The organism is Sphingopyxis sp. QXT-31, assembly GCF_001984035.1.
Taxonomy (GTDB): Bacteria; Pseudomonadota; Alphaproteobacteria; order Sphingomonadales; family Sphingomonadaceae; genus Sphingopyxis.
Map to the genome: position 1 here is coordinate 4009591 of NZ_CP019449.1, position 55400 is coordinate 4064990.

A 55400-nucleotide genomic window follows, 5' to 3' on the forward strand; every position below is an offset into this window, starting at 1 on the left:
GAAGCTTAACCCCCGTCAATATCTTGACAGGGGGCGCAGAAAAGCTGGCATTTTCGGTGCATCGTCCCTAGATGGCGGCGATCATGGCCACGCTGATTTCCTCCCCTGCCGGGCTCGCCCGGGCCGACTTCCAGCTCGACTCGCCGCTCAAGAATCGGCGAATCGTCGTCGCGATGTCGGGCGGAGTCGATTCGAGCGTGGTCGCCGCGCTCGCCGCGCGCTCGGGCGCCGAGGTGATCGGGGTCACGCTCCAGCTCTACGACCATGGCGCCAAGGCGAAGCGCGTCGGGGCGTGCTGCGCGGGGCAGGATATTCGCGACGCGCGTGCGGTTGCCGACCGGCTGGGCTTCGCGCATCATGTCCACGACCATGAGAGCCGCTTTCGCGACACGGTGATCGACCAGTTCGCCGACGAATATCTCGCCGGGCGGACGCCGATCCCGTGCGTGCGCTGCAACATAGGGGTGAAGTTCACCGACCTGTTCCAGCTGGCGAAGGAACTGGGGGCCGACTGCCTCGCGACCGGCCATTATGTGCGGCGGGTGATGGGCCCCGCGGGCGCCGAGCTCCACCGCGCGGTCGATCCGGCGCGCGACCAGAGCTATTTCCTCTTTGCGACGACGCAGGAGCAGCTCGACTTTTTGCGCTTCCCATTGGGCGGGATTGAGAAGAGCGTAGTGCGCGAGATCGCGCGCGACCTCGGCCTCGGCGTCGCGGGCAAGCCCGACAGCCAGGACATCTGCTTCGTGCCCGACGGCGATTATGCGACGCTGGTGAAGAAGCTGCGCCCCGAGGCCGACGACCGGGGCGCGATCGTCCATGTCGATGGCAGCGTGCTCGGCGAACACAAGGGGCTGATCCATTATACCGTCGGGCAGCGGCGCGGGATCGAGATCGGCGGGCAGGCCGAGCCGCTCTATGTGGTGCGGATCGATGCGGCGAAGAAGGAAGTCGTGGTCGGGCCGCGGCGCGCGCTCGCGGTGTCGGGCGCGCGACTGGGCGAGGCCAATTGGCTGGCCGATGTCGAGGGGCGCGAGGTGCTGGCAAAAGTGCGCAGCATGGCGAAGCCGGTCGCGGCGCGTGTCGAGGGCGAGCGGCTGGTTTTTGCCGCCCCCGAATATGGCGTCGCGCCGGGGCAGGCGGCGGTGCTGTACGACGCGGCGGATGCGTCGCGCGTGCTGGGCGGCGGGTGGATCGAAGAGACCTTTGCGGCGGAAGAGGTATAACGCGCCCTTTATTTCCGTTCGTGTCGAGCGAAGTCGAGACACGCCGAGTTCGTGCGCGCCTTCACGTGTCTCGACTTCGCTCGACACGAACGGGATTACCGGCTGGCTTTGCAGCTAACACCTCGAACCCCGCCGTCCGAGATTGCCTTTTCCCCACCAATGCCGCAGCTTGGCGGCAACACGGGGAGAAGAATGATGGTCAATTGGGTCTTGCGCGGTGCGGTCCTGCTGTGGGCGCTGTTCTTCTTCATGATCGGCGCGCGCGGATTGCTCGACCCGGCGAGCTATAGCGAGACCTTCGGCTTCACGATCAGCGGGGTCGCGATCAACACGCTGCGCGCCGACCTGTCGTCCTTCTTCCTGGTGTCGGCGGGAGCGGCAGCGCTCGGTGCGCTGGTGCCGGCGTGGGTGCGCGCGCTGCTGGTGCCCGCGGCGCTTTTCGGCACCGCGCTGACCGGGCGGCTGATCGGGGTGGCGATGGGCGACCCGACCAATTTCGGCATCGTGCAGGGCATGATCGTCGAGGCGTTGTCGGTGCTGCTGCTCGTCGGCAGCTGGTGGGTGCTGTCGCGGCCGGCGGCGTTCGCGGCGCCGGGCGAGCCTGGCTAATCGGTCGTTAACCGTTTTGCATTGCTTTTGCGCGATAATCTCATCTCCTGCCGGTGGGGCGGGGGAGGACCGACCATGACATCCGATATTGACCAGCGCAGCGGCATGGGGCGCCGCAGCGAAGATCGCCGCAAGGCGCAGGATCCGAATTATGCCGGACCCGAGCGCCGTTCGGGCCGCGACCGCCGCTCGGGGACCGATCGCCGCATCGTCCTCTAAGCGGCGATCCGGGCTGGCGTCCGGGTGCGGCGACGATTAGGCTGGGCCGCAGAAAGGCCCCGCCATGAACCAAAGCCCGCTGCCGCGCCTGAGCGTCGATATCGTGTCCGACGTGATGTGCCCCTGGTGCATCATCGGCTGGCTGAAGTTCGAAACGGTGATGGCGCAGTTCGCGGGGCGGCTCGATTTCCGGGTGCAGTGGCATCCGTTCGAGCTTAATCCCGACATGCCGCGCGAGGGCGAGGATGCCGCGAGCCATGTGATGCGCAAATATGGCATCACCGCCGAACAGAGCCGCGCGAACAGCGGCAAGATGGCGGGAGTCGCCGCCGAGCTCGGCTTTGCCTTCAACCGCGGGCCCGATTTCCGCATGCGCAACAGCTTCGACGCGCACCGGCTGCTGAGCTGGGCGGGGGCGTTCGAGGAGCCCGAGCAAGTGGAATCGACGGGAGTGCAGACCGCGCTCAAGCTGGCGCTATTCCGTGCGCACTTCACCGACAATCGCGATGTGAGCGACCACGATGTGCTGGCCGACGTCGCGGCGTCGGTCGGGCTCGATGCGGCGCGCGCGCGGGCGATCCTCGCGAGCGAGGAGTTTGCCGAGATGGTGCGCGTCGAGGAGGCCTATTGGGCCGATCAGAATATCACCGGCGTGCCGGCCTTCATCCTCGGCGGGCGGATGCTCGTCCCCGGCGCGCAGGACCCCGAGGTGTTCATCCGCGTGATCGAGCGCAAGGTCCTCGCCGACGCGGCTTGAGGAACGCTCGCGCCGCGGGGCGCGTTGATTGGGCATCCACGAAAGGAACGGCCATGATCGAAGATCCCCGCGACGACGAAGCCCCCGAAGCCTTCAACCGCGAACAGGACGATGAAGAAGCGCAGGCGCAGAGCGTCGCCGAAGCGGCGCGGCGCGAGCGCCCGCTCGGCGACAGCGTCAAGGCCAAGGGGCCGGGTGACGGCGAAGATGTTCAGGACCTGGTCGATCATATGCGCCAGATGGAGCGCTCGGGGCGGATCGACATGGACGCCTATCGCGGCGAGCGCAGCGACGACGACGAGGATGGCGAACTGGGCGCAGGCGGGATCGAGGACGACGAGCCGCGCGGCGCCCCCTGACCGCGGCTTCGGTCCCATCCGGCGCCGCCGCGGTTCAATCTGGCGCCGATCGCTGCCATAAAGGATCAGGCGCGTTGGCAGTTTGCTAAACCGCTGATGGCAGGATCGGGCCATGTCCGGTCCCGATTTTCTTTCGACCCATCGCCGACAGCGGCAATCCCGCAACCCCGTGCGATCGCGCAACGTCGGCGCGATCCGACTGGTCGCGGCGGTGATGGCGCTGGGTTTCGTCGCGACGCTCGCCGCGCTACAGGCGCCGCCGGGCTCGTTCGATGATGCGACCGCGCTGGCAATGGCGGCGCGGCCCGGCGGTGCCGACACCGCTGCACCGACCGACCGGCTGGCGGCGAGCTTCGCCCTCTGTCACAGCGGCGGCGGGACCAATTGCGTCGTCGACGGCGACACCTTCTGGTTCGGGGGCGTTAAATATCGCATCGCCGACATCGACACGCCCGAGACGCACCCCGCGCGCTGCGCCGAGGAAGCGCGGCTCGGCGATGCCGCGACCGAACGGCTGCGGGCATGGATGAACGAGGGCGCCTTTAGCTTCGAAAGCGCGGGGCGCGACGCCGACCGTTACGGCCGCAAGCTGCGCATCGTGACGCGCGGTGGAGCGAGCGTGGCCGACACGCTGATCGGCGAGGGGCTGGCGCGGCCGTGGGAGGGCAAAAGGCGGCCGTGGTGCTGACGCGCATTTAGTCGGGGTTCCGCGCCGCTTCTTTGGCGGCTTCGACCGCTTTCCGTGCGGCGGCTTCCGCAGGGTCGGCGTCTTCATCTTCATCTGCATCCGCATCGGGCATAAACTCTCGACGCAGCGGCTCGTTCGGACCGGCGAGCTGACGATCGAGGTCGTCGGCGAGGAGTTGGGCGACCGGGTCGAGCGGCTGCTTGCGCAGCTCGTCGCGGCGCGCGGCCAGCGCGGCGAAGCGTTCGCTTTCGGGTAGCGCCTGGACTTCAAGGTAGAATTTCACCGCGGCGAGCCAGGGCGCGTCGTCGGCCAGCACATCCTCGGCCCAGCGCGAGAAGGCGCCGCCCGCCGGAACCCAACGCTGTTCTTGGCGGTCGAGAAAGAAGAGCAGGCGCGATCCCTGCGGCACCATATAGCGGATGCAGCCGCCGATGTAGGCCAGCGGGTGCGCGCCGAACAGTTCATAGGGGTTGCTGAGAAGCGCGAAGCGGCGCGTCGCGAGCGCGATATCGAGCGAGGTCGGCGCCGATGCGAGATCGCCTTTCAGCGCAGCGACCGGCTGGATGTCGATCCGCATGCTGTCGAGGCCGCCGTCGGCCGAGGGATCCATCGGCGTGCCGCCGGTGACGGTGGCGAGCAGGATCAGGTCGGCGTCGGCGGTCAGTTCCATATTGGTCGGCACGCGGTAGCCGGGCACAGGCGAGCAGGCGGCGGCGGGCTGGGCGGCAACGCAGGCGAGGGCGGCGAGCGGGAGGAGGAGGAAGCGCATCGCGCGATGCTTAGCGCGATCGGGCGGCGCTTGAAAGCGGGTCGCTGCCGAGCTTCGCGACGCCTATTCGAAGGACTTCGCCGACTATGTCGAGAAGACGCTATTCGGCAGCAAGACGGCCAAATAGCGTGGTCATTTTTCCGTCGCGGGACTGGCTCAAGGATAAGGCGAACGCGGCTTTGGTGCGGCTGGACGCGATGATGCAACCGGCGTAGCAAAGGCGCGTTCACCCTCCAGCCGTAGCAAGGAGACTCCCCATGGCACAGCATGACCATAGCGCGATCAAGGAAAACATGACAGTCGTCGGCGCCGACGGCGTCCATGTCGGCACCGTCGACCATCTCGACGGCGAGCGGATCAAGCTGACCCGCGCCGACAGCCCGCAGACCGAAGACGGGCAGGGCGGCAAGCATCATTATCTGCCCGCCGGGCTCGTGGCGTCGGTCGAGGGCGACACGGTGCGGCTGTCGGCGAACGCCGCTAACGCGGTCGACCTGTTCGAGGAAGCCGAATAGGACAAGAGCGGGCCGGCGGCGCCATCGGGCGCCGCGGCATCGAAGCCGGCCCATTCCGTGACCGCGGGGTGGGCCGTTTTCTTTTGGGGCGGGGCCGCACAAGCGTTTTTGTGATTTTTCAACGTCTTTGCCCTAGGGCGGTTCGGTCATGGGGGCGGAAGCGGATCGAAATGCGGGGCGCAGGGGCTGGTTGGTGGCGGCCGGCCTGCTGGCATTCGCGCTCGGCTATGCGCTCGCCAACCAATATCAGCTGACCCACGATGTCGTTTACCGGCTCGCGGCACGCGACCCGGCGAGCGCCGCGAGCGCCTTTGCCGTGCTCGCGGCGCAGGCGGCGGGGCTGCTCGCGGCGCTGGTCTGGTTGCCGCGGCGCTGGGCGAGGCTGCTGCTCGGCCTCGCGGGGGCGTCGATCCTGGTCAATCTGGGTTATAGCGGGCTGGTCCGCGAACTGCTGACCGCGGGGACGCTGGCGTGGATCGCCGCCGAGGCGCGGCAGGCGGGCAATGCCGCTGGCGAATTCGGCGGGCCGCTGCTGCTGGCGGGGGCGCAGACGATCGCTGCGGTGGCCTGTTTCGCGGCGGCGCGCGCGCTGCTGCTGCGATCGGGGCTGGTGCCGTCGGGACGGCGCTTCCTTTGGGTGGGCGCGGTGCTGCTGCTGCTACCCGGGCTGCTGATCCGTCCGCTCGAGCGCTGGCCCGAGGGGGCCGAGCGCAATCTGTACGGGCTGGCGTGGGAACTGGCGACCGCCGCGCCGCCGCCGCGGCGCGGTGAGGTGACCCTGGTGCCCGACAGCGCGGGGGCGCCGCGGCATATCCTGTGGCTGATCGACGAGAGCGTCGCGGCGGGGCCGTTCGCGCGACTGGTCGCGCCGGTCTTGGCGAAGGTGCCGCACAGCGATTTCGGGACCGCGGCGGCGCTGGGGCACTGCAGCGCGCCGGCGCAGGTCGCGTTGCGCTCGGGGGTCGATGTGCGAAGGGCCCGGAAGGACATGGATCTGCGGCGGACGCCGTCGATCTGGGGCTATGCGAAGCGCGCCGGATACCGCACGATGCTGATCGACGGGCAGACCGCGGGCGCTCCGCAGAATCTGCTGCTCGCACCCGAAGCCGCGCTGATCGACGAACTGCGGGCGATGGCGGGGGGCATCGACACCGACCTGCGCATCGCCAATGCGCTGAACGAGCAGATGAAGACGCCGGGCAAGAGCTTCACGATGGTCGTGCTGCGCGGCGTCCATTTCCAGTATCGCGATCATTATCCCGCCGGCGCGATCGCGGCGGACAGCCCGGTGGCGCTGCAATATGACACCGCGCTGACCTGGTCGAAGCGCGACTTTTTCGACGCGTTGCTGGCCGGAGTCGACCGGCAGCAGGTCGCGATCGTCTATACCTCCGACCATGGCCAGAACCTGACGCCCGGGGCGCTGCCGCATTGCAGCCGCGCGCCGGTCGCCGACGAGTTTCGCGTGCCGTTGCTCGCCTTCCTGCCCGATGCGCTCGCCGCGCGCTATTCCGGCGCGCCGCGCGCCGGGCATTCGACGAGCCAGATCTTTCCCGCGACATTGAGTTGGATGGGCTACGACCGCGCCGCGGTAGAGGCGCGATACGACCGCGACCTCGACGCCCCGACCGCGCGCTATGTGTGGTTCGGGCGCGGTGTGATCCCGACGGGCGATGGCGGCGAGGTGAGCGTGACGGCGGGGTCCGACTTTCCCGGCAACGCGGAATGACGAGGGGCCGGGCGCACCCGGCCCCTCCAGGCGGCGAGATCCCTTACGTCCCGAGGGATCCCCGTGGCTGGCCCCGGCCGAGAGAATGGACCGGCACCGCCCCCGGCTTGCACACGGGGGGCGGTGCGGGCGATCAGCCGCCGGTGACGGGCGCGGCGGGTTCGGTCGGCTCGGCAGCCGGCGCCGGGGCAGGCAGCGACGCGGGCGTCGCGGCTGCGGCGGGATCGGCGGCGGGTGCTTCGACTGCGACCGCCATCACCGCGGGCTGCGCGGCGGGCGCGGCGGCAGGAATCGCGAAGGCCAGTTCTTCCTTGGTGCGCACGCTGAGCTCGCGGCCCGCGGGAATGCGCCCGGTCTTGCCGGTGATGAACGCGGCGAACACCCCCGCGGCGATCACGCCGGCGACGGTCGCGACAGTATTGCCTTCGCCTTCCTGGCGGAAGCTGCCGATCAGCGGCACGCGCTTGCCGCCGACCTCGACATAGCGCAGCTCGACTTCCATCTTGCCCGACTTGCCGAAAGCGCCCTTGCCGGTTTTCCAAGTGATCTCGCCGGTGGCGCGCGCGCCCTTCGGGATCACGATATAGCCGTCGTGGACGACATTGTGGACCACGGTCATGTAGAAGGTCTCGCCCTCCTCATTCTTCTTGGTCGACAGTTCCTCGTTCATGCTGAGCAGGACTTCGGTATTCCCCGGCAGCGTGCGGGTGACCGCGGGCGGCGCCACGGTGGGCAAGGTCGCGACGACGACGGGCGCCTCGACGGTGGCAGCGGGCGTCTCCTGCGCAAGGGCAGGCGAAAGGCCGGGCAGGACAAGCGCGAGCGCAACGGCACCCGCAAGCGGTTTCGATTTCATGTAGGCAAACCCCCAAGATATGCGGGCCCCCTGCCCGCATGGGGACGTGCCAATCAGGAATCGCGCCCGACGTCAATCGCATTAACCGGTCGAAGCCGCGAAGCGAAGCGGCGTTGGCACGCGGCGTCCTTGGGCGGGCTGGCGCGGCGGCACGGGGCTGCCTATTTAGGCGGCGATGGACGACGGGACGAGATATGCGACGGGCGCGCGGCCGGTCATCGTGATCGCGCGGTTGAAGGCGAAGCCGCTGGTCGCGGGGCAATTGCTGTGCGCGCTGGCGCTGGCCGGGCTGATCGCCCAGCAGGCGCGGGGCGATTCGGCGGGCGAGGTGGTGCGGAGCGTCGTCTTCGGCGACGCGGCGATGACCGCGCTGATGGGGCTCGCGCTGCTGGGGCTTATCTGGTTCCGGCGGCTGTGGCGCTGGCGCCACGCCTATGTGCGGCACGATGGCAGCATGCTCTACCGCGGCGGCAGCGCGCGCTGGCCGCTGGCGCTGGTGCGCGATGTCGTGCTGGCACGGAGCGGCGTGGGGCTCGAAACGCTGCGGCTTGTGGTCGACGACGATAGCGAAGTGACGCGCGAGCTGGTGAAACTCCCGCTGCTCGAAGGCTCGGTCGAGGCGGTGAAGGGCGGGGTCCTGTTTGCGACGGGGCGCGCCCAAAGCCTCGCGGGATCGTCGGCGGTGCACTGACGCCGCGTCCTTCGGCGCGGGACGGCTCGACTCCGCTGCGATGCCCGATTAGCCTGCGGGCTGCTGGTGGGGAGAAGGATATGAAAAGCGGAGCGATTCTGATGGCGGGGATGCTGGCGCTGATGGCGACGCCCGGTGCGGCGCAATCGCTGGCCCAGGCGCCGGTCCCGAAAGGGATTCCCAACACCTGGATCGATATCATGGGCGCGCCGCAGGAGATGCAGGACCGGCTGATCGGCCAGCGGCGGGACATTCGCTTCACGCTGGCGGTCGGCGCGACGGGTCGCCCGACCGGCTGCACCCACAACGGCAGCGATGCGCTGGGCCGGGACGTCGGCGCGCTGACCTGCGAACAGGCGATGCGCCGCGCGCGCTTCACCCCTGCGGCGGACGCGGCGGGCAATCCGGTCGCGGGCCAATGGTCGGGCCGCGCCGTGTGGTGCTATGGCGACAGCTGCCTTCATCGATGACCGTCGGCCCCCGGCGCTGCCGGGCGCGCTGCAGGGGCGGTGAACGATCGGGGTTGCGGTTACGATTCCGCTCGTTGCCACCGTCCTTGCCAAAGTTCAGCGAAGTTCAGCCCAATGGCGGGGCCGGTTCGGTCGAAGTTCCGGGCCAAAGTTCAGGAAAGTTCAGCCTCGTCGCAGTCCCAGGGGGCCGGCGGCGGCGCGGGCACCGGCGCGGGCTCGTTGCGGGTTTCGCAATACCAGGGCGGCAGCTCGCCGTCGCAGAGGTCGGCGACCTCCAGCGACACCGCGAGATCGTCGGGCGCCATCAGCGCCTCGGGCGCGGCGGGCGGTTCGGGGTGGAGGTGGACCAGCGCCTCGGCGACCGGGACGGCGGTGGGGGCGGGATCGCTGCGGCGCGCGGCGGCGTCGCGAAAACAGTCGGGGCCATAGGCGCGCAGCAGGAACATGAGGAGGCGGTCGCTCTGGCGCAGGCGGCGGCCGACGCGGCGGCCGTCGCGGTCGAACACCGGCTCGTCGGAGCCGACCAGCGCGCGTTCGAAGGCGGCGTCGAGCAATTTCTTCGACGCCGCGTCGATCGCCGCGGACCAGGCGCGGTCGAACGCCGCGGCGCCGGGCGAACGGCGCAGGCGATAGGCGGAGGATTCGGACATGCCGACCTGTTGCGCCGCGGTGGCGACCGACCCGCAGTCGGCCAGCGCCTCGATAAAGGCGCGCTGCTTGTCGGGCGACCATCCGTCCTTGCGCCGCTTCTTCAGCACCGGCACCCAGTGATAGGCGGCGGGGTCGTGACCATGCGCGTCGAGCGCGGTGTCGGCGGCGAGATCGGGCGAGGAGATGGGGGCTATGTGGCTCATCTGCCAGTTTGGACCATAGCGAAATAAATTAGGAAAGAAGTTTTTTGCACGCGATGTACGAAATAGGATTTGGTGGGGTGTTGGGGTGGAGTGGCGACTCGGGTTAGTCAGGGGTTGTTGCGCCTGTCACCGCAGCTATTATTTTGAAAGCATTATGGTTAGTGTAGATCCCAAAATCGCACCCAATATACCTCCCATTAAACCGGCGACCAAAACTGAAAAATTCTGGAAAAAGCTTTGACGCCTAGTTTCGATGTTACGGACAATGTCCATTGCTGCCATATGGGATGCGTCTTTAGAGAACCTGACTAAATCTCTGAAATGAAATTCTAGTTCGTCATTGATGTCCTTGTTTTGGCTTTCATTAAAGTTCTCATCAATTAGAGATATCATTTCTGATCTTGCCATTATGTCCCTAAGAGATGACATATTTATATGGTCAACAAATGATTCTGATGAGACGATGTTTTTTGTTTTTGAGAACTTCGAACCAGAACTTATTTCTTCTATTTTTTCTTGTGTATCATTCACTATTGCCGCCTGAAGATTTAGGCATTTTGACCTAAGATTGTGGAGGTGATAAAAGAGAGAGAAGGTTGATCCATATTTTTCTGAAAAGTACAATATCGCTTCATCAAGAGATTTCGTTTCGGAGATATAAGCTTTGTAACCAAATCCTTCCGAAACGTCTTGTAGCTCATTCTTTGGTTCTTCCGTTTCAAAAAATATGAACTCTGCATGAAATGGGCTCGGGCCAACACAACATAGCAATATGTCTGAATCTTCCAGTTTTTCTCTTAGGTACTGCCTTACCATCGCAACTGACGTAGACGCATCAAATTCGTTCTTTCTTTCTTGAGAAAATACATAGCAAACCGGGTGATAATAATGATTAGACAATATGAATGAAATATTCTCATCGCCGCACCAAAATCCAAGTTCTTTCTGCTTTTCTCTGGAAACGAAAAGATTGAAAGATATCTCCGCATCATATATATGAGGAACATGTATATCCTCATCGTGCTGGTATTCTATGTAGCACCCGAACTGTCCGTCCGTGCGTGAGAACTTAAGTTTTGAGATATTTTCTATTTTCAGAAGTTCTTTTTTTATACTCTCAAAGTAATCTTTCTTGTCTATAATTTCCCCGTTTTTGGGAGCGAAGAATATGCTGCCAACACCGAGCGAAAATCCTATCTTTTCAATTGGTTTCGGCAGCAGGTCGTTCACAATTTCCCCCTATTGCAGTGCGATTTTCGTACTTTAATTTAGGATTTTCTTAAACCGAAAACCCACCGGAATTCCGCCTATTCGACCCCGCCGCCAGCACCTTCTTGCCCGTCGGGGTCAGGGTCCATTTCGCGCCTTGCTGCGCCACGAGGCCGAGGGCTGCGAGTTCGTCGCGCACGGGATCGCTGGGGAGTTGGGGGCGGCGGTTCGAGATGCCTTCGAGGGTCGCGCGCTGGGGCTGGCTGAGCACCAGCAGTTTGAGCTTGGGTTTTTTGTCGGTCATTGAGTTCGTCATCGTCCTGTTGTCGGGTCGCGGCGCGACCATATAGGGTATGCGGGTTTCACCATTTGCCCCCGGCGGCCTCAATGGCTTTGAGTAGGGCTTTCTTGCTGGCGGTGCGGTTCTGGCCGGCGTTGCGCGGGATTGCGAAGTCCGGGCCGAGCGCAGCGCGGCGGCGCAGCGCTTCGCGCCCGAAATCATCGAGCGACACCGCCTGCTGGCTATCCTTCACGGAGCGTTTCGACGTCATAGTCGCCGCAGCTTTCCTCTTCGATCCGCCTGTTCATATAGGTCATGTCGGCATCGGGATATAGGCGGAATAGCGCCTGCGCCTGAGCCAACATGTCGTTCGCGGTACCCGATGCATATTGGCCCATGCGGTCGGCGATGATGTCTTCGACCGCGAGGAGGGCGATGCGACCGGCGTCGCCGACCTCGATCAACCGCACGCGGTCGGGGTCGGCAAGCCCGCCGAGCAGCGTGGAAGTGACGACCTCGAACCCCAGCCCGAGGTCCGGATGAACCCAGCCGCGCGTGGCGACGCCCGCGCCCGATGGCCGGACGAAACCTTCGGCGCGAAGCTCGGCCTCGAACTCGTCCTGGCTGGGGGTTGCGATATCGAAATCGCCGGTGCTGATCGCGCTGACCGAGTAGAGTTCGACCGCCGCGCCGCCGACCAGCACAGGGCGCGACAGGCCGCGCGCCACCATCGCCTCGCTGACCCGAGCGAAGAGGCGCAAGGCCGCTTCGAACTCGGGGCGGTAGGGCGAGGCCATTATTCGGCGGCAATCCCCGCCTTGGCGAACATGTCTTCGCCGTCGGGGTCGGCTTCGCTCGCGGCGCCGTCGTCGTTGGCTTTCGCCTTCTTGCGGTTGTCGAAGCTGGACCACACCGTGTTCCAGTCGCCGCGGGTCGCGCCCTTGCTGTATTCGGTGGCGCGGGTTTCGAAGAAGTTGGCGTGCTCGACGCCGTTGAGGAGCGGGGCGAGCCAGGGGAGCGGGTGCTCGTCGATCATGTAGATCGGCTGGAAACCGAGCTGCCCCAGGCGCCAGTCGGCGATGTAGCGGATGTAGCGCTTGATCTCCTTGGGCGTCATGCCGGGGACGGGGCCCTGTTCGAACGCCAGGTCGATGAACGCATCCTCGAGCCGCACGGTCTTCTGGCAGGTGTCGATGATGTCTTCCTTCACCGCCTTGGTCAGGCAGCCGCGTTCCTTGGTGAAGGTGTGGAACAGCTTGATGATGCCCTCGCAGTGCAGGCTCTCGTCGCGGATCGACCAGCTGACGATCTGGCCCATGCCCTTCATCTTGTTGAAGCGCGGGAAGTTCATCAGCATCGCGAAGCTGGCGAAGAGCTGCAAGCCTTCGGTGAAGCCGCCGAACATCGCGAGCGTGCGCGCGATATCCTCGTCATTCTCGACCCCGAACTGCTGCATATAGTCGTGCTTGGCGCGCATCTCGTCATATTCGAGGAACATGCCATATTCGCTCTCGGGCATGCCGATCGTGTCGAGCAGGTGGCTGTAGGCCGCGATGTGCACGGTCTCCATGTTGCTGAACGCGGTCAGCATCATCTTGATCTCGGTCGGCTTGAACACGCGGCCGTATTTTTCGTGGTAGCAATCCTGCACCTCGATATCGGCCTGGGTGAAGAAGCGGAAGATCTGGGTGAGCAGGTTGCGCTCGTGGTCCGAAATCTTCTGCGCCCAGTCGCGGCAATCCTCGCCCAGCGGCACTTCCTCGGGCACCCAGTGGATCTGCTGCTGGCGCTTCCAGAAATCGAACGCCCAGGGATATTCGAAGGGCTTGTAGGTCTTGCGGGCTTCTAGCAGCGGCATGGGCGTTTCCTTGGGTGGTGCGAACGGGCGTTATTGCGGGGCGAGGCGGCGGGCTTCGGTGACCGGAAGGCCGCCCTCGGTCGGGACGTAGATGAGCGAGGCTTTCGACGATTCGAGCGCCTGGATCTGGAGGTAGCGCAGATAGCCCTCGGGACCGCCGAGGCTGTTCTGCAGGATCGCATTGGCCTCGGCCGCACCCTTGGCACGGATGACCTCAGCCTCGGCGAGCGAGATGGCGCTTTCCTTCTTGGCGCGCGCCTCGAGGATCGCGACCTGGCGCGAGGATTGCGCTTCGGCCAGCGCGGCCTCGCCGGCGAGGCGCTGCGAATAGACGCGATATTGCGGATAGCCGATCAGGACGACCAGCAGGATGACGACCGCGGCGGCAACCGCCGCGAGCGTGCATCCGGCATTCTTGTTCATCGCGTCAAATCCTTACTGGCACGCGAGGCATTCGTCGTAGTCGGTGGTCTGCAGCTCGTACACCGGCGCTTCGGCGGTGTTGTCGGCCTCGACCCCGCCCGCGAAGCCGGCGCGCTGGACCGATTTCGAGCGGAGATAATAGAGCGATTTGATGCCGAGTTCCCACGCGCGGTAGTGGAGCATGAGCAGGTCCCATTTCTCGACGTCGGCGGGGATGAACAGGTTCAGCGAGGCGGCCTGGTCGATATAGGGCGTGCGGTCGGCGGCGAGTTCGAGCAGCCAGCGCTGGTCGATCTCGAAGCTGGTCTTGAAACAGTCCTTCTCGTCCTGGGTCAGGAAGTCGAGGTGCTGGACGCTGCCGCCGCGCTCGAGGATCGAGTTCCAGATCGCGTCGCTGTTCTTCGCCTTGTCGACGAGCAGGGCCTCGAGGTGCGGGTTGCGGATCGAGAAGCTGCCCGAGAGCGTCTTGTGCGTGTAGATGTTCGCCGGGATCGGCTCGATGCACGCGCTGGTGCCGCCGCAGATGATCGAGATCGATGCGGTCGGCGCGATCGCCATCTTGCAGCTGAAACGCTCCATCACGCCCTGGTCGGCGGCGTCGGGGCAGGGGCCGCGCTCGTTGGCGAGCAGCATCGAGGCGGCGTCGACCTGCGCGCGGATATGCTTGAAGACGCGCAGGTTCGACGATTTCGCCATCGCGCCCTCGAAGGGCAGGCCGCGCGCCTGGAGGAAGCTGTGGAAGCCCATGACGCCGAGGCCGACCGAGCGTTCGCGGCTCGCGCTATATTTGGCGCGCGCCATTTCGGGCGGGGCGCGGTCGATATAGTCCTGAAGGACGTTGTCGAGCATGCGCATGACATCCTCGATGAACATCTTGTCGCCGTTCCACTCGTCCCAGGTTTCGAGATTCAAGGACGAAAGGCAGCAGACCGCGGTGCGATCGTTGCCGAGATGGTCGCGGCCGGTCGGCAGGGTGATTTCCGAGCAGAGGTTCGAGGTGGTGACCTTGAGCCCCAGGTCGCGATGATGCTTGGGCATCATGCGGTTCACCTGGTCGATGAAGATGATATAGGGCTCGCCGGTCGCGAGGCGCGTCTCGACGAGCTTCTGGAACAGCCCGCGCGCGTCGACGGTGCCGCGGACGCTCTGGTCCTTGGGCGAGCGGAGGTTGAATTCGCGGCCGTCGCGGACGGCCTCCATGAACTCGTCGGTGATCAGCACGCCGTGGTGGAGGTTCAGCGCCTTACGGTTGAAGTCGCCCGACGGTTTGCGGACCTCGAGAAACTCCTCGATCTCGGGATGCGAGACGTCGAGGTAGCAGGCGGCCGAACCGCGGCGGAGCGAGCCCTGCGAGATCGCGAGGGTCAGGCTGTCCATCACGCGGACGAAGGGAATGATGCCGCTGGTCTTGCCGTTGAGGCCGACGGGTTCGCCGATGCCGCGGACCGCGCCCCAATAGGTGCCGATGCCGCCGCCGCGGCTGGCGAGCCAGACATTCTCGTTCCAGGTGCCGACGATGCCCTCGAGGCTGTCGTCGACCGAGTTCAGATAGCAGCTGATCGGCAGGCCGCGGCCGGTGCCGCCGTTCGAGAGCACGGGGGTCGCGGGCATGAACCACAGCTTCGAGATATAGTCGTAGAGCCGCTGCGCGTGGTCCTGGTCGTCGGCATAGGCGTCGGCGACGCGCGCGAAGAGATCCTGATAGGATTCGCCGGGCAGGAGATAGCGGTCCTCGAGCGTTTCCTTGCCGAAATCGGTGAGGAGCGCGTCGCGGCTACGGTCGGTTTCGATCGCGAAGCGACGCGCATGGACCTTGGCCTCGCCGCCGTCGTTGAGCTTCGCCGCCGGGGCCGAATCAGCGGGTGATTCGGTCGCTGCCGGGGTCTCGTTCTTCGTCAATTCCATCGTCGCCACGTCGCTCGTCTCCACCCGGTCGGTCTCTCGAAAATCCATCAAATTCGCCCCCGATTCGGCGCGCCTGTGGCGCGCCTTGTTCCTGTCTTGTTCGACTCGGGACGAAGCCCCAGTCCTAGCATTTTATCGACGTCCAGGGGCATTGTTTTTTGGGCGCAACAGCCTCTTTCCTCCGCCCATATGGGATGGGCGGCGGAAATCCGCCACTTTCGGCCAAATACAATTTATTGGGGTGCCCCCTCGGTCGACCCACCACCCATAGTGCCACGTCGGCGGAGAGACGCAAGACGGTAAATGACAGATTGAGGACTCGGTTCGTCGCTATTCCGATTCGTTTCGTCGCTAATCGGGCACGCTTCGCGGGACGAACTGGCGGCTTTCCGCGGGCTTCGCCGAGGCGCTCCCCGACGCGGTCCGCCACGAAAATTTTTCCGGTCGGCACAAGATGTGGTGGCAGCCGCTTTTCGACCGCCGCGGCGCCCTCCAACCCGGGGGGGGGGGGGGCACATGTGCCTTGCGGGACAAAGACTTATGCCGGTGGGGACCGCTCGGGTACGACGGACAGCGCTAAGGGTAGTGTAGCAGGACGGTGCACCGGTGCTGATTCCCGACCCGCTCGTGAGCGCAAGCGGGCACGTCAGTCGCCGCGCTGGAACGTCATCGCCAGTTCCTCGACGTCGAGATCGCGTTCGAGCTCGTGGAGCACCTCGTCCTCGATCAGCCCGGCGCGGTGGAGGCGGATGAGCTCGGCGCGGCCCGCGGCGATCGCCTGGAGCAGCACGTCGAAATGCGAGCGGAGGCCGTCCATCGCGGCGGCCGGCTCGGCGATGTAGCGCTCCATGAAGCGCAGGCGCTTTCTGTGCTCCTCGAGCATCATCGGGTGGATCAGCGTGCCGTTTTCGTCATAGGCGAGCCGCTCGACCACCTCGGCGCGGGCGCGCGCCATTGCGGCCTCGGCGGCGGGCAGCGCCATCGGCGCCGGCGGGTCGACATCGACGGGTTTGACCAGACGGATGAGCAGGCCGAGGCTCGACCCCTGTACCACCACGGTCACGAAGATCGCCGCGAAGGCGCAGATCAGCATCAGGTCGCGGCCGGGCATCTCGGTCGGCAGGGTGAGCGGCACCGCCAGCGTCACCACGCCGCGCATGCCCGCCCAACTGAGCACCGTCGCCTGCCGCCAGCCCAGCGGGCGCGCGCGTTCGAGCCCCAGCTTGCCCGCGATTTCGAGTAGCGCCTCCGACGCGAAGACCCAGACGAAGCGTGCCGCGGTGATGGTGAGCACGACCGCCGCCATCATGACGACCCAGGCGCTCGGAATCGCGGCGATCCCGCCGATCCGCTCGATCGCGTCGCGCAGCGAAAAGCCGATCAGGATGAAGACGAGCGCCTCCAGGACGAAGACCATGATGAACCACGCCGAATTGGCGCGCAGGCGTACCTCGGCGGGCAATATTTCGTGCTGGTACCAGCCCATCGCGAGCCCTGCGGTGACCGTCGCGATCACGCCCGACACATGCACCGCCTCGCCCGCGAGATAGGCGGCCCAGCAGAGCAATATGGTGATCAGCATGACGAGCATCTGATCGTTCAGACGCTTCGCCGCGAAGATCCAGACCTTGGCGACCACCGCGCCGACGACCACGCCGCCGATCGCGACGAAGGCGAAGCTCTGCACCGCCTCGCCGGTGTGGAACACGCCGCTCAAGGTCGCGGCGACGGCGAAGCGGAAGAGGATGAGGCCGGTGGCGTCGTTGAGCAGGCTCTCGCCCTCGAGCAAAGCTTCGAGCCGGCGCGGGAGGTGGACGCCCTTGAGCACCGCGCGCGCCGACACCGCGTCGGGGGGCGAGACGATCGCGCCGAGCGCGAAGCAGGCGGCCCAGGGCAAAGAAGGCAGAATCATATGCGCGACGACGCCGACGACTAGGGTGGTGAAAACCACCGCGCCGACCGCGAGTGAGAGGATGCCGGGCAGGTGGCGGCGGAAGCGGCCGAGCGCGGTGAAATAGGCGCCGTCCATCAGCAGCGGCGGCAGGAACAGCACGAGCGCGAGTTCGGGGTCGAGCGTGATCGAGGGCAGGCCGGGAATGAAGGCGAGCCCGCCGCCGCCCACCAGCAGCGCGGTCGCGGGCGGCCAGCGCAGCTTCATGGCGAGCCAGTGGAGCGCGATGACGAGCGCGAGCAGCGCGAGGACGAGTTCGAAGGCTTCGACCGCGTGCATGGCTCAGCTGCGGTCCTGCGTGATGCCGGTCAATGTCATGCTGAGCCCCTCATTGACGCCAAAGTCGGCGGCATCTTGGCGCGCTTTGCGGTGGCGATCAATGCCCGGGGGCGGTCGAGCCATTTCGCGAACCAAGGGCTGCAGCGTCTGCTTTGGGGCGGGAGGCTGACGTAAAGCACTATCCCCTTGAGGGGAGAGGATAGCGCAGCTTGCTCCGTCAGGAGCTAGCGAAGCTTGGAGAGGGGTGCTTGGACGCCTCTGGCGGTCGGAAACCCCTCTCAACTCCGGCTAGGCAGCAGGCTGCCAAGCCTGCGTATCTCTCCCCTCAAGGGGAGAGAGCATAACCCTGCGAACGTCCCCTCCTGCCCGAAACCGGACAGGCCATCTGCAAGACTATCGGGAGCCAACCCTTTATCCCCCGTCCGCCGCGCTCGGCAGCCGCGACGGGGGATGAGGTTGTGTGTGCACCGGAAGAACATTAGTGGAACATATTTGCGGCGTCAATCCCCTTTTGTTCTCCTATCATTATCCTGCCTTCCGCGTACGGCGTGACAGGTTGACGTAAACGTCAATCGGCGCCAATGGCGGAAAGCGTGCGGGAAAGGGAGAGACCATGGCGGAGCAACCCAAGTTCGACCTGACGGGGCGCGTCGCGCTCGTCACCGGGGCCTCCTCGGGGCTCGGCGCGGGCTTCGCCAAGGCGCTTGCGGCGGCGGGGGCCAAGGTCGTGCTCGCCGCGCGCCGCGCCGACAAGCTCGCCGAGCAGGTCGCCGAAATCGAGGCAGCCGGCGGGCAGGCGATCGCGGTCGGCATGGACGTAACCGACGAGTTCTCGACCAAGGCCGCCTATGACGCCGCCGAGGCGGCCTTCGGCACCGTCGACACGATCGTTGCCAACGCGGGGGTCGCGACCGAGAAGATGGCGCTAGGGCTCACCGTCGACGACGTCGATTTCCTCCACGCCGCCAATGTCCGCGGGGTCTTCCTGACCGCGACCGAGGGCGCCAGGCGGCTCGACAAGGACGGCGCGCGCGAGAAGCAGCATGGGCGGATCGTGCTGATCGGGTCGATCACCGCCGAGAAGGTCTTTCCCGCGACTGCAGTCTATGGCGCGACCAAGGCGGCGGTGCGCCACCTCGGCAAGGCGCTGGCGCGCGAATGGGCGCGGCGCGGGATCAGCGTCAATGTGATCCAGCCGGGCTATTTCGAATCCGAAATGACCGCGGTCATGCTCGAAAGCGATGTCGGCAGCGCGATGGTGAAGAGCTTTCCGCGCCAGCGGATGCGCCCCGCCACCGACCTACACGCGCCGCTGCTTTTGCTCTGCTCCGACGCCGCGCAGGGGATCACGGGCAGCGTGTTCACCATCGACGACGGGCAGACGCTGTGAGCGAGCTGCTGGTCGAGACGCGCGGGCCGGTCGAGATCGCGACGCTCAACCGGCCCGAACGGCTGAATGCGCTGAGCGAAGGGCTGGTCGACGAACTCAACGCCTATTTCGGCGGGCTCGCCGAGCGCAAGGAGGTGCGCGTCGTGATCCTGCGTGGCGCGGGGCGCGGTTTCTGCGCCGGGCTCGACATCCAGGAGGACCGCTCGAGCGACGAGACGCCGGTGCTGCGCACGCTGCGCACCCAGACGAGCATCGGCAATATCTATCGCAAGATGCGCGCCTGTCCGCAGCCGATCGTCGCGCTGGGGCATGGCGCCGCGGCGGGGGGCGGGCTGTCGCTGCTGCTCGCGTCGGACGTGCGATACGGGACGCCGAGCTTTCGCTGCAACGCCGCCTATATCCGCATCGGGCTCGGCGGCTGCGACATGGCGTCGAGCTATTTCCTGCCGCGGCTCGTCGGCGCGAGCCTGGCGTCCGAAATGATCCTGACCGGGCGTTTCATCGACGCCGAGCGCGCGCTGCGCGCGGGACTGATCAGCGAAATCGTCGACGAGGAGGCCTTGCTGCGTCGCGGGCTGGAACTCGCCGACGAGATGCTGGCGACCGCGCCCTGGGGGCTGCGGCTGTCGAAGCAGGCGCTCAATCTCAACATCGATGCGCAGAGCCTCGACGCGGCGATGGCGATCGAGGACCGGCAGCAGGTGATCCTCTCGGCGACCGAGGATCACAAGGAGGCGCTCGCCGCCTTCCTCGGCAAACGCACGCCCGAATATCGCGAGCGGTGACCGATATGCTGCGCCTCTATGCCTTCAACACCGGCTGGTTCCAGTGCCGCCCGGGCTATTTCATCGAGGGCGAGGAAGGCGATTATCTGAAAGGTCCGGTGCCTTCCTATCTGATCGACCATCCGAAGGGCCGGGCGCTGTTCGATACCGGCATGGGGGTTCGCTACCGTCGCACGCTCGAAACCGCGCTGCCGCCGAACAAGTTCGGGCTGCAATTTTTCGAGGGGCAGGAGATTGCGGCGCGGCTGAAGAGCATCGACGTCGACCGCGGGGGTATCGACTGGGTGATCAACTCGCACCTCCATATCGACCATTGCGGCGGCAATGCGAGCCTGCCCAATGCGACCATGATCGTGCAGTCGCGCGAGCTCGCGGCGGCGCAGGCGAGCGAAGAGGCGGGGCTCTACGAGGCGGTCGATTATGCGACCGGGCAGCCGGTGAAGGCGATCGACGGCGAGCTCGACCTGTTCGGCGACGGCAGCGTGCGGATCGTCCCGACCTATGGCCATACGCCGGGGCATCAGAGCGTGATCGTCAAGCTGCCGAGCGGGCGGGAGGTGCTGCTCGCGGCGGACTGTTGCTACACCGAACGCAACCTCGATCTGATGGTGCTGCAGAAGGCGGTGGTGGACCGCGAGGCGGGATTGCGAACGATGGTTTATCTGCGGGGGCAGCGTGCGGCGGGGGTGCAAATTCTGTTCGGGCATGACGGGAAGCAGTGGGCGGGGGTCGCGGAGGGGAAGGCGATCGGTTAATGACCGGAAGCGACCGATTGCGGGCGTTCCAATTCCAAGCCACAGTCGTCTAATGAGCATTTTGACATTTCGATACCGATATGACGGCACTCCCACCCATGTTCTTGACGACTTCGGTTGGCTGGAGATGCGCGTGGTCACCGAAAGTCGTTCGGGCGTCGGCGGTTTTTGGGTCCAGTGGCAAGATGTAAAGGAGTTTGGCGAAAAGCTCTCGGCGTATCCAATTGACCCGAACGCTCCTCTTGCCGAGCAATGGGGTTACAGCGAAAACGGCGAGTATGAGAAGGTTCTGGGAGTTGAAATTGCCCCGGCCAATGCACGCGGAGGCCTGAAAGTCCGTGTTGAAATAGCAGATCAGGATGACCCGACCGACTGCGTCAAAACTTCATTCCAAACGAATTATCCAGACTTAGCGGCATTCCAGCTTGAGATAGCGCAGCTGATGGCTGGCGAGATCGAAGAGGCGCGCCTCAGCGGGAGGTGATGTCCGCTTCCCACCCCAAGCGGACATGATGCCCAGTTCCTAAAACCCCCGCGCCACCCGCTCGGCAAAGTCCGGCGCAACGCCCGCGCTGGCGAACACCTCATGCGCCAGCCCCGCGTTCAGCGGCAGGTCGGCCTGTTCGCGGTAGAGCCGCTTGTACGCGAACACGCTGTGCCGCGATTGCGCGGCAATCGCCTCGGCCAATTTCCGCACCGCCGCATCCAGTTCGCCATCCGCCACGCAATGATTGGCGAGGCCGATCCGCGCGGCCTCGCGCCCACTCACCGGCAACCCAGTAAAGCTCATCTCGCGCGCTTTGGCTTCGCCGACGCGGCGGGGGAGGCGCTGGCTCATGCCCCAGATCGGTACCAGCCCGAACTTGCCGTGGGTGTCGGCGAAATGCGCGCTTTCGCCCGCGACGATGATATCGCCCGCGAGCGCGAGTTCGAGCCCGCCGGTGAAGCAGCCCCCTTGGACCGCGACGATCACCGGCTGCGGCAATTCGGCGAGCTTGGTGACGATCGAGCCTTGATAATGTTTGCGCGGCGCTTCGAGCCCGCGTTCCTTGAGGTCGTTGCCGGCACAGAAGGCGGGGCCGCCCGCGCGCAGCACCACCACGCCGATCGCCTCGCCCGCCGCGGCGATGGCGTCGGCGTGCGCATCGAGTTCGGCCCAGAGCGCGAGGTTCAGCGCGTTGCGCTTTTCGGGGCGGTTGAGCGTCAGCGTCGCGATGCCGCCTTCGTCGCTGCGCAGGACCAGTTCGCTCATGCCTTTGCCTCCGCTGCCATGATGGTTCGCCCGTCGGGGCCGATGGCGGCCATCTCCCAGCCGTCGTCTTTCGCGCGGCCGACGAGATGGATCGGCTCGCCGACGAAGGCGGGGGCCAACGCGCGCATCGTGAAGCGCGTCAACGCATTGGCCCCGAGTTCGCGCTGCGCGAGATCGAGCAGCAGGGTAGCGGTCAGCGGGCCGTGCACCACCAGCCCAGGGTAGCTCTCTTCGCCGGTCGTATAGGGTAGGTCGTAATGGATGCGGTGGCTGTTGAAGGTCAGCGCCGAATAGCGGAACAGCATCGCCTCGGTCGGCACGACATCGCGGCGCCATTTCCAATCGGAGAGATCGGGGTCGCCTGCGGGTGCCGGTGCCTGGGCAGGAGGCACAGCAGGGGCCGGCGCGCGGAACACGATCGTCTGGCGCTCCTGCACCGCGATCACCTCGTCGGCGCGCGTCTCGTGCGCGACCTCGACGAAGACGAGCGGGCCGGTGCCGCCGGTCTTCTCCTTGATCGCGGCGACGGTCGAGGTGCGCGCGATCGCCGCTCCCGCGACGATCGGCGCGAGGAAGCGGACGTCGCTCGCTGCCCACATCCGGCGCGGCAGCGGGATCGGCGGCATGAAGCTGCCCGAATCGTCCTGGCGCAGCGGGTGCCCGTCGGGCCCGAGCGTCGCGGTCGGCGCGTCGGGCAGGCAGAGGCACCAGTGAATGGCCTGCGCCGCAACATCGCCGCCCATGTCGCTGTCGATGGTCGCGCGGAAGCGTGCCAGCGAGGCGGGCGTCAGCATATCGCACTGGACGATGCTGCGCCCGATCCACGATCCCCAGTCTGTCACGAAAAGCCCCCGCCGCCACGTCCGGCGCCTGTGGTAGGGGAATATGGTGCGGTCGAGAAGACTCGAACTTCCACGGCCTTTCGGCCACAACGACCTCAACGTTGCGCGTCTACCAGTTCCGCCACGACCGCACATCATGATGGTCCGGAACGGGTCCGGCACCAGGTAGGAGCGGGCGCCTAGCAAAGCTTTCCGGGCGATGCAAGCGACCAACGCCGCATTTATTTTTGCAGCTGCGAAGAAGCCGCGCGGCGCGCAGCCGTGCTTGTCATAGAAGCGACTCCAAAGAGTCACGCGAATGTCATCGCTCTGGCGTCAGACCGTCACCGAATCACCCTAGTGGCGGCCCAATCGGGGGGCGGCGGAATAGTTTCGCCGTTCCGGCCGGTGACTTTCAGCAGGGGCGCCGCTCGACCATTTGGGGGCGCACAGCGGATAACGGAGAATTTCATGGCGGCTTTCGCGCGCGTTCGTTTGGTCATGCTCAGCGGCGTGGCCTGTTCCATTCTGGCCGCCTGCGGCGCCGACGGCGTCGCCTCGCCCGGCGAAGGCGTGATCGTGATCCCGGCGCCGACGCCGACCCCCACGCCGACGCCGACCCCCACGCCGACTCCGACGGGCGTCACCCCCGCCGCCGCCTGCCCGACGATCGCCGGCCCCGCGCTGACCGACCTCGGCACCATCACCGGCCCGCAGGGCACCTGGCGCAATTGCGGCTTCCCCGCGCGCTTCACCACCACCACGGCGATCCCGAAGGTCGCTGGCGTGATCTATTCGCTGCCCGGCCGCGTCGATGTCGGCACGGATCAGGGGCCGACCGAGGATGCGGGCGATGCTGCCGACGTCACGCTGACGATCGATCCGGGCGTCACCATCTTCGGTTCGACCGGCGTGTCGTTCCTCGTCGTCAACCGCGGCAACAAGATCGACGCGGTCGGCACCCCGGCGCAGCCGATCGTCTTCACCGGCCGCGGCAACGTCGTCGGCTCGGCGACCGACGACATCTCGCAGCTGTGGGGCGGCGTCGTGCTGCTCGGCCGTGCGCCGGTCACCGACTGCCTCGCGCCGGGCGCGACGCCGGGCACCAACGCCTGCGAACGCGACACCGAAGGTGCGTCGGGCGCGCTCTATGGCGGCGAAATCGTGGCCGATAATTCGGGCCGCATGTCGTACGTCCAGATTCGCTACTCGGGCTTCAACCTGACCCCAAACAGCGAGCTGCAGGGCCTGACGCCCTCGGGCACCGGTTCGGGCACGGTGATCGAAAATATCCAGGTGCACAACAGCTCGGACGACGGCATCGAAGTGTTCGGCGGCCGCGTAAACATGCGCAACCTCGTCATCACCGGCGCGGAAGATGACGGCCTCGACACCGACGTTGGCTATAAGGGCAACGTTCAGTTCCTGCTCGCGGTGCAGCGCGCCGGCGGCGCGGTCGGCGACTCGATGCTCGAGATCGACTCGAACGGCAATGAAGACACGACCCCGCGCCAGAATGTCGCGTTGTCGAACTTCACCTTCATCCACCGCAACAATGCGGCCAGCAACGCGGCGACGGTGCTGATCCGCGGCGGCGCCGACTATCGCTTCATGAACGGCGTGATCGCGGCGCCGGGCATCTCGTGCATCCGCATCAACTCGGCGACGACGGTGCAGACCGCGGGTCCCGACGAAGCCGGCCCGCCGAAGTTCGACTCGGTCAACATGCAGTGCGGCGGTACCAGCGCCTTCACCGGCTCGGGCGGCGTCACCAACGACCAGGTCGCGGCGATCTTCAACGCGGGCACGAACAACAGCTCGACCTTCGTCCCGACGCTGGCCAGCGTGTTCATCAACGGCTCGGCCGAAACCGCGCGCCCGGCGTTCAACCCGGTTCCGATCAACGCCTTCTTCGTGAACGCGGGTTACGTCGGCGCAGTGCGCGACGCCGCCGACACGCGCTTCCAAGGCTGGACCTGCAATTCGGCGACGGCGAACTTCGGTTCGTCGAGCGGTGCCTGCACGGCCATCCCGGTCTGACGCGCCGACGTTTCGAATATTGGGGCGGGGCGCACCGACGGCGGAGCGCCCCGCCCCCTATCCCATCTGCAAACAGGGGTTTTCTGATCATGACCACGCGGCCGCTCTTCGCCAGCCTGCTGCTTATCTCGTCGGCTCTGGTGTCCCCTGCGGCGCTGGCGCAGGACGCCGGGCCTGCGGGCGACAGCGTCCAGTCGACGCCGCCGACCGAGGATGTCGCGCGGCCCGCGACCGATGCGGCGCCCGGCGACGTCCCCGCCGAAGAAGAGCCCGACGTCTCGATCCCCGGCGGCGCGGACGCCGAAATCGTCGTCACCGGCCGCTATACGCCGAACATCGTTCGCGCGACGCCCGAGGTGGTGTCGGTGCTGTCGTCGGCCGACATCGCGCGCACCGGTGAAGGCGATATCTCGGGCTCGCTGCAGCGTGTCACCGGCCTGTCGGTCGTCGGCGGCGGTTTCGTCTATGTCCGCGGCCTCGGCGACCGCTATTCGCTGGCGCTGCTCAACGGTTCGCCGCTGCCCAGCCCCGAACCGCTGAAGCGCGTCGTGCCGCTCGACATTTTCCCGTCGAACGTCATCGATTCGACTTTGGTCCAGAAAAGCTATTCGGTGAACTTCCCCGGCGAATTCGGCGGCGGCGTGATCAACCTCACCACCAAATCCACGCCGCGCGAAAGCTTCCTGACCTTCTCGGGTGGCATCGGCTGGGACAGCGAGACGACCAACGAGCTCGGCTATACCTATTATGGCAGCGACACCGACTGGACCGGCTTCGACGACGGCACGCGCGACGTTCCGCCGCTGCTGAGTGCGGCCTTCGCCAGCGGCAAGCCCATCCTCGAAGGCGCCGACTTCAGCCAGACCGATCTTGAAGCGATGGCGATGGAGCTGTCGAACGCCCCGACGACCCTGCTCCAGCAAAACAACCATATTCCGGTCAACTGGTCCGCCGGTGTCACCGGCGGCCTGAATTTCGCGCTGCCCGACGGCGAACTCGGCATCATCGCCACCGCCGGGATCAGCAACAAGTGGCGCACCCGCGACACGCTGCAACAGACTTCGCTGGATCCCGATCTCGAAGGGCCGCCGCAGACCGACTTTCAGCGCGTCATCACCGACAATCGTATCGTCGTGAACGGCCTGCTGGGTTTCGGGCTCGAACTCGGCGATCACAAGTTCCGCTGGACCAGCCTCTATATCCGCGACACGCTGAAGCAGGCCCGCTTGGGGCTGGGCCGGGATCAGAATGTTCCCGATCGCGAAACGATGGTCCAGGACACCGCCTGGTACGAACGCCAGCTGATCAACACCCAGCTGGTTGCCGAATTCGACTTTGACCAGCTCCAGCTCGATCTGCGCGGCGGCTATGCCAATTCGCAGCGTGAGGCGCCCTATGAGCGCAGCTTCACCTATATCCGCTCCAACCTGCCGCTGGCGCAGGATCCGGTCGGCGACAAGTTCGTCAACGACCTCGGCGGCAACCGCGGCAGCGCGACGATCGCCTTTTCGGACCTGAACGAGGATCTGTGGTCGGGCGGCGTTGATCTCAGCTATGAACTGGCGCCCAGCATTACCGCCAGTGCCGGCTATGCCTATAGCGACACCCACCGCGTCGCGGTGCGCCGTGCCTTCCAGTTCCGCGCGGCGAACCTGCCGATTCCGGTCCAGCAGTTGCGTCCCGATTTCCTTCTCTCCGATGCGTCGATCCAGCTGTACGATATCACGCTGGTCGAAACCTCGGCGCAGGACGGAACGGCCGCGTTCGACGCAAATCTCACGACCCATGCGGGCTATGCGCAGGTGCAGGCCGAACTGACGTCGGGGGTGAACGTCAATGCCGGCGTCCGCTACGAGGATGCAAAGCAGACGGTCTCTCCGATCGACTTGTTCAACACGGGCGGCACGGCGATCGCGGTGACCGACCTCAACAACGACTATTGGCTGCCAGCGGTCACTTTGACCTGGGAAGTCGCGCCCGACATGCAGCTGCGGCTCAACGGGTCGAAGACGATCGCGCGCCCGCAGTTTCGCGAACTGATCGCGCAAATCTATCAGGACCCCGAGTCGAACCGCCAGTTTCGCGGTAATCCGTCGCTGACCGATAGCGAGTTGATGAACGCCGAGCTGCGCTACGAATGGTATTTTGCCAAGGATCAGCGATTCACCGCTGCGGGTTTCTACAAGAAGATCGACAATCCGATCGAGGCGTACACCTCGATCAGCACCGACTCGGTCGCCAACACCAGCTTCGCCAATGCGCCCGAGGCTACGCTTTACGGCGCCGAGGTCGAGGTGCAGAAATATTTCCCGCTCGACGGGCTGGGCGAATCGCCTTTCTGGCAAAGCCGTCGCCTGGTGCTGATCGGCAACTATACCTGGACGAAGTCGGAAATTAAGGTCGGCGACGGTGACACTACGGTGATCAACGGGGTCGAACTCGACGCGAGCGACTTTTTCTTCGACGGCTCGCCGCTCACTGGGCAATCGGACCATCTGGTAAACGTCCAGATCGGGCTCGAGGATCAGGACAATCTGTCGCAACAGACTCTGCTGTTGACCTATGCCAGCCCGCGCGTCACCAGCCGCGGTCCGTCGGGCCAGCCCGACATTCGCGAAAAGCCGGGCATCCAGCTCGACTTCGTCGCACGGCAGGGTTTTGCCGTCTTCGGCAAGGATATCGAGCTGAAGTTCGAGGCGCGCAACCTGACCGGGCGCAAATATCAGGAAGTGCAGGAAAATGCCGAAAGCCGCATTTTCCTCAACCGCTACAAGCTTGGCCGCACCTTCTCGCTGAGCGCCTCGCTGAAGTTTTGAGGTTAATCCTCCCTGGGGCCGCAGGCCATGGGGAGGGGGACCACCGCGAAGCGGTGGTGGAGGGGCAGCGACATTGCGTCACGGCCCCTCCGTCAGCCCTTCGGGCTGCCACCTCCCCATGGCTTCGCCATAGGGAGGATCATGAAGCGCCGCCGCCGCCGGACTCGCTCCACTGTCAAAAAACTGTAATCTTCCCGTCAACTGATCGTCACCAATCGTCCCTAGGCGATTCGCGAGACATGGTTCCAAGCGGGGGATAAACAAGCTTTCATGGCGACGCTGATGTCCGGATCGGCCCTTCGGCTGCCGCGCGGCCTGCCCGCATGGCTGCGCGTTCGCCGTTCGCCGCGCGCGATCGGACCGCTGCTGCTCGTCGGTCTGCTGGCGTTCCTGCTCGCGGTGCAGGCGGTGCGGCTCATTTGGACGCTGATCACGCCGCTGTCGCCGCTCGGCGCCTGGCAGCCGCAGACCGCGGTGATCGCCTCGCCCGCCGAACGCCGCGCGCTCTTCACCAGCTTCGATCCCTTCTTCCGCACCGGCGGGCAGGCACCTGCCAGCGCCACCGTCACCGCGCTCGGCCTCACCCTCTTCGGCGTGAACATCAACGAGGCCACCGGCGGCGGCTCGGCGATCATCGCGGGTGAGGACGGTATCCAGAACAGCTATGCGGTGGGCGACGAAATCGCGCCCGGCGTCAAGCTCGTCGGGGTCGCCTTCGACCATGTGCTGCTCGACCGCGGCGGTGCGCGCGAAAGCCTGTTCCTCGACCAGAGCGGCGACGCCGCGGTTGCCACGCCCGCGACCCCGCTGCCCGCCCCGACGCAGGTCGGCGCGCCCGCCGCGGCCGATCCCAACGCCGTTGCCGGCGAACTCTCGCCCGCCGCGCTTAAGGCCGGGGTCGGCTTCGCGCCGCGCACCGAGAACGGCAAGGTCACCGGCGTCGTCGTCCAGCCGCAGGGCGACGGCGCGACCTTCCGCGCCGCGGGTCTCCGCCCCGGCGACGTCGTGCGCGGGATCAACGGTCGCGCCATCGGCTCGGCGAGCGACGCCGCCGCGCTCGCCAATCAAATCACACCGGGTGCACGCATCTCGCTCGAAATCGAGCGCGGCGCGCAGGTCATCCCGATCGCTATTTTTGTGTCGAAGTAAGGGTATATGCGCCTCAAACTCTCCCTGATGCTTGCCGCCGCGCTGGTCTCGGCCGCGCCGCTTCCGGCGCTCGCGCAATATTCGCTGAACGTCCGCGATGCCGACATCCGCGCCTTCATCCAGGATGCGGCGCGGATCACCGGGCGCACCTTCGTCATCGACGGGCGCGTCAACGGCAAGGTCTCGGTCGTCACCGACCGCCCGCTGTCGCGCAGCGAATATTTCGAGATTTTCCTCGCGACCCTGCGCTCGAACGGCCTTGTCGCGGTGCCGGGTCCGAACGGCGCCTATCGCATCCAGCCGATCGACGGCGCCGCGGCGCAGCCCGGCCGCATCGGCGGCCGCGGTGCGGCGCAGAACCAGTTCGTGACCGAGATCATCCGCCTCCGCCACATCGACGCCGTCGCCGCGGTCGAGACGCTGCGCCCGCTGGTCAGCCCGCAGGGCTCGCTCACCGCGAACCGCAACGCCAACAGCCTGGTCGTCGCCGACTTCGCCGACAATATCCGCCGCATCCGCGCGCTTGCGAGCAGCATCGACCGCGACACGACGACCAGCCAGATCGTCACGCTCAAGAATGCCGGCGCGCGCGAGATCGCCGCCGCCTTGCAGGCGCTCGTCCCCGCCGCGGGCGAGGGATCGCAGTCGCCGGTGGCGATCGTCCCCATCGACAGCAGCAACGCGATTGCGCTGCGCGGCGATCAGGCGCTCGTCGCGCGCTTCGTTGCGATGGCGAACGACCTCGACGCCAAGGCGGCGGGCGGCACCGAACTGCGAGTCTATTGGCTCCAGCACGCCAATGCCGAGACTTTGCTCCCGACGATCCAGCAGCTCGTCGGCGGCGGCAGCGACCCGGCGCAGAAGGCTGGCCTGCCTCCGGCATCGTCATCTTCATCGTCGTCGAGCGGCGCTTCGGCACCGACCGCCGCGCCCGCCGCGGCGACGCCAACCTCGGTCAGCGGCTCGGGCGGCAGCATCGCGACGCGCGGCCCCGCGATCGTCACCCGCTACGAAGGCGCCAACGCGATCATCGTCGCCGCGAACAGCGAGGTGCAGCGTATGCTCGGCGAGCTGATCCGCCAGCTCGACAGCCGCCGCGAACAGGTGCTGGTCGAGGCGATCGTCGTCGAGATCGGCGACAGCGCGGCCAAACAGCTCGGCGTGCAATTCCTGCTCGGCGGCAAGAACATCCCCTTCGCCGCGACCAGCTACAGCAACGCCTCGCCTAACATCCTGACGCTGGGCGGCGCCTATGCCGCGAACGAGCTGGCGCAGGACACGACGACGGTCAACGGTACCACCACGGTCACCACCACCGGCAGCTCGTTCGGAAACAGCCTGCAGGAAGCGGCCGCCGCCTCGCTGCTCAGCGCCACCGGTGGTTTTGCGGGCTTCGCCGGCGACATCGGCAAGAACACGGTGTTCGGCGCGATCATCAACGCGGTGAAGTCGGACACGACGTCGAATCTGCTCGCGACGCCGCATATCGTGACGCTCGACAATCAGGCGGCGAAATTCCTCGTCGGGCAGGAAGTGCCGATCACCACCGGCGAAGCGCTCAGCGACAATTTCGACAACGCCTTCCGCACCGTCCAGCGCGAAGAGGTCGGTATCAAGCTCGAGGTCACCCCGCAGGTCAACGGCGCCGGCGAGGTGAAATTGTTCCTGCGCCAGGAAGTGTCGAGCGTCGCGGGGCCGGTGTCGTCACGCAACAGCGACCTGATCCTCAACAAGCGTTCGTTCGAGACCGTGCTGACGGTCGACGACGGCGAGATCCTGGCGATCGGCGGGCTGCTCAACGACGATGAGCGCAAGACGATCGAACGCATCCCGCTTTTGAGCGACATCCCGCTGATCGGCGAGCTGTTCAAGTCGCGCAGCCGCAGCCGCTCCAAGACCAACCTCATGGTCTTCATCCGCCCGACGATCCTGCGCAACCGCGAGGACAATGCCGCGCTCACCGCGCGCCGCTACGGCTATGTCCGCGATACCCAGCTGCGACGCAATCCCGACGAGGAGCCCGCGATCGACACGTTGGTGCGCGACTATATGGGAACCACTCCGCCCGCACCGGCGGCGCCGACCGACGTCACCGTCGGCCCGGTCGATTTGCCCGCGCTGCGCGGTCCCGACGGCACGGTGATCTCGACCGACGTCCCGCCCTCGATCTCGAACGCGCCCGCACCGCCCCCCGGAGATTATCCGTGACCGATCCCGAACCGATCGCCGCTCCTCCGGCGCCGGTCGACATCCCCTATGCCTTTGCGCGCACCCACGGCGTCGTGATCGCGCCCGGCGAGGGCGGCGTGTGGCTCGCCACCTTGCGCGACGGCAGCGACCCCGCGGTGCTGATCGAGGTGAAGCGCTATCTCGCCGCGCCGCTCAAGGTCGCGACCGCGAGCGTCGCCGATTTCGACCGGCTGCTCTCCGATCATTATGCCGTCGACAGCTCGGCGGCGGCGATGGCGGGCTCGCTCGACGGCAGCGATTTGGAGCTTGGCATCCCCAGCGCCGAGGATTTGCTCGACAGCGCCGACGATGCCCCCGCGATCCGCCTGATCAACGCGATCATCGCCGAGGCGGTGCGCCAGGGCGTCAGCGATATCCATATCGAACCCTATGAAAGCGGGCTCGTCGTGCGCATGCGCACCGACGGCGTGCTGCGCGAGCATCTGCGTATGCCGCCCCATGTCGCCCCCGTCGTCGTCAGCCGCATCAAGGTGATGGCGCGGCTCGACATCGCCGAACGCCGCATTCCGCAGGACGGGCGTATCGGGCTGACGCTGGCGGGCAAGGCGGTCGACGTCCGCGTCTCGACATTGCCGAGCCGCGCGGGCGAGCGCGTCGTGATGCGTATCCTCGACAAGGATAGCGCGGGGATCGATTTCGACGTGCTCGGGCTGGCGGGCGCCGCCGACCAAATCCTGCGCGAGGCGCTCGCCGAACCCAATGGCATCATCCTCGTCACCGGCCCGACGGGTTCGGGCAAGACGACGACGCTTTACGCCGCTCTCAAGCAATTGAACGACGGTCAGCGCAACATCCTGACCGTCGAGGATCCGGTCGAATATGCCGTCGACGGCGTCGGCCAGACGCAGGTCAACGCCAAGGTCGGGCTCGACTTCGCTGCGGGACTCCGCGCGATCCTGCGCCAGGATCCCGACGTCGTGATGGTCGGGGAAATCCGTGACCGCGAGACCGCCGACATTGCGGTGCAGGCGTCGCTGACCGGCCACCTCGTGCTCTCGACCGTGCATACCAACGACGCGGTGGGCGCGATCACGCGCTTGAAAGACCTGAAGGTCGAACCCTTCCTGCTCGCCTCGACACTGCGCGCGGTGATCGCGCAGCGGCTGGTGCGCAAGCTCTGCGATAATTGCCGCGAGCCGGTGCAGGCCGACAACAGCATCGCCGCGATGCTGGGGCTCGACATCGGCACCGTCGTCTGGCGCCCCAAGGGCTGCGAGACGTGCGGCGGCACCGGCTTCAAGGGCCGCGTCGGGGTGTTCGAGGCGATCAAGGTCGATGAGACCGTGCGCCGCTACATCTACGCGGGCGGCGACGAATCGATGATCGCGAAACATGCCTTCCTGAAGGCGCCTACGCTCGCCAGCGCGGCGCGCGCGATGGTCGCCAAGGGGCTGACCACGCCCGAGGAAGCGATCCGCATCGCGCGGCGCGAGGATGTCGATGCCTGATTATCGCTATGTGGCGATCGACAGCCAGGGCCGTGAGCGCAAGGGGCGGCTGACCGCCGCGAACGACGATGCCGCGCGCGCCGACCTGATCCGCCGCAGCTTCCACATCGTCGCGGTCGAACCCGCGGGGACCAAGCCCGCGGGGCGCTCGCTGCTCGCCTTTCGCCGCACGCGCCTCGGCAGCAAGGAACTCGCGCTCTTCACGCGGCAGCTCGCGACGCTCGCCGAGGTCGCGCCGCTCGAGGAAGCGCTGCGCACGCTGACGCGCCAGAGCGAGGCCGAAAGCGCGCGCGCGGTGATCGGCGACGTCCACGCCGGGCTGCTCGAAGGCCGCCGCCTCGCCGACGCGATGGCGCGCCAGCCCGCGAGCTTCCCGCCGCTATATCGCGCGATGGTCGCCGCGGGCGAGACCACGGGCAGCCTGACCGTCATCCTCGCGCGGCTCGCCGACCTGCTCGAACGCCAGGCCGAGGTGCGCGGCAAGCTGATCGCCGCGCTCGCTTACCCGATCGTGCTCGCGGTGGTGGCGATCGGCGTCGTCGCGGCGCTGATGATCTTCGTCGTGCCGCGCGTCGTCGAGCAGTTCACCGACACCGGGGCGCAGCTGCCCTTCCTGACGCGCGCGGTGATCGCGATCTCGAACTTCGCCGCCAACTGGTGGTGGCTGATCGCGCTGCTGCTCGCCGCGGGCGCCTTCGGCTGGGTCGCGGCGATGCGCCGCCCGGCTTTCAAGGCGCGCGTCGACGCGCGGCTGCTGCGCCTGCCGCTGCTCGGGCGCCTGCTGCGCGATCTCTATGCGGCGCGTTTCGCGCGCACGCTGTCGACGATGGTGTCGAGCCGCCTGCCGCTCGTCGAGGGGCTCCGCCTCACCGTGCCGACGATCCGCAACGCCGCGCTCGCCGGCGCGACCGCGACGATCGTCGATCAGGTGCGGGCGGGCGGCGGGCTTTCGGCCGCGCTCCGCGACGCCGGGGTATTCCCGCCCCTGCTCGTCTATATGACCGCGAGCGGCGAAAGCGCGGGACGGCTCGAGGTGATGCTCGAGCGCGCCGCCGACTATCTCGAACGCGAGTTCGACCGTTTCACCGCCGCGTCGATGGCGCTTCTCGAACCTGTCATAATTGTCGTTATGGGGTCGTGCGTCGCCCTCATCATCCTCGCCATCCTGCTGCCGATCCTCCAGTTGCAGAACCTAGCCGGACTTTAAAAATGTCGCTGATGAAGCTAATCTTTCGCCTGATGCTCGATCCCGCCCGCCCGTCGTCCAAACGCGCCCGCAAGAAGGGCGAGCGCGGTTTCACCCTCACCGAACTGATGGTCGTGATCTTCATCATCGGCCTGCTCGCGACGGTGGTGATGATCAACGTCCTGCCCAGCCAGGACAGGGCGATGGTGACCAAGGCCAAGGCCGATATCGCGACGCTGGAAACCGCGCTCGAACAATATCGGCTCGACAATCTGACCTATCCCGCCTCGGGCGACGGCCTCAATGCCTTGAAGGTCGCGCCGCCCGCGCTCGCGCAGCCCGAACGCTATCGCCGCGGCGGCTATATCAAGACGCTGCCGCAGGATCCGTGGGGCCGCCCCTATAATTACCAGGCGCCGGGTGCGAACGGAAAGGCGTTCGAGATCTGGTCGATGGGCGCCGACGGCGCGCCGGGCGGGACCGACGAAAATGCGGACATCCGCAGCGACGGCTGACGCGCCGGCGCGTCCCCCTGCCAACGGCTTCACTCTCGTCGAACTGATGGTCGTGCTCGCGATCATGGCGCTCGCCGCGACCGCAGTGGTGCTGACGATCCCGGTGGAAGAACGCAGCGTGCGCAGCGAGGCCGACCGCCTCGCCGCGCGGCTCGCCGCCGCGCGCGATGTCGCGGTGATCGAGGGGCGCAGCGTGTCGGTGAATTTCGCGCCCTCGGGTTACGGCTTCGAACGCCGCGTCGCGGGCGAATGGCAGGCGCTGCCCGGGCGCAGCTTCGAACAGCGCAACTGGCCGTCGGACGTGCGTTTCGTCGCGGGCAACGGACAGGGCGCGGCGCGCGTGCTGTTCGACCGCGTCGGCACCAGCCCGACGCCGCAGGCGCTGGTGCTCGCCGGCGGCGACGCGCGCGAAGTCGTGCGCGTGTCCGCCACGGGGGAGATCATCCGTGGCGAATAAGGCCGAAGGCGGCTTCACCCTGCTCGAAATGCTGGTGGCGCTCAGCATCATCAGCATTGCGGCGCTGACCTTGGTGCGGCTCGACGCCTTTGCGATTCGCACCGCGGGCGACCTCGACGAAAGCACGATGGCGGGCATCGTCGCGCAGAACCGCGCGGTCGAACTATGGACCGACCCCGCGCCGCCGACGATCGGCAATAGCGCGGTGGGCGTGGCGAACGCCGGGCGCAACTGGCGCGTCGAGCAGCGCGTCAGCAAGACCGCCGACGACAGCCTGCTGCGCATCGACCTGCTCGTCCGCCCCGAAAACGGCAGCGGGCAGGCGGCGCTGACGATCATCCGGCCCAGCCGATGACGAACGAGCGCGGCTTCACCCTCGTCGAGATGCTCGTGGCGCTGTCGCTGTTCGCGGCGATCGCGGCGATGGGCGTCGGCCTGCTGCGCAGTAGTGTCGATACGCAGGATGCTGTGCAGGACCGGCTCAAGGCGATGAGCGGGGTCAACCGCGTCCGCGCGCTGATGGCGAACGACCTCGCGCAGGCGCTGCCGCGCCCGACGCGCGGGGCCTCGGGAGAGGCGATCCCCGCCTTTGCCGGCTCCGAGACGGGCTTCGCGCTCGTCCACGGCGGCGCGGGCTCGCTCGAAGCCGGGTCGCGGCCCAATGTCGAGCGCGTCGCTTATGCCTTCACCGGCGGCGAGTGGCGCCGCGCGGTGCAGCCGATGCTCGACGGCACGCCCTTGGGCGACGGCGACCGGCTGGTCGCCGAGGTGACGAGCGTCGCGATCCGTTACCGCGACGACCGGGGGCAATGGGGCGGCAGCTGGAACAGCGAGCCCGGCGACCGCCTGCCGCGCGCGGTCGAGGTGCGGCTGACGCGCCGCGGCGGCGCGCCGCTGGTGATGCTGTTCCTGACCGCGCCCGCGCCGCCGCCACCGCTGCTGACCGGGACGCCCGCGCCATGATCCGCCGCGCACCCGAGGAACGCGGCGCGGCGCTGCTCAGCGTGCTGCTGCTGGTGTCGGTGATGGCGGTGATCGCCGCGACCGCGCTCGACCGGCTGACGCTCGCGACGCGCATCGCGGGCAGCGCCGCGACGGTCGACCAGGGGCGGGCCTATGCCTTCGCCGCCGAGGAGATTGCGATGCGCCGCGTCGCCGACCTCGTCGGGCGCGACAAGGCGAAGCTGACCCTCGCGGGCGACTGGCTTGGGCGCGATTTCACGCTGCCGCTTCCGAACGGGCAAGGAAGCGCGCGGCTGACCGACGCCAATAATTGCTTCAACCTCAACAGCCTGGTCGCCGAAACCACGCCGGGGCGCTTCAGCCAGCGGCCGGGCACGACGGGCCAGTTCGCGGAGCTGATGACCTTGGTCGGGGTCAATGTCGACGAGGCGCGGATGATCGCGGGGGCGACCGCCGACTGGCTCGACAGCGACAGCGTCGACGGCCCGCTCGGCGCCGAGGACGGCGTCTATCGCTCGCTGCCCGGCAGCTATCTGCCCGCCAATCGCAAGATGGTCGACGCCAGCGAGTTTCGCGCGGTGCGCGGGGTGACCCCCGCCATCTATGCGCGGCTCAAACCCTGGATCTGCGTGCTGCCCGCGACCGAGCCGGTGAAGCTCAACATCAACACGCTGGCGCCGACGCAGGCGCCGCTCGTCGCGATGCTGCTGCCCGGACAATTGAGCGTCGCCGACGCGCGCGCGGTGCTGGCGGCGCGTCCCGCGGGCGGCTATGGCAGCAGCGTGCGATTCTGGGAGTCCGGACCGCTCGCCCGCCTCGACCCGCCGACCGACGTCGCCGAGCAGGCGGGGGTGACGAGCCGCTGGCTGGCGCTGCGCACGCAGGTGACGATGGGGGATGGTTTCTTGACGGCAGAATCGCTCATCGACGCCTGGGGCGGGGCGCAGGCGGCGGGCGCCGCGCCGCCGGTGATCGTTCGGCGCGACTGGGGCGAATCCGACTGAAATGGCGCGCACATTGCTTCTCTGGCTGCCGACGCAGGCGGCGCTGAACCGCGGCGACGCGTGCGAGCCCTCGTGGCTGCGCGTCGACGACGGGGTGATCGTCGATTCGGGGCAGGACGACGGCTGGGTCGATGCGTGGGAGCGGCCCCAGGACGATAGGGGTGACGACCGGCTGGTCGCGCTCGCGCCGGTCGCCGACGTGCCGCTGCGCTGGCACCATTATCCCGACGCCGCGCCCGCGCAGGCCGCGGCGATCGCGCGGCTCGACACGCTGCGGACCAGCCTCGGCGATGCCGCGGCGCTGCATATCGTTGCGGGCCAGCCCGCCGATGCCGGGCAGGCGGTGCCGGTCGCGGTCACGACGCACGCCGCGATGACCGCGTGGACCGAGTGGCTGAAGGCGCAGGGGCTCGCTCCTGCGGCGATCATTCCCGCCGCGGCGACGGTGCCGCCGCCCGACGCCGACAGCCTGTGGACCGCCGAACTCGGCCGCGAGCAGGTGCTGCGCACCGACGACCGCGCCTTTGCTTCGGACCCCGAGCTCGACCCGCTGATCGCCGCCGAGCGGCCGATCGTGCCGCTCGATGCAGAGCGAATGCGTGAGGCGCTGCTGCTCTCGCTGTCGGCGCCGCCACTCGACCTGCTGAGCGGCGCCTGGCAGCCCAAACGCAGCTGGGCGATCGACCCGGCGATGGTGCAATGGATCAAGCGGCTGGCGATCGCGCTGCTGGTGGTGAGCCTGCTGATCCCGATCATCTACGCGATCCGCGTCAATTCGGACATATCGCGCGCCGACGAAGCCGTGGTCGCGAGCGCCAAGAAAGCCGGCGTAACCGCCACCGATGCGGCGGCGGCCGAAGCCGAGATCGATCGGCGGCTCGCGGCGGCGGGCGGCGGGCCGCTCGCCTTCTCGGTGCCCGCCTCGGCGCTTTACGATGCGATGCGCGATACGCCCGGCGTCGCGCTCAAGACGCTGTCGCACCGCACCGACGGCACGCTGACGACGACGATCGCCGCGCCGCGCACCGAGGATCTGAACGCGGTGCTGCTATCGCTGCAGGCGCGCGGCTACAAGGTCACCGCGCAGCCGATGGCGGGCACCGACGGCCAGCAGATGGCGAATATCACCGTGAGGGCCGTGCCATGAGCGAGCGCATCGTGACCTGGTGGGCCGGCCTGTCGCGCCGCGAGCGCTGGCTCGTCGGCATCGCGGGTCTGCTCGCGCTAGCCGTCATCCTGTGGGGACTCGGCCGCCCGGCCTACGCGGCCTTCGCCGATCTCGAGGCGCAGCACCGCGCCGCGATCGAGCGCGAGGGGCGCGTTGCGGCCAAGCTGCAACTGCTCGCGCGCAAGCCCGCAGCGGCCGCGCCAACCGCGGCCGATACCACCCCGGTGGACCAATATTTGACGCAGTCGGCGGGCGAGATCGGGCTGACGCTCGATCGCAACGAGGCGCGCGGGCAGGGGCAAGCGACGGTGGCGATCGCGACCGCCAAGGCCCCCGTGCTCGCCGACTGGCTCGCCAGCCTCGAGGCGCAGGGCTTCGTCGTCGATCAGCTGACAATCACCCCGGGCAATGACGGGACTGTCGGCATGACCGCCGAACTCCGCCGCGGAGGCCAGTGATGCGCCGCCGCGTGATTTTCGCCGCGCTGCTGATCGCGCTGATCGTGATCGCCGCGACCTTCCCAATGCGGCTCGCGCTGTCGCTCGCGGGCGCCGAGCGCTCGGGGCTGACCGCGCGCGAGGTCAATGGTTCGGTGTGGGCGGGTGAGCTGATCGAGGCGCGGCTCGGCGCGCTGCCGCTCGGCAATGTCCAGGCCCGCCTGTCGCCGCTCGCGCTGCTCGGCGGCGATGTCGAACTCGCCTTCGCGCGGCCCGATGCGCGGCTGGGCGAACTCGCGGGGCGGCTCCACGGCAGCAATCCGCGCGGGGTGTCCGACCTCAATGGCACCACCTCGCTGTCGGGCGGGCTCGGGCTCGTCCCCGTGGATAGTCTACGTTTCGAGGGCGCCACGATCCGCTTCGATGAGCGCGGACGCTGTACCGCGGCGAGCGGGCGGCTCCAGCTCAGCGTCGGCACCTCGATCGCCGGGCTCGACCTGTCGCGCGGGCTGTCGGGGCCGCTGCGCTGCGCCGACGGGCGCGCGCAGGCGGTGCTGACCAGCCAGTCGGGGATGGAGCGGCTGACGCTCGGCTTCGACGGCAGCGGCGCGTACCGCGCCGAATTCGCGATCACAGCCGACGATCCGACGATGGCGTCTTTGCTGTCGGCGCTCGGCTTTCGCGCCGGCAACGGCGGCTTCGTGCTGGTCAGCACGGGCCGCTTTTAAAGCATAGGATGCCATATATTTTCCCCGCTCGCGTCGAGCGAAGTCGAGACGCCGTGCCAGACCTAGGGGCGTCTCGACTTCGCTCGACGCGAGCGGGATAGGTGGGCGGATTGGATTCTCCCGCCACGTTGCTGGACGCCATACCCTATGGCGCGGGGGTCGGGATCGCTGCGTTGCTCGGTCTCGTCCTCGGCAGCTTCATCGCGACTTTGGTGCTGCGCTGGCCCGACGGGCGCTCGGTGCTCGGGCGGTCGCGGTGCGACGCGTGCCACCGTCCGCTCGGTCCCCTCGACCTCGTCCCGCTCGCCTCGGCACTGGTCCTGCGCGGGCGCTGCCGAAGCTGCGGCGCGAGCATCGATCCCTTTCACACGCAGGTCGAGCTCGCCTCCGGGCTGATCGGCGCGCTGGCGCTGACCATCCTGCCCGGCCCCGCCGGCTGGCTGTGGGCGCTGTTCGGCTGGCTGCTGCTGCCGCTCGCCTTGCTCGACGCGCGCCATATGTGGCTGCCCGATCGGCTCAACGCGCTGCTCGCGGTGACGGGGCTGCTGCTCGCGGGACCGATGCTGGGCACCCAGATGCTCGATCGCTGGATCGGCGCGCTCGCCGGCGGCGTGGTGCTCGCAATGGTCGCTTTCGCTTTCAAACGCCTCCGCGGCCGCGACGGCATGGGCGGCGGCGACCCCAAATTGATGGCGGCGCTCGGCGCCTGGCTCGGCTGGCAGGCGCTGCCGCTGACCCTGCTGCTCGCCAGCTTCGGCGGGCTGCTCTGGGCGCTCTTCACCCAAGGAAAAGGGGACCGGCCGCTTTCGTTGCGATCGGTCCCCTTCGGTACCTTTCTGGCGATCGCGGCCTGGGCCGCGGTGCCGATCTGGCCGCTTATCAGCGCTGGATGACGACGGTCACCGCGCGGCGGTTCTTGGCATAGGCTTCCTCGTTCGAGCCGAGTTCGGCCGGGCGTTCCTTGCCATAGCTGATCACCTCGATCCGCGACGGATCGACGCCGAGCGAGGCGAGATAGTTTTTCGCGGCATTGGCGCGGCGCTCGCCGAGCGCGAGGTTATAGTCGCGCGTGCCGCGTTCGTCGGCATGGCCCTCGAGCAGGACGCGCACCGCGGGGTTGCGCTGCAGCCACTGCGACTGGCTCGCCAGAGTCGCCTGATCCTCGGCATCGACATTATATTGGTCGAAGCCAAAGAAAATGCGGTCCGACGAGACATTGTTGAGGAAGTCCTGCTGCGAGCCCGGGGCCACGCCCGTGCCGGTGCCCGGGCCGGTACCGCTGCCGTCATCGACGCCGTCGGGGTTGGGGGGCAGCACCTCGGGCGCTTTTTTGGAGCAAGCGCCGACCGCCAACATCGCGATGGCCGCGAGCGTCGCGGTGGTTTTCTTGATCGTCATGGCATTGGTCCTTTTCTTGTTCGACCTTCAGACATTAACCCATGTTGAAATGGCATGGGGGCGAAATGGTTCCCGCTTACGGCCGGATCGGGCCCCAGCTGGGGTCCGAGCCGTCGCCGGGCGTCGGCAGGCGGCGCATGTTCACGCCGGTCAGGTCGACCTGCCACAGGCTCGACTTGCCTTCGCGCCCGCGCGAGGTGCGGAAGAATTGCAGCACGCGGCCGTTCGGCGACCAGGTCGGCGCCTCGTCCTGCCAGTCGTTGGTGAGCAACCGCTCGCCGCCGCCCGACGGCGTCATCACCCCGACGCGGAACTCGCCGCCGCCCATCTTGGTGAAGGCGATCAGGTCGCCGCGCGGCGACCATTCGGGGGTCGCATAGCGTCCGCCGCCGAAGCTGATCCGCTGCTGGTTCGATCCGTCGATGTTCATCGTATAGATTTGCTGGCCGCCCGAGCGGTCGCTTTCGAAGACGATCTTCTTGCCGTCGGGCGAGAAGCTGCCCCCGACGTCGATACCGGGGTTGTTCGTCAGGCGCACCGGGGTGCCGCCCGACGCCGAGACGCGGTAGATATCGGTATTGCCCGCGACCGCCATCGAGAAGAGGATCTGCGTCCCGTCGGGCGACCAGCGCGGCGCGAAGGTCGCGTTTCGGCTTTCGGTCACCAGTTTCTGCGAGCCGCCATCGACGTCGTAGATGAAGACGCGGACGCGGTCCTGCAGGTAGCTGACATAGACGATCTTCTTGTAATCGGGCGAGAAGCGCGGGCTCAGCGCGAGCGCCTGGCCGTTGGTGATGAAGCGGTGGTTGCCGCCGTCCGAATCCATGATCGCCAGCCGCTTGATGCGATTCCCCTTGGGCCCGCTCTCGGCGATGTAGGCGACGCGGCTGTCGAAGAAGGGCGATTCGCCCGACAGGCGCGAATAGATGGCGTCGGCGCATTTATGCGCGGCGCGGCGCCAATCGCCGGGCTGGATCTCGAACCCCTGGCGCACCAGCTCGCTGCCCAGCTGCGTGTCGTAGAGGTAGCAGCCGACGACCAGCCCGCCGGTGCTGTTGGTCCGCACGAAGCCGTGGACGACATTTTCGGCGTCGCGCGCCTGCCAGTCGGCGAAGCGCGGCGCGGTGACCTCGGGCATCGTGATCGCGCGGACGCTGCCCGGGCCGAGCGGCGCGTAGAGCCCGCTGCGCTCGAGGTCGGCGGCGATGACTTCGGCGATCTGGCGGCCGAGGCTATCGGTGCGCAGCCCCGCGACGGTGGTCACCGCCGGCGTGGCGAGCGCGGGCACCGCGATGACGGTGCGGTCCTGCGACAACGTGCCCTCGATCGTCTCGCGCGGCTCGGTCTGCGTAACCGGCGGCGCGACGGGCGCCGGGCTTTCCTGGGCCAGCGCCGGGGCGGCGGTCAGCATCAGGACGAGCGAAAGGGTGATCGGGCGCAGCATTGTCTCTACCTCTTGATGAAATCGAGCGTGTAATTCTGCCAGAAGCTGTAATTATCCTCGGGCAGGTCGAAGGGTGCGGCGAGTTCGACCGCGCGTTTGGCGCACTCCTGGTGGCGTTGGATCTGGAATTTGTTGCTGTCGTTTTCGCCCGTGGTGTCGACGCTGGTGAAACCGGCGAGCGCGCCCGAGGGCGTCAGGCGGAATTTGACCACGGTCTTCAGCTGATCGACATCGACCCCCGACACGCGGCAGCCGTTCCAGCGCGGCGCGACCGCCGACTTGATGCTGACGTCGATCGAGCGGCGGACTTCGGCGGCGGTCTTGGCCGCAGGGGCGCCCTTGCTCGGCGATTTGGTCGGTTCGCGCCCCAGCCCGTCTACGATGCCGTCGAGCCGTCCGGTCGGGCGGACGCCCGCCTTCTTGGTCGGCGTCTTGGGGGCGGCCTTTGGCGCGGCTTTCTGCACCGCGGGCGGGAGTTTTTTCGCCGGGGGCGGAGTTTTCGGGCGCGCAACCTGCTTGGGCGTCGGCGCCGGGGTCGGGCGCACGACGGGTTCGGGCAGCGGCGGGGTCGGCTGCGGCTCGGGCGCGGCGATATCGACCGCATCCTCCTCGCCCAGCCGCGCCGCGGGGGGCGTGTCGCTGATCACCGGCGCGCTCGACTCCGCCGCGGTTTCGGCGACCAGGTCGACCTCCATCGGCGGATTGTCGAAGCGCCGCTCGCCCGCAGTCCATTGCACCGAGAGCAGCCCGATGATCAGGACGTGCGCCACCACCGCGATGGCGATGCCGCGTGCTTCGTTGCCGGAGACTGCCCGTGTTGCCGCCATGATCTCAGCCTATGGCGCCGTGCCTGAACCACCGGTGACCGCAGGCGCTTCGGCTTCGGCGCCGCCGTCGGGTCCGCCTTCCGATCCTGTGGTGACCAGCGCGATCCGCGTCAGCCCGGCGCGGTTGAGCTCGCCCATCACGCGCATCACGCGGCCGTAATCGAGCCCCTTGTCGGCGCGCAGCATGATCTGCTGCGGGCGTTCGCCCGCCTTCTGCGCCGCGGCGATCGCGTCGAGCCGCGCGGGAAGCTCGGCCTCGGGCACGACCTCCTCGCCGATATAGATGGTGTCGTCGCCATTGATCGACAGCTGCACCGGCTCCTGCTCCTCGGTCTCGACGGGCTTGGCGCGGCTTTCTGGCAGGTCGACGGGCACCGCCGAGGCGAGCAAGGGCGCGGTGATCATGAAGATGATCAGCAGCACCAGCATCACGTCGACGAGCGGGGTGACGTTGATCTCCGACATCGGCGCACGGCGCCCGCCGCGCCCGCGTCGCCGCCCGCCCACGCCGCCCGAAGGACCCGACATCGCCATCAGGCTTCGACCTCGAGCTCGCGGCTAAAGGTCGCGTGCAGCCCGTCGGCGAAGCGGCCGAGGCGCGATTCGAGGCGGTTCAGCCGCTGCGAGAAGCTGTTGTACGCGATCACCGCGGGAATGGCCGCGAACAGCCCGATCGCGGTGGCGAACAGCGCCTCGGCGATGCCCGGCGCGACGACCGCCAGGCTGCTGTTATTTTCCGCCGCGATCGCGGTGAAGCTGCGCATGATGCCCCACACGGTGCCGAACAGCCCGACGAAGGGCGCGACCGAACCGATGGTGGCGAGCGTGCCGATCTTTTCGGCCAGCCGGTCGACCTCGCCCGCCAGCGCGGCGTTCATCGCGATGCCCAGCCGCTCGCGCGTGCCCTCGCGGTCGATCGCCTTGCCCTTGGTCGAACGGCGCCATTCGCTGATCCCGGCGGCGAGCACCTTGGCGCTCGGCAGTTCCTCGGCGCTGTTCTTGTCATAGAATTTGTCGATATTGTCGGCGCGCCAGAAATCGCGCTCGAAGCGTTCGGAATCGCGCATCAGCTTGCCGACGCCGCGACCGTGGGTGAAGATCACCATCCACACATAGATGGACGCAAGCAGCAGCCCGATCATCACGCCTTTGACGATCCAGTCGGCCTGGAGGAACAGCGCGATCGGCGACAGCGTCGCCGCGTCGGCGGCCAGCGAGATATTGTCTAGCAAGGGATAGTCTCTCCATTCATGACGGCGGTGAAGCGCTGCACCCAGTCGAGCGGTTGGCGGCGGGGACGGCCGGTGGGGGACAGGAAGGCCGCGGTGACGCGGCTCTCAGTAAGCGTTTCGGAGCTGAACGCATCCGATAAGCGAAGGATGCGCTGCGCGATGATCACGCTCGCGCCGCGCACCGCCTCGACGGTGCTGACGACGAGCAGGTCGTCTTCGAGCTTTGCGGGGCTCCTGTATTTGATCGCGAGGTCGGTGACCGCCCAGGCGCCTTCGCCGGCCTCCATCGCGCGGCGCTGGTCGATGCCCGCGAGGCGCAGCATGTCCGAGCGCGCGCGTTCCATATAGCGCAGGTAATTGGCGTGATAGACGATGCCCGACAGGTCGGTGTCCTCGAAATAGACGCGCGCCCGGTAATGATGCGCGGCCCCGACAAAGGCGCCGGGGACGAAGGGGGGCGGGGCGTCGCTCATCGCGTCAACCGATAGCGATGCTTCGACTCGTCGCATACCCCTGATCAACGGTTCGTCGCACGACAGCGCCGGTTGGTGGAAAGAAAGCCGCAGAAATCCGGGCTATTTGCCTTGGTCGAAAAGTCCGTTCTGCGATCCGGCGGGGGGATTGAGCCCCAGATGCTTCCACGCGCTGGGGTTGAGCGTTCGCCCGCGCGCGGTGCGCGCGATGAGGCCGATCTGGAGGAGATAGGGTTCGATGACGTCCTCGATCGTGTCGCGCGGCTCGCTGAGTCCCGCCGCCATCGTCTCGACCCCCACCGGGCCGCCGCGATAGATGTCGGCGATCATCGTCAGGTAGCGCCGGTCCATCGCATCGAGCCCGAGCGCGTCGACTTCCAGCCGGTTGAGCGCCGCATCGGCGGCCTTGGCGTCGACGATCGTGTGCCCCGCGACCGTCGCGAAGTCGCGCACCCGGCGCAGCAGCCGCCCGGCGATGCGCGGCGTTCCGCGCGCGCGGCGCGCGATTTCGAGCGCACCGTCGGGGGCGATCGGCAGCCCTAGCAGCCGCGCGGCGCGCGTGATCACCTGCTCGAGCTCGGCATGAGTGTAGAAATTGAGCCGCACCGGGATGCCGAATCGGTCGCGCAGCGGGGTCGTCAGCAGGCCCTGTCGCGTCGTCGCGCCGACAAGGGTGAATTTGGGGAGGTCGATGCGCACCGAGCGTGCCGACGGCCCCTCGCCGATCATGATGTCGAGCGCGCGATCCTCCATCGCGGGATAGAGGATTTCCTCGACCGCGGGCGACAGCCGGTGGATCTCGTCGATGAACAGGACGTCGCCGTCCTCGAGATTGGTGAGCAGCGCGGCGAGGTCGCCGGCCTTGGCGATCACCGGGCCGCTGGTCGAGCGGAAACCGACCCCGAGCTCGCGCGCGACGATCTGCGCCAGCGTCGTCTTGCCCAGCCCCGGCGGGCCGAAGAAAAGCACATGGTCGAGCGCATCGCCGCGCGCCTTCGCGGCCTCGACGAAGATGCGCAAATTCTCGCGCGCCGCCGCCTGCCCAACGAATTCGGCGAGCGACTTCGGCCGCAGCGCGGCGTCGGCGTCCTCGGGGGTGCGGTGCGGGGTGGTGAGGGCCGGCTCAGTCATAATGGTCTATTGCCTCGCCGGTGATCGAAACCCAAGGCTCCTTGCGTTCCTCATAGACCGAATATTCGGGGACGAAGCCGTGGCCGGGCTCGAAATTGCCGATCGGCACGGCATAGGCGTCGTGATGGGGCCGCGCGCGGTACCAGACATGGCCGCCGCAGGCGGGGCAGAAGAAGAAATCGGCGGTGTTGCCGCTCTCGCCGGTGTACTGCCACATCTTCGCCTCGCCCTCGGTGCGGACCTGCTCCTCGGGAAAACGCGCCTGCGCGGCAAAGGCGCTTCCGCTCCGCGCCTTGCACTCGCGGCAGTGGCACACCGACACGCGGATCGGCTCGCCCGAGCAGGCGATGCGGAGCTGGCCGCAGCGGCACGAGGCGTGGCGGATACGATCGCTGGAGGCATTGGGTTCGGCCACGCCGCTAGTCGGCATCGTCTTGGTAGGCGGTCATCGCCGGAAGTTTGGCCATGTCCGCCTGCCGGCGGTCGGGAAAGATCGCGAGCCGCATTCTCGGCTTCATCGATTCCGCAGCACCTTCGGTTTGCACGACGAAGCGCCCGCCACGCCTGGTGTCGAAGCCGATGGTGCGTGTCGGAAACGCCCGTGCATCGAAAGGATTGTCGCCGACGCGCGAACATTCGAGAATTCGTTTCGGCAAAAGCCCCGAGAACTCCTTCGACATATTGTCGATCAGCGATCCGCACAGCGCGCCCGATGCCGCCATCTGATGGTGAACGCAGGCCGCAGAAAAAATCGCATCGTCGTTGACGGCCCAATAGACGTCGACCCATTGCGGCTTGGCTCCATCGCCGGCGCGTGCGGCTGCTTCGAAGTCTTTCAGCTTCGAACATAGCTCGTCGGCCTTTGCGGCATTGCTGGCCAGTATCGCTATCATCGCGGACAGGAGCGCGAGCGACTTCACTTCGCCGCCTTTTTGAGCGCGAGCCGTACCAGCGCATCGAGGTTCGCGCCGGCGCCAAGCTCCTCGCTCGCCGCCGCGACCGCCGCGCTGGCTTCGCCGGGCTTGAAGCCGAGGCCGGTGAGGGCGGTGACGGCGTCGCCGAGCGGGCCGGATGTGGCGGACAGGGCTGGATTCGAACCGGCAATGCCGCCCAGCGCGCCCGCCTTGTCCTTCAATTCATGCGTGATCCGCTGTGCGAGTTTCGGCCCCACGCCGTTCGCCCGCGCGATCATCGCGCTGTCGCCGCTGGCGAGGGCGCGTTGCAGGTCGCCGATCTCGAGCGCCGAGAGGATCGCGAGCGCGACCTTGGCGCCGACGCCCTGGACGCTGGTGAGCAGGCGGAACCAGTCACGCTCCTCGGCGCGCGCGAAGCCGAGCAGGCGCAGGAAATCCTCGCCCACCAGCATTTCGGTGTGGATGGTAACCTCGCCGCCGGTGGGGCCAAGCGCGTCGAGGGTGCGCGCCGACGCCTCGACCAGATAGCCGACGCCGCCGACGTCGATCACGGCATGGCCTGCGCCGCTGCTGTCGAGCCGTCCGGTGAGTTTTGCGATCATGTCGCTGTGCTAGCGCGGCGGGAACGAAAAGGGAACTGCCTGTTTCATCTGTCCATTGCATTGCGCGCGGTCTAGAAAGGCTGCCCAGTGGAGGGTTTGATATGACGAAAAGGGCGATGGTGACTGCGGCGCTGGTTTGCACCACTCTGATTGCGGGGTGCAGCGGCGGAAGCGAGGGCAAAGGCGATGACGCCGGCAAGACCGGTTCGGAATCGGCGGATGCGACGAGCGGGATGCCCGCCAGCTGGAAAGCCACCGATGCGTGTTCGATCATCACCAGCGCCGAAATGGCCGGGGTCATGAAGGCCGAGGTCGGCGAGGCGACCGTGGGGCTTGTCAATGAAGCCAGTGGCCCCAACGCCGCGACGTCGGAATGCACCTATATCTTCAAGGATGGCGGACGGGCGTCGGTGATGACGCGTTGGTCACCGATCGGCGACAATGATGACGCCGCAATCGGCGGCGCGAAATCGACTGTTGCCGCGACGGTCAAGGCGTTCACCGACCGACCGGTGGAAGATGTCTCGGGGCTCGGCAAAGCGGCCTTTTTTGTTCCCAAGATCAACCAGCTCAACGTCTATCTGGACGATGCACGCATGGTGATGGTGACGATCAGCAGCGCCCCGGATGCCACGGCAAAGGATCAGGCCATCGCTCTCGCCAGAAAGGCGATATGACGGGCTAGCCCCGACGGTCCGCTTTGCCGCGATGATTGGCGTGGCAGATCGCGACCGCCAGCGCGTCCGCCGCATCGGTCCCCGCGACCTTGGCGCCGGGGAGCAGCACGCGCAGCATCGCCTGCACCTGTTCCTTCGCCGCGCCGCCGGTGCCGACGATCGCCTTCTTGACGAGGCGCGGGGCATATTCGGCGACGGTCAGCCCGCCGCGCGCGCAACCGAGTAGGACGACTCCGCGCGCGTGCGCGAGCTTCAGCGTCGATTGCGGATTGTCGTTGACGAAGACCTCCTCGACCGCGGCGTGGGTCGGAGCGTGGTCGGCGAGCACCGCGGCGAGCACGGTGTCGAGATGGGCGAGCCGCTCGGGCAGGGGGGTCTTGGCGTCGGTCTTGATCTGGCCGTTGGCGATGTGGCGGAGCCGGCTGCCCTCGATGCGGATCACGCCCCAGCCGGTGCAACTGAGCGAGGGGTCGAGGCCAAGGATGATCATTATTCCTCCCCGCTTGCGGGGAGGGGGACCGCGAAGCGGTGGAGGGGGCTCGCGGCCTCACGCGATGTTCCTGGCCGCACCCCCCCTCCGTCAGCGCTTCGCGCTGCCACCTCCCCACAAGTGGGGAGGATTAGGCTCAACCCAATTTCTCCATCACCGCGTCGGGAATCTCGTAATTCCCCCAAACGGTCTGGACGTCGTCGTCGTCGTCGAGCGTGTCGATCAGCTTGAACAGGGTCTGCGCGATGCTTTCGTCGGTGACCTCGCTCTTGAGCGTCGGGCGCCACGCGAGCTTGACGCCCTCGGCCTCGCCGAGCTTGGCTTCCAGCGCTTTCGCGACCTCGTGCAGCCCATCGACGTCGGTCCAGATTTCATGGCCGTCTTCGGATGATTCGACATCATTTGCCCCCGCGTCGAGCGCGGCCTCGAATACCGTGTCGGCGTCGCCTGCACTCGCCGCATAGTTGATCAGGCCCAGGCGATCGAAGCCGTGGCTGACGCTGCCCGACGTGCCGAGATTGCCGCCGTTCTTCGAGAACGCGGTGCGCACGTTGGTCGCGGTGCGGTTGCGGTTGTCGGTCAGCGCCTCGACGATCAGCGACACGCCGCCGGGGCCGTAACCTTCGTAGCGGATTTCCTCATAATTGTCGCCGTCGCCGCCCGCGGCCTTGTCGATCGCGCGCTGGATATTGTCCTTGGGCATCGACTGCGCCTTGGCGGCATTGACCGCGGCGCGGAGCCGCGCGTTCGCGTCGGGATCGGGCAGGCCCATCTTCGCGGCGACGGTGATTTCGCGGCTGAGCTTCGAGAAGAGGCTGCTGCGCTTTTTGTCCTGCGCACCCTTGCGGTGCATGATGTTCTTGAATTTACTATGGCCGGCCACGGCCTACCTCCATCGGATGCGAGAATGTGGCGCCGCCCTAGCGCGCGGGCGGCGTCCACACAACTGCGCTGTCAGGGCGCGGTTTCGGGCGCGCGCCGTCAGACGACGACCGCCGTCCCGCTCGCCGAGACCATCAGCATCGAGCCGTTCTGGCCGAGCACCTCGTAATCGAGGTCGACGCCGATCACCGCATTGCCGCCGAGGCGCGCGGCTTCGGCTTCCATCTCGCCGATCGCTTCCTTGCGCGCGCGGGCGAGGACGTCCTCATATTTGCCCGATCGGCCGCCGACGATGTCGGTGATGCTGGCGAAGAGGTCGCGGAACAGATTGGCGCCGACGATCACCTCGCCGGTGACGATGCCCAGATATTCGCGGACCGGATGGCCCTCGAGCGTGTTGGTGGTGGTGCTGAACATCGTCACTCTCCTGTTGGCTTGGCGGGAAGGCGTCAGTCGATGCCGAGCGCCGATTTATAGACGTCGAGGATCGCTTCCATTTCCTTGCGGTCGTGGACCGGCAGCTTCCTGAGGCGGACGATCTGGCGCATGATCTTGGGATCGTATCCGTTGCTCTTCGCCTCGTTATAGGTGTCGCGGATATCGTCGGCGATGCCCTTTTTCTCTTCCTCCAGCCGCTCGATGCGCTCGATGAACAGGCGCAGTTGCTGGTCGGTGGTGGTGGCTTCGCTCATTTTAGGCTCCGGTGATGGGAAAGACGGGACGCGAGAATCGCGGCTTGCGCGTCCCTAATCGGCCCGAGGATTTTTCGCCATGCTTTCTTCCATCCACCTGCCTCACTCGGGCGGAAAGGGCTGGCGCTTGCCGTCCGATTTGTGGACGACGCCGCGTCGCATCACGAAATCGACCTTTTCCAATCGGGTCACGTCGGTCAGCGGATTGCCGCTGACGGCGATGATGTCCGCCTCGCGACCGGGCAGGATCGCACCGATGGGGCGGCCCAGTTCGGCCGCATTGTCGAGCGTGGCCGCCTTGATCGCCTCGGCCGGGGTCATCCCGGCCTTGACCATCAGCGCAAACTCCTTGGCATTATCGCCGTGCGGCGCGACGCCCGAATCGGTGCCGAACAGGACGCGGACATTGCCTTTGATGGCGCGCGCCATGCTCGCCGCATGGGCCGCCGCGGCTTCCTCGGCCTTCGCCAGTTGCGGACCCGGCGCGTCGCCGCGCCTTGCCTGGTCCAGCGCGGCGATCGGCGCGACCGCGGTGGGCACGAGCGCCGCGTTCGAGACCTTGAACAGCCTGACGGTCTCGTCGTCGATGAAGCTGCCATGCTCGATCGAATCGACCCCGGCACGCAGCGCGGCGTCGATTCCTTCCTTGCCATGGGCATGGGCGGTCACCTTGCGGCCGAAGCTGTGCGCGGTGTCGATGACCGATTTCATCTCCGCATCGGACATCTGCTTTCCCAGTCCGCCCGCGACATTGGAACGGACCCCGCCGGTCGCGGCGAACTTGATCACCTCGGCGCCGATCGAAATCTGGGCGCGGACGGCGCTGGCGCAGCTGTCGGGTCCGTCGCAGATGTTGGTCCGCTCGGCCGCCACCGCGTGGGTCAGGGTACGATTCAGCCCGTTGACCCCGCCATGGCCGCCGGTCACCGAAATCATCGTCCCCGCGGGGATGATAGTGGGTCCGACGATCACGCCATTGTTGATCGCGTCGCGCAGCGTCGTCGTGGTCCGCCCATCGCCGCCCAGATCGCGCACCGTCGTAAAGCCCGCCTCCAGGGTGCGGCGCGCGTTCCCTTGGGCGATGACGAATACATCCTCGACGTCGCGCCCGGAGCTTTCGAGGCGGCTGCGCAGCAGATTGTCGTCGCTGGAGATATGGACGTGCATGTCGATCAAGCCAGGCAGGACGAAGCCGGTCTTCAGATCGATCGTCCGCGCTCCCGCTTCGGGTGCGACATAGCCGTCGCGCACTTCGGCGATTTTCCCATCGCGGACGATGATCGTCGACGGTCCGCGCGGCTCGCGTCCCGGCTGGTCGAGCAAGCGCCCGGCGTGGATGTAGGTCGAGCCCGGCTGCGCAGCCAGCGGCGTACTCGCCATAAGCCCCGACCCAAGCATCGCCGCGACCAATATCATGCGCATCGCCTATCCTCCCCGTTCAACTGCATCATATGATGTGTCCGACGGTCATGTCCGCAAAGCCGTGCGGGAGCAAGGTCAGGGATGCGGGTTCTTCGCCATGCTTTCTTCCATCCGCGCGAGCTGGTCGGGGGTCGCGGCGGTGTGGTGCAGCGCCTTCCATTCGGCGGTGGGCATGCCGTGGACGATCGCGCGGCCCGCTTCCTTGTCCATGCCGCCGGCTTCGGCGATCCAGTCGCCGAGGCAATTGCGGCAGAAGCCCGCGAGTCCCATCAGGTCGATGTTCGCCGCGTCGCTGCGGTGCTGGAGCAGGCGGACGAGGCGGCGGAAGGCGGCGGCCGCGGCGGCATCGTCGAGCGTGTCGAGGCTGTCGGTTCCGGTTGCACTGTCTTCGCTGCAGGACATGGCGGCTTTCCTTCGGGTGAGGGGATGAATAGCTATACGCGGCTTGCCTTGGCCCGGCCAACGCGCCTAGGCAAGCCACCCCAGCCTTTCAATTGTCGGAGCCTCTTGTGGTCCAGAGTTTTACGCCCCGCCAGCGCAAGGTGCGCATCCTGGCGACGCTTGGCCCTGCGAGCGCGAACCCCGATATGATCGCGGCGCTGCACCGCGCGGGCGCCGATGCCTTTCGCGTCAATATGAGCCATGGCGACCATGCGGGACATGCGAAGGTCATCGCGGCGATCCGCGCGCTCGAGAAGGATACCGGGCGGCCGACGACGATCCTCGTCGACCTGCAGGGGCCGAAGCTGCGCGTCGGGGCCTTTGCAAATGGGCCGGTCGAGCTGATCAAGGGCAAGGCCTTCGCACTCGATGCCGACAAGGCGGCGGGCGACGCGAGCCGCGTGCACTTGCCACACCCCGAATTGTTCGCGGCGCTCGAGCCCGGCACGCGCCTCCTGATCGACGACGGCAAGCTGGTGCTGCGCGTGCAGAGCGTGTCGCCGACGCGGATCGACACGATCGTCGAGGTCGGCGGCAAGATTTCGGACCGCAAGGGGGTCAATGTCCCCGACGTCGTCGTCCCGCTCGCGGCGCTGACCGAGAAGGACCGCAAGGACCTGACCTTCGCGCTCGAGCAGGGCGTCGACTGGATCGCGCTGTCGTTCGTCCAGCGGCCCGAGGACGTCGCCGAGGCGCGGCGGCTGATCGGCGGCAAGGCGGCGCTGCTCGTGAAGTTCGAGAAGCCGTCGGGCGTCCAGCGGATCGAGGAGATCCTCGAACTCGCCGACGCGGCGATGGTCGCGCGCGGCGACCTGGGGGTCGAGCTTCCCCCCGAGGCGGTGCCGCCGCTCCAGAAGCGTATCGTCGCGACGGCGCGGCGGATGGGCAAACCGGTGGTCGTCGCGACGCAGATGCTCGAATCGATGATCGTCTCGCCCTCGCCGACGCGCGCCGAGGTCAGCGACGTCGCGACCGCGGTCTACGACGGCGCCGACGCGATCATGCTGTCGGCCGAGACCGCGGCGGGCGCCTGGCCGGTCGAGGCGGTGACGATGATGGATTCGATCGCGCGCTCGGTCGAGGGCGACCCCGATTATTTCCGCCGCCTGCACTTCACCGAAACGACGCCGGACGCGACCACCGCCGACGCGCTGTCCGAGGCGGCGGGCGACATCACCCGCACCATCGCCGCCGACGCGATCATCTGTTTCACCTTTTCGGGATCGACCGCGCGCCGCGTCGCGCGCGAGCGGCCGAACGCGCCTTTGCTGGTGCTGACGCCCAAGAAAGAGGCGGCGCGGCGCATGGGACTCTTGTGGGGCGCGCACGCCGTATCGACGCGGGACATCGGCAGCTTCGAGGAGATGATCGCCAAGGGCAAGCGCATGGCACTGCGCCACGGCATCGGCAAGGCGGGGTCGAAGCTCGTCATGATGGCCGGGGTCCCCTTCGGCACGCCGGGGTCGACCAATGTGCTCCACGTCGCGACGCTGACCGGCGACGAATTGCGCGGTTATGGTGGATGATTGATTCAGTCCGGCACAGGTCGCGGGCCCTGCATTAATTTTTTTGCGGCCGATAGTCGTCGCGGCGGCTTATATTGGTAAATCCTCTTTGCACCATCGGCGCGGCGCGGCATAACCCGAGCAGTCAACGCGTCGGGGGGCCTTGCGTCGGGGTCCGCTGCGCCGCTTCGGAGATTTGCCCCGCGTGTCCGCACCCTTCCGATTCCCGCGCTTCTTCGTCACCAGCCCGGCGCCCTGCCCCTATCTGGCGGGCAAGACCGAACGCAAGGTGTTCACCGAACTCAGCGGCCATAATGCCGGCGAACTCAACGACGCGCTGGGCCGCATCGGTTTCCGCCGCAGCCAGTCGGTCGCCTATCGCCCGAGCTGCGCCGACTGCACCGCCTGCGTCTCAGTGCGCGTGTGCACCGGCGAATTCAGTCCGAACAATTCGCAGAAGCGCAACCTCCGCCGCAACGGCGACATCGTCGCGACCGCCTGCAAACCCTGGGCGACCGAGGAACAATATGCGCTCCTCCGCTCCTATCTCGCTTCGCGCCATCCGAATGGCGGCATGGCGGATATGGACGAGCAGGATTTTGCCGACATGGTCGAGCAGACCCCGGTCGACAGCTATCTGATCGAATATCGCGAACCGACCGTCGACGGCGTGCGCGGCCGGCTGATCGGCTGCTGCCTGACCGACCGGCAGAGCGACGGGCTGTCGATGATCTACAGCTTCTTCGATGCCGCGCACCCGATGCGCGAGGGGCTGGGCACCTATATCATCCTCGACCATGTCCAGCGCGCCGCTAAGGCGGGCCTCGCCTATGTCTATCTCGGCTACTGGATCGAGGGTTCGGCGCGCATGGCGTATAAGGCGCGTTTCCGCCCGCTTGAAAAGCTCGGCCCCGATGGCTGGTCGCGCTTCGAGCCGGTCATGTCCGACGGGATCGCGCGCCAGTTCGAGCTCGCCTGACGCTGCGGCCTTCGCGGCCTGTTTTCCAGTAGTTGCGAACCGCTCGCAACAGCGGTTTTCCGCCGGTCACCGGTTGACCTCTCCCCGCTTTCAAGGGCATAGCCTGTCGTCCAGGACATAAGTCCGGGTCGCATCCGTTTTGTACTCGCCGGGGGGCTGGCGATAGGGGGACAGGGATGCCCGTGCGCAGGTTCGTCAGCATCACGGCAGCGATGACCACCCGCGTTTTGCGGCGGAGTGCGCACGCGTGAGCGAGGTGGTCAAGGTCGCGATCATCGGGTCGGGGCCCGCCGGGCTGAGCGCCGCATCGCGCGCCGGGCAGCTTGGTATGAGCCATGTCCTGCTCGAAAAGACCGACCATCTCTCCGACACCATCTACAAATATCAGAAGGGCAAGCGCGTGCTCGCGACGCCCGACCGGCTCGACCTCCGCTCCGACTGCCGCTTTGCCGAGGGCGCGCGCGAATATATCCTCGGCAACTGGGACGAGGATGCAGCGAACAACAAGGTGAGTGTCATCAAGGAGGCCGAGGTCACCGAGGTGACCGGGCAGCAGGGCGCGTTCGAGATCAAGACCTCGAAAGGCGTGTTCAAGGCTGAAAATATTGTGCTGGCGATCGGCACGCAGGGCAACCCCAACCGCATGCGTTGCCCCGGCAACGACCTGCCGCACATCATCTATACCGTCGACGACCCCGAGGATTTCAAGGACAAACATATCACCGTCGTCGGATCGGGCGATGCGGGGATCGAAAATGCGTTGGGCGTAGCCGAGGAGGCGCTCGAGAATACCGTCACCATTTTGAACCGCTCGAAGGATTTCGCGCGGGCCAAGGCCAAGAATGTCTCCGACATGATGGAGGCGGGCGAAAATGGCTTCATGTCGATCCGCACTGAGACCCAGCCCAAACTGGTCGAACCCGGCTGGCTGACGCTCGAGACCCCGACCGGAGACGAGAAGATCCAGTGCGACGTCATTGTGGCGCGGCTGGGATCAGTTGCGCCGCGCGCCTTCGTCGAATCGATGGGGATCGAGTTCACCGGGCCCGACCGCGAGGCCTTTCCCAAACTGTCGCCGACCTTCGAATCGACCGTCCCCGGCATCTTCGTGATCGGCGCGCTCGCGGGTTATCCGCTGATCAAGCATTGCATGAACCAGGGCTATGACGTCGTCGAGTTCATCAACGGCAACAAGGAGCTGACGCCGGCCGACGAGAAAGATCTGGCGGCGATCTTCGCCGACCTGCCGCAGAAGAAATCGGTCAGCGAATGGCTCGAATATCTGCGCACGCGCATCCGCATCTTCGCCGACGTCTCGCCGCTGCAGATGCGCGAGTTCATGCTCGATTCGAAGGTCGCCTTCTATCGGGCGGGCGATGTGGTATTCGAACGTGACGAGCCCGGATCGTCGCTGTTCGCGATCGCCGACGGCCATGCGGTGGTCGAGATCGGTCCCGACATGACGGTGCCGATCGAGCAG

Annotated in this window: 62 protein-coding genes and 1 tRNA gene (1 of these 63 running past the window's edge); 33 read left to right on the top strand and 30 right to left on the bottom strand. The window is 67.0% G+C overall.

From position 1 onward, the window contains the following. Window positions 1-83 precede the first annotated feature (83 nt). The 6 genes from mnmA to BWQ93_RS19220 all read left to right on the top strand — a co-directional run bounded on the left by mnmA (window position 84) and on the right by BWQ93_RS19220 (window position 3858). Window positions 84-1226: a tRNA 2-thiouridine(34) synthase MnmA gene (mnmA, locus tag BWQ93_RS19200; protein ID WP_077032557.1), complete on the top strand. Its 1143-nt coding sequence runs from the start codon at window positions 84-86 to the stop codon at window positions 1224-1226. Between the two features lie 192 nt (window positions 1227-1418). Further along, the gene (locus BWQ93_RS19205) at window positions 1419-1835 is read left to right on the top strand and encodes a hypothetical protein (RefSeq protein WP_232314677.1); all 417 of its coding nucleotides are present in this window, start codon (window positions 1419-1421) and stop codon (window positions 1833-1835) included. 75 nt (window positions 1836-1910) lie between these two features. After that, a complete protein-coding gene (locus tag BWQ93_RS21180) occupies window positions 1911-2054 on the top strand; it encodes a hypothetical protein (RefSeq protein WP_198040429.1) in 144 nt (47 codons plus the stop codon). Between the two features lie 64 nt (window positions 2055-2118). Continuing rightward, on the top strand, window positions 2119-2811 hold the full coding sequence (locus BWQ93_RS19210) for a DsbA family oxidoreductase (protein ID WP_077031882.1): 693 nt from the start codon (window positions 2119-2121) through the stop codon (window positions 2809-2811). A gap of 53 nt (window positions 2812-2864) precedes the next feature. Next, the gene (locus BWQ93_RS19215; RefSeq protein WP_077031883.1) at window positions 2865-3170 is read left to right on the top strand and encodes a hypothetical protein; all 306 of its coding nucleotides are present in this window, start codon (window positions 2865-2867) and stop codon (window positions 3168-3170) included. Window positions 3171-3339: 169 nt separating this feature from the next. Beyond that, complete coding sequence (locus BWQ93_RS19220) at window positions 3340-3858, top strand: thermonuclease family protein (protein ID WP_232314678.1); 519 nt, start codon at window positions 3340-3342, stop codon at window positions 3856-3858. Window positions 3859-3865: 7 nt separating this feature from the next. Here BWQ93_RS19220 and BWQ93_RS19225 read toward each other — a convergent pair whose 3' ends face one another. Then, complete coding sequence (locus tag BWQ93_RS19225) at window positions 3866-4627, bottom strand: hypothetical protein (protein ID WP_077031884.1); 762 nt, start codon at window positions 4625-4627, stop codon at window positions 3866-3868. 257 nt (window positions 4628-4884) lie between these two features. Between BWQ93_RS19225 and BWQ93_RS19230 the strand changes: the two genes are divergently transcribed. Together BWQ93_RS19230 and BWQ93_RS19235 are read left to right on the top strand one after the other, a co-directional pair. Next, entirely contained in the window at window positions 4885-5142 is a 258-nt protein-coding gene (locus BWQ93_RS19230) for a DUF2171 domain-containing protein (RefSeq protein WP_077031885.1), read from the top strand. Between the two features lie 193 nt (window positions 5143-5335). Continuing rightward, window positions 5336-6871, top strand: a complete 1536-nt coding sequence (locus tag BWQ93_RS19235) for a sulfatase-like hydrolase/transferase (protein WP_198040430.1) — start codon at window positions 5336-5338, stop codon at window positions 6869-6871. Window positions 6872-7004: 133 nt separating this feature from the next. Here the strand turns inward: BWQ93_RS19235 and BWQ93_RS19240 are convergent, their stop codons facing one another. After that, the gene (locus BWQ93_RS19240) at window positions 7005-7727 is read right to left on the bottom strand and encodes a hypothetical protein (protein ID WP_077031887.1); all 723 of its coding nucleotides are present in this window, start codon (window positions 7725-7727) and stop codon (window positions 7005-7007) included. Window positions 7728-7902: 175 nt separating this feature from the next. On the opposite strand from BWQ93_RS19240, the gene BWQ93_RS19245 reads away from it, so the two are divergent. Together BWQ93_RS19245 and BWQ93_RS19250 are read left to right on the top strand one after the other, a co-directional pair. Continuing rightward, window positions 7903-8418 (top strand): hypothetical protein, encoded by a 516-nt coding sequence (locus tag BWQ93_RS19245; RefSeq protein WP_232314679.1) that lies wholly within the window; start codon window positions 7903-7905, stop codon window positions 8416-8418. Between the two features lie 80 nt (window positions 8419-8498). Then, a complete protein-coding gene (locus BWQ93_RS19250) occupies window positions 8499-8888 on the top strand; it encodes a hypothetical protein (RefSeq protein ID WP_077031888.1) in 390 nt (129 codons plus the stop codon). Window positions 8889-9040: 152 nt separating this feature from the next. On the opposite strand, the gene BWQ93_RS19255 is transcribed toward BWQ93_RS19250, so the two are convergent. From BWQ93_RS19255 to BWQ93_RS19290, 9 genes are all read right to left on the bottom strand, one after another. After that, window positions 9041-9742 (bottom strand): hypothetical protein, encoded by a 702-nt coding sequence (locus tag BWQ93_RS19255; RefSeq protein ID WP_077031889.1) that lies wholly within the window; start codon window positions 9740-9742, stop codon window positions 9041-9043. A gap of 138 nt (window positions 9743-9880) precedes the next feature. Then, window positions 9881-10972 carry a hypothetical protein gene (locus tag BWQ93_RS20990; protein WP_156878303.1) on the bottom strand — a complete coding sequence of 364 codons (1092 nt, stop codon included), beginning with the start codon at window positions 10970-10972 and terminating at the stop codon, window positions 9881-9883. A 49-nt stretch (window positions 10973-11021) separates the two neighbouring features. Next, a complete protein-coding gene (locus BWQ93_RS19260; RefSeq protein WP_077032561.1) occupies window positions 11022-11255 on the bottom strand; it encodes a hypothetical protein in 234 nt (77 codons plus the stop codon). 58 nt (window positions 11256-11313) lie between these two features. Beyond that, window positions 11314-11484, bottom strand: a complete 171-nt coding sequence (locus BWQ93_RS19265) for a hypothetical protein (protein ID WP_232314680.1) — start codon at window positions 11482-11484, stop codon at window positions 11314-11316. Further along, window positions 11474-12028, bottom strand: coding sequence for a hypothetical protein (locus BWQ93_RS19270; protein WP_077031891.1), 555 nt, complete (start codon window positions 12026-12028; stop codon window positions 11474-11476). Before BWQ93_RS19270 ends, BWQ93_RS19265 begins: the two co-directional genes overlap by 11 nt. Further along, window positions 12028-13089, bottom strand: coding sequence for a ribonucleotide-diphosphate reductase subunit beta (locus tag BWQ93_RS19275; RefSeq protein ID WP_077031892.1), 1062 nt, complete (start codon window positions 13087-13089; stop codon window positions 12028-12030). Before BWQ93_RS19275 ends, BWQ93_RS19270 begins: the two co-directional genes overlap by 1 nt. A gap of 30 nt (window positions 13090-13119) precedes the next feature. Next, the gene (locus BWQ93_RS19280) at window positions 13120-13512 is read right to left on the bottom strand and encodes a membrane protease subunit (protein ID WP_077031893.1); all 393 of its coding nucleotides are present in this window, start codon (window positions 13510-13512) and stop codon (window positions 13120-13122) included. Between the two features lie 12 nt (window positions 13513-13524). Next, window positions 13525-15465 carry a ribonucleoside-diphosphate reductase subunit alpha gene (locus tag BWQ93_RS19285; protein WP_077031894.1) on the bottom strand — a complete coding sequence of 647 codons (1941 nt, stop codon included), beginning with the start codon at window positions 15463-15465 and terminating at the stop codon, window positions 13525-13527. 598 nt (window positions 15466-16063) lie between these two features. Next, complete coding sequence (locus tag BWQ93_RS19290; protein WP_077031895.1) at window positions 16064-17647, bottom strand: Na+/H+ antiporter; 1584 nt, start codon at window positions 17645-17647, stop codon at window positions 16064-16066. Between the two features lie 613 nt (window positions 17648-18260). Here BWQ93_RS19290 and BWQ93_RS19295 point away from each other — a divergent pair. Genes BWQ93_RS19295 through BWQ93_RS19310 form a run of 4 tightly spaced genes read left to right on the top strand, consistent with a single transcriptional unit; the run spans window position 18261 to window position 21061 of the window. After that, a complete protein-coding gene (locus tag BWQ93_RS19295) occupies window positions 18261-19037 on the top strand; it encodes an SDR family NAD(P)-dependent oxidoreductase (RefSeq protein WP_077031896.1) in 777 nt (258 codons plus the stop codon). Then, window positions 19034-19822, top strand: a complete 789-nt coding sequence (locus BWQ93_RS19300; RefSeq protein WP_077031897.1) for an enoyl-CoA hydratase/isomerase family protein — start codon at window positions 19034-19036, stop codon at window positions 19820-19822. The genes BWQ93_RS19295 and BWQ93_RS19300 overlap by 4 nt, the downstream gene beginning before the upstream one ends. Window positions 19823-19827: 5 nt before the next feature. Beyond that, window positions 19828-20577, top strand: coding sequence for an N-acyl homoserine lactonase family protein (locus BWQ93_RS19305; protein WP_077032562.1), 750 nt, complete (start codon window positions 19828-19830; stop codon window positions 20575-20577). A gap of 52 nt (window positions 20578-20629) precedes the next feature. Beyond that, window positions 20630-21061, top strand: coding sequence for a hypothetical protein (locus tag BWQ93_RS19310; protein WP_077031898.1), 432 nt, complete (start codon window positions 20630-20632; stop codon window positions 21059-21061). A 39-nt stretch (window positions 21062-21100) separates the two neighbouring features. On the opposite strand, the gene BWQ93_RS19315 is transcribed toward BWQ93_RS19310, so the two are convergent. From BWQ93_RS19315 to BWQ93_RS19325, 3 genes are all read right to left on the bottom strand, one after another. After that, the gene (locus tag BWQ93_RS19315) at window positions 21101-21829 is read right to left on the bottom strand and encodes an enoyl-CoA hydratase/isomerase family protein (RefSeq protein WP_077031899.1); all 729 of its coding nucleotides are present in this window, start codon (window positions 21827-21829) and stop codon (window positions 21101-21103) included. Then, a complete protein-coding gene (locus tag BWQ93_RS19320) occupies window positions 21826-22671 on the bottom strand; it encodes an FAS1-like dehydratase domain-containing protein (RefSeq protein ID WP_077031900.1) in 846 nt (281 codons plus the stop codon). The genes BWQ93_RS19315 and BWQ93_RS19320 overlap by 4 nt, the downstream gene beginning before the upstream one ends. A 44-nt stretch (window positions 22672-22715) precedes the next feature. Continuing rightward, window positions 22716-22802, bottom strand: a tRNA-Leu gene (locus tag BWQ93_RS19325). Between the two features lie 319 nt (window positions 22803-23121). Between BWQ93_RS19325 and BWQ93_RS19330 the strand changes: the two genes are divergently transcribed. The 15 genes from BWQ93_RS19330 to BWQ93_RS19400 all read left to right on the top strand — a co-directional run bounded on the left by BWQ93_RS19330 (window position 23122) and on the right by BWQ93_RS19400 (window position 39704). Next, window positions 23122-24690 (top strand): hypothetical protein, encoded by a 1569-nt coding sequence (locus BWQ93_RS19330; protein ID WP_077031901.1) that lies wholly within the window; start codon window positions 23122-23124, stop codon window positions 24688-24690. Between the two features lie 89 nt (window positions 24691-24779). Beyond that, entirely contained in the window at window positions 24780-27506 is a 2727-nt protein-coding gene (locus tag BWQ93_RS19335) for a TonB-dependent receptor domain-containing protein (RefSeq protein ID WP_077031902.1), read from the top strand. Window positions 27507-27776: 270 nt separating this feature from the next. Further along, window positions 27777-28655, top strand: coding sequence for a type II secretion system protein N (locus BWQ93_RS19340; RefSeq protein ID WP_077031903.1), 879 nt, complete (start codon window positions 27777-27779; stop codon window positions 28653-28655). Between the two features lie 6 nt (window positions 28656-28661). Further along, window positions 28662-30863, top strand: a complete 2202-nt coding sequence (gene gspD / locus BWQ93_RS19345; protein WP_077031904.1) for a type II secretion system secretin GspD — start codon at window positions 28662-28664, stop codon at window positions 30861-30863. Then, window positions 30860-32353, top strand: a complete 1494-nt coding sequence (locus BWQ93_RS19350) for a GspE/PulE family protein (RefSeq protein WP_077031905.1) — start codon at window positions 30860-30862, stop codon at window positions 32351-32353. The genes gspD and BWQ93_RS19350 overlap by 4 nt, the downstream gene beginning before the upstream one ends. After that, window positions 32346-33560, top strand: coding sequence for a type II secretion system inner membrane protein GspF (gene gspF / locus BWQ93_RS19355; RefSeq protein WP_077032563.1), 1215 nt, complete (start codon window positions 32346-32348; stop codon window positions 33558-33560). The genes BWQ93_RS19350 and gspF overlap by 8 nt, the downstream gene beginning before the upstream one ends. 11 nt (window positions 33561-33571) lie before the next feature. Next, window positions 33572-34054, top strand: coding sequence for a type II secretion system major pseudopilin GspG (gene gspG, locus BWQ93_RS19360; RefSeq protein ID WP_077032564.1), 483 nt, complete (start codon window positions 33572-33574; stop codon window positions 34052-34054). Beyond that, complete coding sequence (locus tag BWQ93_RS19365; protein WP_077031906.1) at window positions 34029-34511, top strand: GspH/FimT family pseudopilin; 483 nt, start codon at window positions 34029-34031, stop codon at window positions 34509-34511. Before gspG ends, BWQ93_RS19365 begins: the two co-directional genes overlap by 26 nt. After that, window positions 34501-34866, top strand: a complete 366-nt coding sequence (gspI, locus tag BWQ93_RS19370; RefSeq protein WP_077031907.1) for a type II secretion system minor pseudopilin GspI — start codon at window positions 34501-34503, stop codon at window positions 34864-34866. The genes BWQ93_RS19365 and gspI overlap by 11 nt, the downstream gene beginning before the upstream one ends. Then, a complete protein-coding gene (locus BWQ93_RS19375) occupies window positions 34863-35474 on the top strand; it encodes a GspJ family type II secretion system protein (protein ID WP_077031908.1) in 612 nt (203 codons plus the stop codon). Before gspI ends, BWQ93_RS19375 begins: the two co-directional genes overlap by 4 nt. Then, on the top strand, window positions 35471-36478 hold the full coding sequence (gspK, locus tag BWQ93_RS19380; RefSeq protein ID WP_077031909.1) for a type II secretion system minor pseudopilin GspK: 1008 nt from the start codon (window positions 35471-35473) through the stop codon (window positions 36476-36478). Before BWQ93_RS19375 ends, gspK begins: the two co-directional genes overlap by 4 nt. 1 nt (window position 36479) lies before the next feature. Further along, a complete protein-coding gene (gene gspL, locus BWQ93_RS19385; protein WP_077031910.1) occupies window positions 36480-37625 on the top strand; it encodes a type II secretion system protein GspL in 1146 nt (381 codons plus the stop codon). Further along, window positions 37622-38104, top strand: a complete 483-nt coding sequence (gspM, locus tag BWQ93_RS19390) for a type II secretion system protein GspM (RefSeq protein ID WP_077031911.1) — start codon at window positions 37622-37624, stop codon at window positions 38102-38104. Before gspL ends, gspM begins: the two co-directional genes overlap by 4 nt. Then, window positions 38104-38811 (top strand): type II secretion system protein N, encoded by a 708-nt coding sequence (locus BWQ93_RS19395; protein WP_077031912.1) that lies wholly within the window; start codon window positions 38104-38106, stop codon window positions 38809-38811. The genes gspM and BWQ93_RS19395 overlap by 1 nt, the downstream gene beginning before the upstream one ends. Window positions 38812-38921: 110 nt before the next feature. After that, on the top strand, window positions 38922-39704 hold the full coding sequence (locus tag BWQ93_RS19400; RefSeq protein ID WP_232314681.1) for a prepilin peptidase: 783 nt from the start codon (window positions 38922-38924) through the stop codon (window positions 39702-39704). On the opposite strand, the gene pal is transcribed toward BWQ93_RS19400, so the two are convergent. From pal to ruvA, 10 genes are all read right to left on the bottom strand, one after another. Beyond that, on the bottom strand, window positions 39691-40209 hold the full coding sequence (gene pal, locus BWQ93_RS19405; protein WP_156878304.1) for a peptidoglycan-associated lipoprotein Pal: 519 nt from the start codon (window positions 40207-40209) through the stop codon (window positions 39691-39693). The two genes, BWQ93_RS19400 and pal, sit on opposite strands and share 14 nt — an antisense overlap. Window positions 40210-40285: 76 nt before the next feature. Next, window positions 40286-41653: a Tol-Pal system beta propeller repeat protein TolB gene (gene tolB, locus BWQ93_RS19410; RefSeq protein ID WP_198040431.1), complete on the bottom strand. Its 1368-nt coding sequence runs from the start codon at window positions 41651-41653 to the stop codon at window positions 40286-40288. A 5-nt stretch (window positions 41654-41658) separates the two neighbouring features. After that, a complete protein-coding gene (locus BWQ93_RS19415; RefSeq protein WP_077031914.1) occupies window positions 41659-42480 on the bottom strand; it encodes a hypothetical protein in 822 nt (273 codons plus the stop codon). A gap of 9 nt (window positions 42481-42489) precedes the next feature. Next, window positions 42490-43014, bottom strand: coding sequence for a protein TolR (gene tolR, locus BWQ93_RS19420; RefSeq protein WP_077031915.1), 525 nt, complete (start codon window positions 43012-43014; stop codon window positions 42490-42492). Next, window positions 43014-43712: a protein TolQ gene (gene tolQ / locus BWQ93_RS19425; protein WP_077031916.1), complete on the bottom strand. Its 699-nt coding sequence runs from the start codon at window positions 43710-43712 to the stop codon at window positions 43014-43016. The genes tolR and tolQ overlap by 1 nt, the downstream gene beginning before the upstream one ends. Beyond that, window positions 43706-44185, bottom strand: coding sequence for a YbgC/FadM family acyl-CoA thioesterase (locus BWQ93_RS19430; RefSeq protein WP_077031917.1), 480 nt, complete (start codon window positions 44183-44185; stop codon window positions 43706-43708). Before BWQ93_RS19430 ends, tolQ begins: the two co-directional genes overlap by 7 nt. A 102-nt stretch (window positions 44186-44287) precedes the next feature. Further along, window positions 44288-45316 carry a Holliday junction branch migration DNA helicase RuvB gene (ruvB, locus tag BWQ93_RS19435; protein WP_077031918.1) on the bottom strand — a complete coding sequence of 343 codons (1029 nt, stop codon included), beginning with the start codon at window positions 45314-45316 and terminating at the stop codon, window positions 44288-44290. After that, a complete protein-coding gene (locus tag BWQ93_RS19440; RefSeq protein ID WP_232314682.1) occupies window positions 45309-45731 on the bottom strand; it encodes a GFA family protein in 423 nt (140 codons plus the stop codon). The genes ruvB and BWQ93_RS19440 overlap by 8 nt, the downstream gene beginning before the upstream one ends. 4 nt (window positions 45732-45735) lie before the next feature. Beyond that, the gene (locus BWQ93_RS19445; RefSeq protein WP_077031920.1) at window positions 45736-46236 is read right to left on the bottom strand and encodes a hypothetical protein; all 501 of its coding nucleotides are present in this window, start codon (window positions 46234-46236) and stop codon (window positions 45736-45738) included. After that, on the bottom strand, window positions 46233-46832 hold the full coding sequence (gene ruvA / locus BWQ93_RS19450) for a Holliday junction branch migration protein RuvA (RefSeq protein WP_077031921.1): 600 nt from the start codon (window positions 46830-46832) through the stop codon (window positions 46233-46235). The genes BWQ93_RS19445 and ruvA overlap by 4 nt, the downstream gene beginning before the upstream one ends. A gap of 101 nt (window positions 46833-46933) precedes the next feature. Here ruvA and BWQ93_RS19455 point away from each other — a divergent pair, with 101 nt between their 5' ends. Then, window positions 46934-47509: a hypothetical protein gene (locus BWQ93_RS19455; protein ID WP_156878305.1), complete on the top strand. Its 576-nt coding sequence runs from the start codon at window positions 46934-46936 to the stop codon at window positions 47507-47509. Between the two features lie 4 nt (window positions 47510-47513). Here the strand turns inward: BWQ93_RS19455 and ruvC are convergent, their stop codons facing one another. The 6 genes from ruvC to BWQ93_RS19485 form a co-directional block, all read right to left on the bottom strand. Then, window positions 47514-47999, bottom strand: coding sequence for a crossover junction endodeoxyribonuclease RuvC (gene ruvC, locus BWQ93_RS19460; protein ID WP_077031923.1), 486 nt, complete (start codon window positions 47997-47999; stop codon window positions 47514-47516). Between the two features lie 136 nt (window positions 48000-48135). Beyond that, complete coding sequence (locus BWQ93_RS19465; protein WP_077031924.1) at window positions 48136-48882, bottom strand: YebC/PmpR family DNA-binding transcriptional regulator; 747 nt, start codon at window positions 48880-48882, stop codon at window positions 48136-48138. 98 nt (window positions 48883-48980) lie between these two features. Continuing rightward, window positions 48981-49298, bottom strand: a complete 318-nt coding sequence (locus BWQ93_RS19470; protein WP_058809179.1) for a YbjQ family protein — start codon at window positions 49296-49298, stop codon at window positions 48981-48983. 32 nt (window positions 49299-49330) lie between these two features. Next, window positions 49331-49573, bottom strand: a complete 243-nt coding sequence (locus tag BWQ93_RS19475; protein ID WP_077031925.1) for a DUF2312 domain-containing protein — start codon at window positions 49571-49573, stop codon at window positions 49331-49333. A gap of 102 nt (window positions 49574-49675) precedes the next feature. Then, window positions 49676-50995, bottom strand: a complete 1320-nt coding sequence (locus tag BWQ93_RS19480) for a metal-dependent hydrolase family protein (protein ID WP_077031926.1) — start codon at window positions 50993-50995, stop codon at window positions 49676-49678. A 75-nt stretch (window positions 50996-51070) separates the two neighbouring features. Then, window positions 51071-51397 carry a DUF1244 domain-containing protein gene (locus BWQ93_RS19485; RefSeq protein WP_077031927.1) on the bottom strand — a complete coding sequence of 109 codons (327 nt, stop codon included), beginning with the start codon at window positions 51395-51397 and terminating at the stop codon, window positions 51071-51073. A gap of 107 nt (window positions 51398-51504) precedes the next feature. On the opposite strand from BWQ93_RS19485, the gene pyk reads away from it, so the two are divergent. The 3 genes from pyk to BWQ93_RS19500 form a co-directional block, all read left to right on the top strand. Continuing rightward, the gene (gene pyk, locus BWQ93_RS19490) at window positions 51505-52962 is read left to right on the top strand and encodes a pyruvate kinase (protein WP_077031928.1); all 1458 of its coding nucleotides are present in this window, start codon (window positions 51505-51507) and stop codon (window positions 52960-52962) included. 184 nt (window positions 52963-53146) lie between these two features. Continuing rightward, window positions 53147-53920: an arginyltransferase gene (locus tag BWQ93_RS19495; protein WP_077031929.1), complete on the top strand. Its 774-nt coding sequence runs from the start codon at window positions 53147-53149 to the stop codon at window positions 53918-53920. Window positions 53921-54167: 247 nt separating this feature from the next. Next, on the top strand, window positions 54168-55400 hold the 5' portion of the coding sequence (locus tag BWQ93_RS19500; protein WP_077031930.1) for a cyclic nucleotide-binding domain-containing protein. The gene runs 1200 nt beyond the window's last position; 1233 of the gene's 2433 nt are visible here — the first part of the coding sequence; its start codon is at window positions 54168-54170; its stop codon lies beyond the right edge, outside the window.

Bases quoted from the DNA above. Each gene is read 5' to 3' on its own strand.
- mnmA (WP_077032557.1), top strand. From the start codon at position 84: ATGGCCACGCTGATTTCCTCCCCTGCCGGGCTCGCCCGGGCCGACTTC.
- BWQ93_RS19205 (WP_232314677.1), top strand. From the start codon at position 1,419: ATGATGGTCAATTGGGTCTTGCGCGGTGCGGTCCTGCTGTGGGCGCTG.
- BWQ93_RS21180 (WP_198040429.1), top strand. From the start codon at position 1,911: ATGACATCCGATATTGACCAGCGCAGCGGCATGGGGCGCCGCAGCGAA.
- BWQ93_RS19210 (WP_077031882.1), top strand. From the start codon at position 2,119: ATGAACCAAAGCCCGCTGCCGCGCCTGAGCGTCGATATCGTGTCCGAC.
- BWQ93_RS19215 (WP_077031883.1), top strand. From the start codon at position 2,865: ATGATCGAAGATCCCCGCGACGACGAAGCCCCCGAAGCCTTCAACCGC.
- BWQ93_RS19225 (WP_077031884.1), bottom strand. From the start codon at position 4,627: ATGCGCTTCCTCCTCCTCCCGCTCGCCGCCCTCGCCTGCGTTGCCGCC.
- BWQ93_RS19230 (WP_077031885.1), top strand. From the start codon at position 4,885: ATGGCACAGCATGACCATAGCGCGATCAAGGAAAACATGACAGTCGTC.
- BWQ93_RS19240 (WP_077031887.1), bottom strand. From the start codon at position 7,727: ATGAAATCGAAACCGCTTGCGGGTGCCGTTGCGCTCGCGCTTGTCCTG.
- BWQ93_RS19245 (WP_232314679.1), top strand. From the start codon at position 7,903: ATGGACGACGGGACGAGATATGCGACGGGCGCGCGGCCGGTCATCGTG.
- BWQ93_RS19250 (WP_077031888.1), top strand. From the start codon at position 8,499: ATGAAAAGCGGAGCGATTCTGATGGCGGGGATGCTGGCGCTGATGGCG.
- BWQ93_RS19255 (WP_077031889.1), bottom strand. From the start codon at position 9,742: ATGAGCCACATAGCCCCCATCTCCTCGCCCGATCTCGCCGCCGACACC.
- BWQ93_RS19260 (WP_077032561.1), bottom strand. From the start codon at position 11,255: ATGACCGACAAAAAACCCAAGCTCAAACTGCTGGTGCTCAGCCAGCCC.
- BWQ93_RS19270 (WP_077031891.1), bottom strand. From the start codon at position 12,028: ATGGCCTCGCCCTACCGCCCCGAGTTCGAAGCGGCCTTGCGCCTCTTC.
- BWQ93_RS19275 (WP_077031892.1), bottom strand. From the start codon at position 13,089: ATGCCGCTGCTAGAAGCCCGCAAGACCTACAAGCCCTTCGAATATCCC.
- BWQ93_RS19280 (WP_077031893.1), bottom strand. From the start codon at position 13,512: ATGAACAAGAATGCCGGATGCACGCTCGCGGCGGTTGCCGCCGCGGTC.
- BWQ93_RS19285 (WP_077031894.1), bottom strand. From the start codon at position 15,465: ATGGATTTTCGAGAGACCGACCGGGTGGAGACGAGCGACGTGGCGACG.
- BWQ93_RS19290 (WP_077031895.1), bottom strand. From the start codon at position 17,647: ATGCACGCGGTCGAAGCCTTCGAACTCGTCCTCGCGCTGCTCGCGCTC.
- BWQ93_RS19295 (WP_077031896.1), top strand. From the start codon at position 18,261: ATGGCGGAGCAACCCAAGTTCGACCTGACGGGGCGCGTCGCGCTCGTC.
- BWQ93_RS19305 (WP_077032562.1), top strand. From the start codon at position 19,828: ATGCTGCGCCTCTATGCCTTCAACACCGGCTGGTTCCAGTGCCGCCCG.
- BWQ93_RS19310 (WP_077031898.1), top strand. From the start codon at position 20,630: ATGAGCATTTTGACATTTCGATACCGATATGACGGCACTCCCACCCAT.
- BWQ93_RS19315 (WP_077031899.1), bottom strand. From the start codon at position 21,829: ATGAGCGAACTGGTCCTGCGCAGCGACGAAGGCGGCATCGCGACGCTG.
- BWQ93_RS19330 (WP_077031901.1), top strand. From the start codon at position 23,122: ATGGCGGCTTTCGCGCGCGTTCGTTTGGTCATGCTCAGCGGCGTGGCC.
- BWQ93_RS19335 (WP_077031902.1), top strand. From the start codon at position 24,780: ATGACCACGCGGCCGCTCTTCGCCAGCCTGCTGCTTATCTCGTCGGCT.
- BWQ93_RS19340 (WP_077031903.1), top strand. From the start codon at position 27,777: ATGGCGACGCTGATGTCCGGATCGGCCCTTCGGCTGCCGCGCGGCCTG.
- gspD (WP_077031904.1), top strand. From the start codon at position 28,662: ATGCGCCTCAAACTCTCCCTGATGCTTGCCGCCGCGCTGGTCTCGGCC.
- gspF (WP_077032563.1), top strand. From the start codon at position 32,346: ATGCCTGATTATCGCTATGTGGCGATCGACAGCCAGGGCCGTGAGCGC.
- gspG (WP_077032564.1), top strand. From the start codon at position 33,572: ATGAAGCTAATCTTTCGCCTGATGCTCGATCCCGCCCGCCCGTCGTCC.
- BWQ93_RS19365 (WP_077031906.1), top strand. From the start codon at position 34,029: ATGCGGACATCCGCAGCGACGGCTGACGCGCCGGCGCGTCCCCCTGCC.
- BWQ93_RS19375 (WP_077031908.1), top strand. From the start codon at position 34,863: ATGACGAACGAGCGCGGCTTCACCCTCGTCGAGATGCTCGTGGCGCTG.
- gspK (WP_077031909.1), top strand. From the start codon at position 35,471: ATGATCCGCCGCGCACCCGAGGAACGCGGCGCGGCGCTGCTCAGCGTG.
- gspL (WP_077031910.1), top strand. From the start codon at position 36,480: ATGGCGCGCACATTGCTTCTCTGGCTGCCGACGCAGGCGGCGCTGAAC.
- gspM (WP_077031911.1), top strand. From the start codon at position 37,622: ATGAGCGAGCGCATCGTGACCTGGTGGGCCGGCCTGTCGCGCCGCGAG.
- BWQ93_RS19395 (WP_077031912.1), top strand. From the start codon at position 38,104: ATGCGCCGCCGCGTGATTTTCGCCGCGCTGCTGATCGCGCTGATCGTG.
- pal (WP_156878304.1), bottom strand. From the start codon at position 40,209: ATGACGATCAAGAAAACCACCGCGACGCTCGCGGCCATCGCGATGTTG.
- tolB (WP_198040431.1), bottom strand. From the start codon at position 41,653: ATGCTGCGCCCGATCACCCTTTCGCTCGTCCTGATGCTGACCGCCGCC.
- BWQ93_RS19415 (WP_077031914.1), bottom strand. From the start codon at position 42,480: ATGGCGGCAACACGGGCAGTCTCCGGCAACGAAGCACGCGGCATCGCC.
- tolR (WP_077031915.1), bottom strand. From the start codon at position 43,014: ATGGCGATGTCGGGTCCTTCGGGCGGCGTGGGCGGGCGGCGACGCGGG.
- BWQ93_RS19430 (WP_077031917.1), bottom strand. From the start codon at position 44,185: ATGAGCGACGCCCCGCCCCCCTTCGTCCCCGGCGCCTTTGTCGGGGCC.
- ruvB (WP_077031918.1), bottom strand. From the start codon at position 45,316: ATGACTGAGCCGGCCCTCACCACCCCGCACCGCACCCCCGAGGACGCC.
- ruvA (WP_077031921.1), bottom strand. From the start codon at position 46,832: ATGATCGCAAAACTCACCGGACGGCTCGACAGCAGCGGCGCAGGCCAT.
- BWQ93_RS19455 (WP_156878305.1), top strand. From the start codon at position 46,934: ATGACGAAAAGGGCGATGGTGACTGCGGCGCTGGTTTGCACCACTCTG.
- ruvC (WP_077031923.1), bottom strand. From the start codon at position 47,999: ATGATCATCCTTGGCCTCGACCCCTCGCTCAGTTGCACCGGCTGGGGC.
- BWQ93_RS19470 (WP_058809179.1), bottom strand. From the start codon at position 49,298: ATGTTCAGCACCACCACCAACACGCTCGAGGGCCATCCGGTCCGCGAA.
- BWQ93_RS19475 (WP_077031925.1), bottom strand. From the start codon at position 49,573: ATGAGCGAAGCCACCACCACCGACCAGCAACTGCGCCTGTTCATCGAG.
- BWQ93_RS19480 (WP_077031926.1), bottom strand. From the start codon at position 50,995: ATGCGCATGATATTGGTCGCGGCGATGCTTGGGTCGGGGCTTATGGCG.
- BWQ93_RS19485 (WP_077031927.1), bottom strand. From the start codon at position 51,397: ATGTCCTGCAGCGAAGACAGTGCAACCGGAACCGACAGCCTCGACACG.